The sequence below is a fragment of the Saccharopolyspora taberi genome (assembly GCF_039534165.1).
GTDB lineage: Bacteria > Actinomycetota > Actinomycetes > Mycobacteriales > Pseudonocardiaceae > Saccharopolyspora_D > Saccharopolyspora_D taberi.
Genome location: NZ_BAAAUX010000002.1, coordinates 1 through 56,320, shown reverse-complemented (window position 1 = coordinate 56,320; position 56,320 = coordinate 1). Strand labels below are relative to the sequence as shown.

Below are 56,320 nucleotides of genomic sequence, written 5' to 3'. Positions count from 1 at the left end.
AGCGGGCGCAACCGCTCGGCCCCGATCCGCCGGACCCAGGCCGCGAACTCGCGCTGCTGCTCGTTCAGCGAAAACATCGTCTGCGCTCCCTAGCCTTCGAGGTCCGTCAGTCTTCAAGGTTGTTCTGGGCAGGTGTCCACCGCCGGTGGGCGGTGCCGCCCTCGGCACCCCGGACCAGGTCGAGCCGGGGTTTCGGGCCGTCGGTGCGGCCGGTCTGCGGTTTGCGCCGCCCGGCGCGGAACTGGTCCGGCCACACCGCGCCCGGCCCGGCGTAGTCCTGCTCGGCGGCAGCGTGCAGGGTCCAGTTCGGGTCGTAGAGGTGCGTGCGGCCCAGCGCGCACAGGTCCGCGCGGCCCGCCAGCAGCAGCGAGTTCACGTCGTCGTGCGAGGAGATCGCGCCGACCGCGATCACGGCGACGTCGTGCTCGCGGCCGACCTCGTTGCGGATGCGGTCTGCGTACGGGGTCTGGTAGCTGCGGCCGAACGCGGGTTTCTCCGCCTTGAGCACCTGGCCGGTCGACACGTCGATCCCGGCCGCGCCGTGTTCGGCGAAGGCGCGGGCGATCTCGACGGCGTCGTCGGCGTCGACACCGCCGTCGTGCCAGTCGGTCGCCGAGATCCGCACGGTCATCGGCCGGTCCGCGGGCCAGACCTCGCGGACCGCGTCGAAGACCTCCAGCGGGTAGCGCAGCCGGTTGGCCAGAGAACCGCCGTAGGAGTCCGTGCGGTGGTTGGACAACGGCGAGATGAACGACGACAGCAGATATCCGTGCGCGCAGTGCAGTTCCAGGACGTCGAAGCCCGCCCGCGCCGCGGCCTGCGCGGAGGCCACGAACTGCTGCTTGATCTCGGCCATCTCCTCGGGCGACAGCGGGTGCGGGACCTGGTTGTCCGGCGAGTACGGGATCGCCGACGGGCCGACGACCTCCCAGTTCCCGTCGGGCAGCGGCTCGTCGATGCCCTCCCACATCAGCTTCGTCGATCCCTTGCGGCCCGAATGCCCCAGCTGCACGCCGATCCTGGCCGCGCTGTGCCGGTGCACGAAGTCGACCACGCGGCGCCACCCGGCCTCCTGCTCCGGCGTGCACAGGCAGGTGCAGCCGGGCGTGATCCGCCCGCTGCCGGACACGCACACCATCTCGGTCATCACCAGCCCGGCGCCGCCCATCGCCTTGCTCCCCAGGTGCACCAGGTGGAAGTCGCTGGGCACTCCGTCGACGGCGCTGTACATGTCCATCGCCGAGACGACGATCCGGTTCGGCAGCTCCAGCGGCCCGAGCCGGGCGGGCTGGAACATCGGCGGGCGCACCTCGTCGTGGTCGCGGGCGAACCAGGAGTCCATGCCCGCGACGAACTCCGGATCGCGCAGCCGGAGGTTGTCGTAGGTGACGCGGCGGCTGCGGGTGAGCAGGTTGAACGCGAACTGGGCCGGTTCCTGGTGCACGTACTGCCCGATGTTCTCGAACCACTCCAGGCTGGCCTGCGCCGCCCGCTGGGTGGAGGCGACCACCGGCCGCCGCTCCCGCTCGTACTCGGCCAGCGCGTCATCCACAGTGGTCTGCTCGTGCAGGCACGCGGCCAGCGCGAGCGCGTCCTCCATCGCCAGCTTCGTGCCGGATCCGATCGAGAAGTGCGCGGTGTGGGCGGCGTCGCCGAGCAGGACCACGTTGCCGTGCCGCCACGACTCGCAGCGGACCGTCCGGAAGCTCAGCCACCGGGAGTTGTTGGTGAACACCGAGTGCCCACCGAGCATGTCCGCGAACAGCTCGCGGATGAGGTCGACGGATTTCTCGTCGCTGGCACCGGGTACGTCCGGCGTGCTCGCGGCGAAGTCGGCGAATCCCGCGCGCTTCCAGACTTCCTCGTGCAGTTCGATGATGAACGTGCTGGCATCCCGGCTGAAGGGGTAGCCGTGCAGCTGCATGATGCCGTGCGGGGTTTCGAGCACTTCGAACTTGAACGCGTCGAACACCCGGTCCGTGCCGAGCCAGATGTACTTGCACCGCCGGGTTTCCACGCTCGGCCGGAAGCTTGCCGCGAACCGGTCGCGGGCCGCGGAGTTCACACCGTCGCACGCCACGACGAGATCGTGGTCGGCGGCCAGCCGCTCCAGGTCCGGCGCCCGCGTGCGGAACCTGACGTCCACCCCGAGCTCGGCACAGCGCAGTTGCAGTACCGCCAGCAGCCGCTTGCGGCTCATGGCGGCGAACCCGTGCCCGCCGGAGGTGTGCGTCGTGCCGCGGTAGTGCACGTCGATGTCGTCCCAGCGGGCGAACTCCCGTTGCATGGCTTGGAAAATCCCGGTGTCGGCGTGCTCGATGCCGCCCAGTGTCTCGTCGGAGAACACCACGCCGAAGCCGAAGGTGTCGTCCGGGGCGTTGCGCTCCCACACCGTGATGTCGTGGCCGGGGCCGAGCTGCTTGCACAGCGCGGCGAAGTACAGCCCGCCCGGACCACCACCGACGACCGCGATACGCACCTGAGCGCTCCTTTCCGCCGCAGTGCGCCCGAGAGTATGTCGCCTTGCACACGGCCGTCAATTTTCCGTAATATCGTCGCCGTGAAGGCACGAACCTGCCTGGTCACCGGAGCCGGCCAGGGCATCGGGAAGGCGATCGCGGGGCGGCTGTCCGCCGCGGGCCACCGCGTCGCGCTCACCGCGCGCGACGCCGACCGGCTCGACCGGACCGCATCCGGTCTGCCGGGCCCGGCGCTCGCGCTGCCCGGCGACGTGACCACCGATGTCGACGCGGTCTTCGACGCCGTCGAACAGCGGTGGGGAACGGTCGACGTCGTCGTGCTGAACGCGGGCACGGCCTCCTCCGCCCCGCTGACCGGCACGACCGACGAGCAGTGGCAACGCGCGCTGGAAGTAAACCTCACCGCACCGTTCCGGTTCCTGCGGCGGGCCGTGCCCGGCATGACCTCAGCGGGCTGGGGTCGTGTCGTGGTGATCGCGTCCATCGCGGCCAAGCGCGGTGACCCCTACGTCACCGCCTACACCGCAAGCAAGCACGGCGTGCTCGGGCTCGTCCGCGCAGCCGCCGCCGAACTGGCGGGCACCGGTGTCACGGTCAACGCCGTGTGCCCCGGCTTCGTCGACACCGCGATGACCGAGAGCACGATCAGCAACATCACCGCCAAAACCGGCCGGAGCGCGCAGGAAGCCCGCCGGATCCTGGAGAACCGCCAGCCGATCGGCAGGCTCATCACGCCCGGCGAGGTCGCCGACGCGGTGGAGCTCTGCCTGCTCAGCGACGCGATCACCGGGCAGTCGATCAATGTGGACGGAGGCGCGGTCCAGTCCTGACCGCTGCCCCGCCCCGACGCGGATTGGAACTCTGATGACCGTCGAACGGATCAATCTCCCGGAACTCGCCCGGCCGTCGGGGTTCTCCCACGCGACCGCCGTCAGCGGTGCGCGGCTGGTGTTCCTGGCCGGGCAGACCGCGACGGACGCAGGCGGGCGGATCGTCGGGGACGGCGTCGTCGCGCAGTTCGAGCGTGCGCTGTCCAACCTGCTCGCGGCCCTGCGCGCGGCGGGCGGCGGGCCGGAGCACCTGACCGAGCTGACCGTCTACATCGTCGACATGGACGATTATCGCGCGCACGCCCGGGAAATCGGCGCGGTGTGGCAGAAGCTGGCCGGACGCGACTACCCGGCGATGGCCGGCATCGGCGTGCACCGGTTGTGGGACGCCGAAGCCCTCGTGGAGGTCAAGGGAACCGCCGCGATCAGCGCGTCTTCGTGACCTCGTCGACGTAGGCGTGCGCCTGGTCCTCCAGCGACGACTTCAGGGTGAAGAACAGATCGGCCGCGACCGCGCCGTTCCACTCCGCGGGAAGCAGCTCGGCGGGCAGGCCGGGATCGAGGTAGGGCAGCCGCCGCCAGTCGGTCAGCACCCGCACGTAGTCCAGGAACGCCTCCCGCTCGTGCCGGGACCGGCGGCGGCGCCAGCGCTTGAGCACCGGTTCGTGCAAGCCCACGAACTCCCCGTACAGGCGCTGCAACTGCTCCAGGTCCCACCACTGCCCGACCTTGGTCCGCAGCTCGCCGAAGGCCACGTGCTCGGCGTGGAACAGCTCGGCGTAGGAGTCCAGTTCGAAGCGGCGCAGCGCGTTGACCACCGCGCCGCGCAGGTGCGCGGGTGCGATCCACACCCCAGGCGCGACGGTGCCGAACCCGAGCCTGCTCAGCTGCGTGCGCAGGACGTGGCGCTTCTGCCGCTGCGACTCCGGGACCGAGAACACCGCGAGCAGCCAGCCGTCGGCCGGCGTCGCGCGCTCGCGGCTGAAGATCCGCTCGTCGCCCTCCCGCAGGATCTCCAGCGCCTGCTCGGAGAGCTCGTACCCGGCGGCCCCGCCGGACCGGCTCGCCACCAGGATCCCGCGCCGCTTGAGCCGGGAGATCGACGACCGCACCGCGGGTTCCTCGACGCCCAGGTCGCTGAGCAGCCGCACCAGCGCCGCGACCGAGAGCCAGCCGCCGGTTTCCCTGGCGTAGAGCCCGTAAACGGTCACGATCAGCTGCCGGGGCTGAGCACCGCGCCCGGTCAGCTCTCCCACCAGGGAATCGTCTGCTGCCACATCGGTCGTCACGAGAACACGATACCGCCGGAGGAGGGCTCGCTGTCCACAGGAGACGCCCACGATGCGGAATTCGCTCGCCACATCGCGGGAAATTCGGATACTAGGATGAACCTGGAAACCCAGCATCGACCACGGAGACAGTGATGACCGAATCGACCGGTTCCTCCTTGCCCCGCAGGCTCCTCGGCCGCGGCGGCCCGGAGGTCAGCGCCCTCGGCTACGGCGCCATGGGCCTGTCCGGCGTCTACGGCGAGGCCGACGACGCCGAGTCCCTGCGCGTGCTCCACCAGCTGCTGGACCTGGGCGTCAACCTCATCGACACCGCCGACGTCTACGGCGACGGGCACAACGAGCGGCTGATCTCCGGCCTGCTGCGGGAGCGGCGGGACGAGGTCGTGCTGGCCACCAAGTTCGGCGCCAGCGCCGACCGCGGCCTGGGCACGCCGGACAACGTCCGCAAGTCCGTCGACGCCAGCCTGTCCCGGCTGGGCACCGACCACGTCGACCTGTACTACCTGCACCGGCTGGACCCGGCGACGCCGATCGAGGAAACGGTCGGCGCCATGGCCGAGCTGGTCCGCGAGGGCAAGGTCGGCCACCTGGGCCTGTCCGAGATCAGCGCGCGGACGCTGCGGCGGGCGCACGCGGTGCACCCGATCGCCGCCGTGCAGCAGGAGTACTCGCTGTTCCACCGCGAGCCGGAGCAGGAGCTGCTGCCCGCGCTGCGGGAGCTCGGCGTCGCGCTGGTCGCCTACTCGCCGCTGGGTCGCGGTGTGCTCACCGGCTCGATCCGCGACCTCTCCGACGTGGAGAACCTCGCGGTGCGCCAGCAGCGCTACCCCCGGTTCGCCGAGGAGAGCCTGCGGCACAACATCGAGCTCACCGCGCCGCTGCGGGAACGCGCCGAGGCGCTGGGCCGCACGCCCGCCCAGCTCGCGCTGGGCTGGCTGCTCGCGCAGGGCGATGACGTCGTCCCGATCCCCGGCAGCAGGCGGATCAGCAACGTCGAGGCCAACATCAGCGCCGCGACGACCCCGCTGGACGAGTCCCTGGTGGCCGAGATCTCCCGGCTGTTCCCGGTGAACGCCGCCGCGGGCGAGCAGTACCACCCGGACGGGATGGCCCGCCTGGACCGCTGATCGCGCGGTCCCGCCCGGAACCGGCGGTCCCAGGCGGGACTCTTGCGTAAACATGACGGTCGTTCAATACTCGGCATGCCAAGGCCCCCGGTTCGCATGGGAGAGGTAGCCGTGGTCGATGCCAACACCCGTCCGCTCGAAGCCGGCGTCGTCCGGGACTTCCGGGACGAGCTGTCCTACGGCGGATACCTGCACCTGGACCGGCTGCTCGACGCCCAGCACCCGGTCAGCAGGCCGCAGCACCACGACGAGCTGCTGTTCATCATCCAGCACCAGACCGTCGAGCTGTGGCTCAAGCTGATCCTCCACGAGCTGCGCACCGCCCGCGCGCACCTGGCGGGCGACCGGCTCCAGCCCGCGCTCAAACAGCTGGCCAGGGTCAAGCACATCCAGCACACGCTCACCGAGCAGTGGTCCGTGCTGGCCACCCTGACGCCGTCGGAGTACGTCGAGTTCCGCGGATTCCTGGGCCGTTCCTCGGGTTTCCAGTCCTACCAGTACCGCGCGGTGGAGTTCATCCTCGGCAACAAGAACGCCGACATGATCGACGTGTTCGCCCACGACGAGCACGCCCGCGACCTGCTTTCCGAGCTGCTGGGCCAACCCAGCGTTTACGACGAGTTCATCCGGTACCTGCACCGGCAGGGCCACGAGGTCCCGGCGTCGGTGCTCGATCGCGACGTCACCAAGCCGCACACCTATGATCCCGGCCTCGTCGCGGCCTTCCGGCGCATCTACGAGTCCTCCGCCGAGAACTGGGACGCCTACGAGGCGTGCGAGGAACTTGTGGACCTGGAGGAGAACTTCCAGTTCTGGCGGTTCCGCCACCTCAAGACCGTCGAGCGAACCATCGGTTCCAAGCACGGAACCGGCGGTTCGAGCGGGGTGTCCTTCCTGCGCGCCGCGCTGGACCTGACCTTCTTCCCCGAGCTCTACGCCGTGCGCACGGAGATCTGATGCCGGACACGGTGCTGCCGGGACTGTGCGACGCGCACGTGCATTCCGGGCTCGTCGACCTCCGCGCGGTCCGGGCAGGCGGCATCTCCCGGGTCGACGACCTCGGCAGCGCGCCGGAGACGCTGCGCTCGGTGCTCGACGATCCGCTCGCCCCGCGACTGCGGTTCGCCGGCGCGTTCCTCACCGCACCCGGCGGATATCCCAGCGATCGGGCCTGGGCGCCACCCGGGAGCTTCCGCGAGGTCCGGTCCGCCGAGGACGCCCGGTCCGCCGTGGACGAGCAGGTCCGGCTCGGCGCGTCGTTCGTCAAGGTCGCGCTCAATGCCGACGCCGGTCCCGTGCTGGACGACCAGGCCCTCGCCGCCATCGTCGACGCCGCGCACACCGCGGGGCTCGACGTCGTCGCTCACACCGAGGGCGAGCGCATGTTCCGGACGGCCTGCGAACATGGCGTCGACCGGCTCGCGCACACGCCTTGGACCGAGCGGCTCGACGACCACGAACTCGCCGCCGCCGCGCAGCGGATGGTGTGGATCAGCACTCTCGACATCCACAGCGGACACGCGCGGGAGGTCGCCATCGCCAACCTGCGCGGATTCGCCGAGCACGGCGGAACCGTCCGGTACGGGACCGATCTGGGCAACGGCCCGCTGCCGCTGGGCGTCAACGCCCGCGAGATCCGCGCTTTGCAGGCGGCCGGTTTCAGCCCCGGCGACGTGCTCCGCGCCATGACCGACGACACCGCCGCGCCCTGCGTGGTCCCGGGTGGACTCGACCTGCGCGTGGAGCACTTCGCCGGCTCCCTCGCCACTGCCGTGGTCGCTCCCACGATGCGGACGGCGGAATAGCCGGTCGTTCGCGCCCGCTGGACCGGGCATGTTCACAGATCAAGTCGTGGCGATCATCGGCGGTACTTCCGGGATCGGCCTCGAAGTGGCCCGCCGCGTGGTCGAGTCCAGTGGACGGGTGGTGCTCGGCGGCCGGGACGCGGGCAAGCTGGAAGCCGCGCTGGCCGAGCTCGGGCCCGCGGCCACCGGCCGGACCGTCGACGTCACCGACAAGTCCTCGATCGCCGACTTCTTCGCGCCGATCGAGCGGCTGGACCACCTGTTCTCGCCCGGATCGTCCTACGGCCGCGGCAAGTTCACCGAGATCAGCGACGATCTCGCGGAAAGCCCGTTCCGGTCCAAGTTCTGGGGCCAGTACTACGCCGCCAAGCACGCCGTGCCCAAGCTGTCCGAGACCGGGTCGATCGTGCTGATGGGCGGGGCCTACAGCGTGCGCCCGCCCGTCGACGGCGCCGCCTACGCCGCGTGCAACGGAGCGCTGGAAAGCCTCGGCAAGGCGCTCGCCGTGGAGCTGAGCCCGATCCGGGTCAACGTGGTCGCACCGGGCCTGATCGACAGCGACCTGTGGACCCGCGTGCCCGAAGACGTGCGGGAGCACAACTACCGCACGTATTCGGAGGCCACGCTGCGCCGCCGGGCGGGAACCGTCGCCGAGGTGGCGCAGAGCGTCGTCTACCTCATGACCAACGACTACACGACCGGTTCCACGCTCTACCCCGACGGCGGTTACGCACTGCGCTAGGTGCGCCCGCGGAGGGCCGGGCGGCCCGGCCCTCCGCGAGAGGCGATCAGGTGTACCAGGTCGGCTCGGGGATCTCCCCGAGCAGCGCGTACCGCCCGACCTCGGCCCGCTTGTAGGCCACCGGGTCGTGCAAGGTGTGCGTGCGCAGGTTGCGCCAGTACAGATCCAGGCCCACCTTGCTCGCACTCGCACGCGCACCGGTCACCTCGAAGATCCTCGTCGCGATCTCCAGGCCGGTGTCGGCGATCCGCTGCTTCGCGGCGGCCACCAGCACCGCCACCCGGCCCCGCTGCTCGGGCGTCACCGACTCCCGGTCGGCGTGCAGCACTTCCTCGATGGCCGTGCCCGCCTTGTCGACCAACGCCTCCGCCGCCCACAGCTTCGACTGGAGGTCTCCGTAGGTGTCGAGGACGTGGAACTCGTCTGCCGCCCGTTCCTTGTTGTCCCCGCCGTAGGGCCACGGACGGGTCCTGTCCCTGGTGTAGGAAGTCGCGGCCTCCAGCGCACCCTGCGCGATGCCCAGGTAGAAGTTCGCGAAGACCAGCTGGATCGTCGGCACGTTCAGGGTGTTGTAGGCCAGCGGCCGGAACTTCTTGTCCACGTACCCCGCTGCCGAGGCCCACGGCACCCGGACGTCGGTGATCTCCACGCTGCCCGACTCGGTCAGCCGCTGGCCGATGTTGTCCCAGTCGTCGTTGAACACGATCCCGTCCTGTTTGGACGGGACGATGGCGAAGATGTGGTCGTTCGTGCCCTGGAGCACGCCTTCGAGCACGGTCAGGTCCGACACCTTGCTTCCGGTGGAGAACGCCTTCCGTCCGTTGTAGACGATCTCGTCGCCCTCGTCGGTGATGACCAGGTCCTCGTCGCGCGGGTTGACCGCGCCGCCGAAGAAGAAGTTGTTGGTCGTGTACAGCTCCTCCACGGCCGCGATCTGCTCGTCGGTGGCCACCAGCCGGGCCGCCCAGGCCCACAGGTAGTGGTAGCCGAGCAGCTGCCCGATCGAGCCGTCGCCCCTGGCCACCTCGCGGGTGACCCGGTACGCGGTCGACCAGGTCTGGCCCGCCCCGCCGTGCTCGACCGGCCCCAGCAGGGTCACCAGCCCGGAGTCCTTAAGCAGCTGCACCTCCGCGTGCGGGGTGCGGTTGGCGCGGTCGCGCTCCAGGACGTCGACCGCGAGCACCGCGGCGACCTCCCCGGCGCGGTCGATCCAGCCCTGCGCGGTGGTCGGCCTGGTGGTCCAGTCGGCCGTGTGCTCGGTCCTCGTCAACGCACTCACTCCCTTTCCGGTTGTGCTGTTCACCAGGTGGTCAGACACCGACCGGCTGGTCCAGGTCGGCTTCCAGCTCGCGGACGATCGGCAGCACCCGGCTGCCGAAGTACTCCACGTCCTCCAGGTAGTGCAGGAACCCGAGCAGCAGCAGGTTCGCGCCCCGCTTCTTGTACTCGACGATGCGGTGGGCGATCTGCTCCGGCGTCCCGATCAGCCCGGTGCGGAATCCGTCGTTGTACTGCACCAGGTCCGCGAACTCCGAGTCGGCCCACATGCCCTTTCCGTCCGAAGTGGACTTTCCTGCCTGCTGGACCGACTTCCGGAAGCCCTCCACGGCCTCGGTGTCGGCCTTGTCGATGATCTCCCGCAGCACCTCGCGCGCCTCCGCCTCGGTGTCGCGGGCGATCACGAAGGCGTTCAGGCCGAACTTCACGGTCCGGCCGTTGTCCGCCGCGTGCGCGTTGACGTCGGCCACCTGCTCGGAGAAACCTTCGAAGTCCTTGCCGTTGCTGAAGTACCAGTCCGACACCCGGCCCGCCAGCACGCGCGCGGCGGTGGAGTTGCCGCCCTGGAAGATCTCCGGGTGCGGGCGGCCGGGCACCTCGAACGGCTGCGGGCGCAGGCTGAAGTCGTGGATGCGGTAGAAGTCGCCGCGGAACTCGAAGTCCGGCCCGGTCCACAGCCCGCGCAGGACCCGGATGAACTCCTCGGTCCGCCGGTAGCGCTCGTCGTGCTCCAGCCACGGTTCGCCGAGGCCGGTGAACTCGTCCTTGAACCAGCCGCTGACGATGTTCACCGCGAACCTGCCCTGCGAAAGGATGTCGGCGGTGATCCCGTACTTCGCCAGGATCGCCGGGTGCCACAGGCCAGGATGCGCGGCGACGATGAGCTTCAGGCGCTCGGTCGCCAGCAGCAGGCCGAGGCTGAAGGCGGCCGGGTCGTGCTGCTGGGCCGCGCCGTAGCTGGAGGCGTAGCGGACCTGGCTCAGGGCGTATTCGAAGCCGTTCCGCTCGGCGAGCTGGGCGAGCCGCCGGTTGTAGTCGAAGTCGAAGCTGGTCCGCTGCTCGATCGTGCTGGTGACCAGACCGCCGCTGACGTTGGGCACCCAGTAGGCGAACTTGAGCGGTTCGGATGCGTCGGTGGACATGGCTGTCTCCCGTGGATGGCGTGATCAGGGCATGCCGGAACGCGAGCGGGACGTCCCGGGGAAGAAGGAGGAGACCGCCGGTTTCAGGAATCCGGCGCGGAAATCTCCGAGTTGCGGGTGATCAGGAGCGGCGACACGCCTGTGCCACCACGCGGACGAAGTCAACGTGGCGGCGCCTGGTCAGTCGGCTCCCCGGGAACACGAGCTCATCCGACCAAAGCCCGCAGTGGGGTGTCAACCGCCGGGAGCAGCCGTTTCACTCCTCGGACACCGGGTCCCTGCGCCATCCGGATGTGCGACTCTCCGGTCCGTGCACCAATCGCGTTCCTCCCGGAGCGACCGGCCCGGCAACGTCCGCACGGTCCTGGTCTCCAGCGTCATCGGCACCACTGTCGAGTGGTACGACTTCTTCCTGTACAGCACCGCGGCCGGGCTCGTCTTCGACAAGCTCTTCTTCCCCAGCGCCGACCCGTACGTCGGGACGATGCTGGCGTTTGTGACGTTCTTCGTCGGTTTCGTCGCCCGTCCGCTTGGCGGAGTCCTGTTCGGACACATCGGCGACCGGATCGGGCGGAAGCGCACGCTGGTCACGACGATGGTGGTGATGGGCCTGGCGACCGCGGCCATGGGTGCGCTGCCGACCTACCAGCAGGTGGGGATGTGGGCGCCGACGCTGCTGGTCGTGCTCCGCCTGTTCCAGGGACTGGCCATCGGCGGCGAATGGGCGGGCGCGATCCTGATGTCGGTCGAGTACGCGCCGCCGGGCCGCCGCGCCCGCTACGGCGCCTGGCCGCAGATCGGGCTCGCGCTCGGCCTCGGCCTGGGCACGGGCCTGTTCGCACTGCTGGGAAACGCTCTGGACGACCAGCAGTTCCTGGACTACGGCTGGAGAATCGCCTTCGGGCTGAGCATCGTGCTCGTGTTCGTCGGGCTCGCGATCCGGCTGAAGGTGCGGGAAACCCCGGCGTTCCGGGAGATGCAGGCCGCGCAGGGTGCGGCGCGCATCCCGTTCGCCGAGCTGTTCCGCGGAAAGGTGTTGCGGCGCAACACCTTGCTGGGCCTGCTGTCCAGGTGGGCGGAGGGCGCGGCGTTCAACACCTGGGCGGTGTTCTTCATCTCCTACGCCACCTCCACCCTCGCGCTGCCCCGCACCGACGTCCTGATCGCGATCATGGCGGCGTCGATCGTCCTGGCCGTGCTGATCCCGGTTTTCGGCCGGTACGCCGACAGCTGGACGCCGCGCCGGACCTACGCGCTCGGAGCCGGGCTCTACGCGGTCTCGGTGTACCCGGCCTTCCTGGCTTTCCAGACCCGGGATCCGCTGCTCGCCGGAGTGGTCATCGTGCTCGTGCTGGGGGTCGTGCACGCCGTGCTCTACGCACCGCAGGGAACGTTCTACGCCCAGCTCAGCCCGGTGCGGATGCGCTACAGCGGGATGTCGTTCATCTACCAGTTCTCCGGGATCTACGCCTCCGGCCTCACACCGCTGATCGTCACGTCGCTGCTGGCCGCCGGTGGCGGCGCGCCCTGGCTTGCTTGCGGATATCTCGCGTTCACCGGCGTGATCGGCGTTGTCGCCGCGCTGGCCGTGCGGGAACGCGACCTCGAACTCACCGGCACCGAAACCCCGCAGCAGGCCGAACCGTCCGCCGTCAGCCGCTAGGCACCAGCTCGACAACGCCCCAGCTCACCAACGACCACAGTGGAGAGACGACATGAACGACGTCGCGTCCTGGAACGAACCCGACGGGCTCTACCCGCGAGGAACGTTCGTCCTCGCGGTCGGCCGGGGCGAAAGCCCGGCCGTCTACGAACGGCTCGGCCTGCGGTTGTCCGCTGACGCCTACCGGGTGCGGGTCGTCAGTGACGCCACCGCCGCCCCGGACGCGGTGACGACCCGGCTCAAGGAGCTGTTCGCCGACGAGACCGACCCGGCTCCCCGCGTGCTCGCGGGATCGGACACCGGGGCCCTGCTCGCGCTGCGACTCGCCGCGCAGCGCACGATCACCCCGCACGCACTGGTCCTCGCCGGGCTTCCGGGCGACGTGCAGGCCCCGCATTTCCCTTCGTGGGAGGAAGAACTCGCGGCACGCACGTCCTGCCCGACGCACCAGCGGCGGTTGACCGAAAACGGTGGCGGGACGTTGCAGAGCGCTGTCCCACCGCAGTGGCACGACGCGCCCGACATCTCCGGGGTGACCGTTCCCGTGCTCGGCCTGCACGGGTCGGACGACGTGATCAGCCCCCGGTCCAGGATCCGCCACCAGTACGCGCGGCTGCCGCATTCCCGGCTGGTCAGCGTCGAAGGCGGCAAGCACGACGTGCTCAACGACGCGGGACATCGCAGCGTGGCCGCCGAAATCGTGCTGTTCCTGGAGGAACTGCGCCGGCGCGGGCGGGTCACCCGGAACGTCGACATCAGCGTCGAACGCGGGATCGCCCGCGGCTGAGGAGCTCGGCTTCGGCGGTGCGGCGTTCGCGGTTCCTGGCGGCGCTCGAAGAACAGCACCGCCAGGAAGCTGCCGTCAGGAGGCGACGAACGGGCTCTCGGTGATGGCTCCGCAGTACGCCCCGAGGCGCCACGGCACCGCGATCCGCTCCTGGTCTCCCGGGAGGGTCAGCCGGATCAGGTCCGGTTCGTAGCAACCGGGTCGCTGCTCGCTGTCGAAGATGCTCCATTCCAGGTACGTGCTGGCCGACCCGCCGGGCGGCAGCGAGACGGTTTCCGCCGGCACGCCGGACTTCTGCAACCTGTCGGTCGGCAGCGGCTCGCCCTGGGCGTCGACCATCACGAACTCGCTGTAGCCCTGCAGCGTGCACTCGACGCCGCCGTTGTTGGTGAACTCGACCTGGGTGGAGCTGTGCCCCGAGGCGTCGGGCGGTGGCATGTCCGCGAGAGCGCTCGGGTCCAGCGCGGCCTTGACCTGGCCTGCCCGGCACGGTTCACCTCCGCCCGGTTCCTCCCGCGAGGTGGCCGGTTCGGAGGTCTCCGCCGAGGTCGTCTCCGACGACGTTTCCACCGACGAGGTCTCCGCCGAGGACGGGGCCGGTTGCTCGGACACCCCCGCACCGGGAGCCGACGGCATCGGGGCGCCGGAGCCGGGCCCGCCTCCGGCGCAGGAGGTGAGCGCGATGGCGGCGGTCAGGCAGGCGGCGGACGCGGAGAATCGCGGAAAGCGCATAAACGGCAAAACCTAACTTCTAGTCGGCCGGAACGGTCGCGTGCGGCCGACTGCCGCACGCGACCCTGGAATGCCCGGAATGGTGCGCTTACTTCAACGTCTGCACGAGCATGCGGGCTTCATCCTCGTGCTTGGCGTAGGCGTCCGGCAGTGCGGAGCGCTGCACCGACTGCGCGGCCCGCGAGATCGGCATCCGGTCCCAGCCGGGGATCTGGAGCAGCCCGGGGTTGTTGGTGTGCGGCGCGACGCCGTAGAACGCCTCGGCCGCCAGGACCGGGTTCAGGCACTGCTCCCTGGTGCCCCAGCCCTGGGACGTGCGCTGCTGGAACAGCCCGCACGAGTCCGGCCCGGCCGCGTCGCCGTGCTCGATGTTGCGCAGCGACGACTCCTGGCGCGCGGTCGCGACCGCGATCACCAGCCCCTGCTCCGGAATCCGGTGCCGCTTCCCGGTGTCGATGATGATCTTGGCGTTGCCGACCTGCTCCGGGGTGTGCCCCGGGACCGCGGGCAGCGGGCCCGGCGCCGGCGGGTTGCCCGGCGGCGGGGGCGGGGGCTGGTTCCCGGGCGGGGGCGGCTGGTTGCCGGGCGGAGGCGGTTGGGTGCCCGGCGGAGGCGGCTGATTCCCCGGCGGGGGCGGAGGCTGGCTGCCGGGCGGTGGCTCATTCCCCGGCGGAGGCGGCGGTTGGCTACCGGGCGGCGGGGGCTGATGCCCGGGCGGAGGCGGTTGAGTGCCTGGCGGAGGCGGCGGTTGATTGCCGGACGGCGGGGCCGGACGGTCCTCCTCCTCGTCCTCCGGAACACCGGGCAGCCATTCCTCGACCACGTCGATGTAGATGTTGCTCAGGAAGCCGCCCAGGTCCGGGATGAAAGCCCAGCCGTCGTTGGTGATGCCCTCCGCCGTGATCCGCTCCCCGTGCACCTGGTACTCGACCCGCACCGGAGTCGGGCCGTCCAGCGTGCGCACCACCGACGACTTCGTCGACGGCTTGGTGTGCAGGCGGACTCCGCTGCCCCACGTGGTGAACTGCGCCAGCTGCTGCGGCGGTGCCGGTGGGGCAGGCGGCTGCTGCGGTGGAGCCGGAACCTGGTGCTGCGGTGGAGCCGGAGCCTGGTGCTGCGGCGGCACCGGCGGCTGGTTGCCGGGCGGCGGCGCCGACACCTGGGCGAGCCCCCAGGGCGCCCGGTCGTCGTAAGGTCCGGTCGACTGCCCGTCCTCGCCGGCACCGACCGACACGTGCATGTGCTGGGAGTGCGGATTTCCCTCGTACCGCTGCCAGTTCCACCCGGTGTGCGCACCGGCGATGAGCCGGTTGAAGATCACGTACTTCAGCGCCGGGTGCCGGTGGGCGATGAGGTGGTCGGAGATCCGGTCCATGTCCGCGCCGTTCGCCGGATCATGGGTCAGATCCGCCGCGCAGACCACACCGGCGGTGTTCGGGTTGTGGTCCGAACGCCGGCTCTGGTGCGCCGCATCCCCCTTCAGGCCGTCGGACGCCCGGGACCGCCGGGGCGCCAACGCGTCCAACTCCGCGATCAATGTGTTCAGGGACTCGGCCGGTCGCCAGTCCATGGATGATTCCCCCTACGCTTCGCGGTCAGATTCGCGTGCGATGAAACGAGGAAGGCCGCGAAGCCGCGAACGGTGCGCGGCGGCTCGTGCCAACACGCACGAAAAGCCGTCAGCGCAACCGCTGTTATCTCCCCTTCGACCCCAGTGCAGCGACCCCCTCGCTTGCGAGCGCAGACGCTACAACAAACCGCGCGCACGGGGCAAGGACGATTCAACTGCGCGCAGGAACGAATTCATTGGGGCGTAACAACTTTGACGATGCCCCACAAGCGCCAGCGCGGTGCTGCGCTTCCCGGAGCGTCAGGCGCCGTGCTTCCGGAACGCCGCGAGCACCGCGTCCAGCAGACCGGGGAAGAGATCGTCCAGATCGTCGCGCCGGAGCCGGACCACCCGGGTTCGTCCGTCCACAGTGGTCATCGTCAGCCCCGCCTCGCGGAGCACGCGGTAGTGGTGCGACAGCGTCGACTTGTGCACGTCGATGTCGCCCGCGACAGCGGTGCACGGTTCACCGTCGACCGCGGCGACCCGGGCCAGCAGCTCCAGCCGCACCGGGTCGGACAGCGCATGCATGACCTGCGCCAGAGCGATGTCCTGCTTCGCCGGGTGGAACAGCCCACGCATCAGCTCACCTGCGCTTTCATCGTCCCGCAGGATACCTCACTCGGATAGTTGGACAATCATCAAACCGATTGTTAGTTTGATGATCGCCCAACTTTCCTACTGCAAGGAGCAGGGTCGTGTACCTACGGCTTCTTCCGCTCGCGCTGGCCACCTTCGCCGTCGGCACCGACGGGTTCGTCATCGCCGGACTGCTGCCGGCCATCGCCACCGATCTCGACGTGACCATCCCGGCCGCCGGACAGCTGGTGTCCGCGTTCGCCCTGACCCTCGCGATCGCCGCACCGGTGCTGGGCGCGGCGACAAGCACCCTCGACCGCCGCGCGGCACTGCTGCTCGCGCTGGGCGTGTTCACCGCGGGCAACGCCCTGACCGCGCTGGCCGACAGCTACGGTCTCGCCCTGGCCTCCCGCGTCCTGACCGCGGCGGGCGCGGGCATCATCAACTCCGCCGCCGCCAGCACCGCGGCCGTGATCGCCCCGCCGGAGCGGCGCGGGCGGGCGCTGTCGTTCGTCATGGGCGGGCTGATGACGGCCACCGCGCTCGGGCTCCCCCTGGGCACGCTCATCGGTGGCGCCGACTGGCGGCTCGCGCTGTGGGCGGTGGCCGGGCTCGGGCTGGTCTCCGCCGCGGGAATCGCGCTGGGCCTGCCCGCGATCTCGCTCCCCGCCGCCGGACTGCGCGACCGGATCGCCCCGCTGCGCAGGCCGGAGGTGATCGGCATCGTCCTGGTCACGGGGTTGGCCATGGTCGGGATGTACGTGCTCTACCCCTACATCGCGCCCGCGCTGGCCGGGGTGACCGGCGGTTCACCGGTGCTGCTCACCACGATCCTGTTCGTGTGGGGGCTCGGCACGGTCGCGGGCAACCTGCTGGTCGGCAGGCTCTCCGACCGCCACGCCCCGCAACGGCTGCTGCTGGCGGGTCTTGCCGCCTCCGCCCTGCTGCTGGCGATCACGCCGCTGGTGGCGACGCACCTCGCGAGCACGCTGGTCTGGGCGGCGCTGTGGGGAATCGCGGTCGGGTTTCCCGTTGTGCCGCAACAACATCGGCTGGTCGCGCTGGCGCCGAGCGCCGGCCCTGTCCTGCTCGGCCTGAACTCGGCGTCCATCTACGCCGGTATCGCGCTGGGCGGAGCGCTGGGCGGCCTGCTCCAGAACTGGATGACCCCGGTCTGGCTGGGACTGCCCGGTGCCGTCGCGCTCCTGGTGGCCGCCGCCCTCACCGTGCCCGCCGTGCGCGGGCGGGCCGCGGTGGCCGAGCCCGTGGGCTGAGCCGGATCAGCTCTTCGCGAGCTCGGGCGGGAAACCGCCGGTCGCGATCGGACCCCAGCGCTCGATGGAGATCCGCAGCAGGCTCTTGTTCTGCCGCGCCATCGCCTCGCGGTACTCGTCCCAGTCCGGGTGCTCGCCGGAGATGCAGCGGAAGTACTCCACCAGGCCGTCCGCCGCCGCCGGCATGTCCAGCACCTCGGCCTGCCCGTCGACCTGGACGTACGGGCCGTCCCAGTCCTCGGAGAGCACGCAGATCGAGACGTTCGGGTCGCGGCGGGCGTTGCGGGCCTTGACCCGCTGCGGGTAGGTCGAGACCACGATCCGGCCGTCGGTGTCGACACCGCAGGTGACCGGGGACAGCTGCGGCCTGCCGTCGGCGCGGGTGGTGGCCAGCAGCCCGCGGTGGCGGGGCCGCAGGAACTCCAGCAGCGCGTCGCGGTCGACTCGGTCGGCGGTGGCGATCGACGGTGCCATGGGGCGTTTCCTTCGCGTGGAGAACGTGGAACGCTCTCACCGTACCCGCCGCCGACGGGCTCAGCTCCGCCGCGCCGTGGCCCGCACGGCCGCCTGGTAGCAGGCCCGGCAGGTCTCCCGCGAGGGCATCAGCACCGGCCAGCCCTCGGGGAGCCGGAGCCCCTGCTCCGGACTCCCCTGGCACCGGTCGACGTGCCCGGCCTGGTTGCACAGGCAGGTGCAGGGCCGCATCTCAGCCCTGCCCGGCCAGCGAGCTGAGCAGTTCGGCGGCCCGCTGCCGGAACTTCTCCACGCCCGCGAGCTTGATGTCCTCGTAACCCCGCACCAGGTCGGGCAGTTCGGCGATCTCGGTGACGGCGTCGACCCGGTCGGCGTCGAGGTGCCGCAGCGCCTGCCCGACCAGGTCCCGGTACTCGGCGATGAGCTGCCGCTCGGTCCGGCGGACCTTGGCGTAGCCGAAGATGTCCAGGTCGGTCCCGCGCAGCCGGCGGGCCGCCCGCAGCGCGCGGAAGGTCAGCTCGGCGGAGCGGCGCAGCCGCAGCTTGCGCTTCATGCCCAGCGCGCGCAGCACCGGCGGGTGCAGGAGCACCGAGACCGACGCGTCCGCGCCGAACTCGTCGTCCAGCCGCGCCTTCTCGACGGTGTCGAGGTGCAGGCGCGCCACCTCGTACTCGTCCTTGTACGCCATCAGCTTGTGCAGCCCGCGGGCGTAGGCGACCGCCACGCGCTCGCCTTCGGCGCCCGCCTGTTCCCGCGCCAGCCGCGCGACCCGGCGGACGTCCGTCGCGTAGCGGTCGGCGTACTTCTCGTCCTGGTAGCCGGTGAGGTCGGCGATGCGGGTTTCCAGCACCGAGCGCAGCTCGCCCTCCGTGCCGCTCGCCAGTTCCCGGGACCGCGCGTCGACCTCGACGACGGCCGTCGGCTCCGGTGCCAGGGCCCGCTCGACCGCCTCCCGGTCGAGCACCGCCGCGCGGCCCCAGCGGAACGCGGCGAGGTTGGTCTCGACCGCCGCGCCGTTGAGCCGGACCGCCTGCTCGATCGCGGCCTCCGACACCGGCAGGCAGCCGTGCTGGAACGCCGCTCCGATCAGCAGCATGTTCGCCGGCATGTGGTCGCCGAACAGCGATTCCGCCATGCCCAGGGCGTCGAGGTGGACGTTGTCGGCCGACACCGCGGCGATCCGCTCGACCGCCTCGTCCGGCGAGCCCGGACGCGGCACCCGGTTGGTCACCATCGCGGCGGTCGGCACGATCGCGGTGTTGATCACCGCCACGGTGCGGCCCTGGTCGAAGGTCGCGAGGTTCTGCTCCGCGGCGGAGCCGAGCAGGTCGAACCCGATCAGGACGTCGACCGAGGCCTTGGAGGCCCGGAGCGCGCCTGCCACCGGCTGCTTGGAGATCCGCACGTCGCTGACGACCGGGCCGCCCTTCTGCGCGACCCCGGTCTGCTCCAGCCCGGCCGCGTGCAGGCCGTCAAGGTGCGCGGCCATCTGCAGGATCTGCGAGACCGTGACCACGCCGGTGCCGCCGATGCCGGGCATCCGCACCAGCACACCGTCCTCCGGCAGCCTGCTCACCGGCGCCCGCAGCGCCACCGGCAGCTCCGGCACCTCGCGGCGCTTGCGGGTTCCCGGCTCGACGAGCAGGAACGACGGGCAGTCGCCCTTGAGGCAGGTGAAGTCGGAGTTGCAGGACGCCTGGTGGATCCGGGTCTTGCGGCCGAACTCGGTGTCCACCGGTTGCACGGACAGGCAGGTGGACTTGTCCCCGCAGTCGCCGCAGCCCTCGCAGACCCGCTCGTTGATCACGACCCGCTCCGCGGGCGTCGGCAGCGCGCCGCGCTTGCGCAGGCGGCGTTCCTCGGCCGCGCAGCGGTCGTCGTGGATCAGCACCGTGACGCCGGGTACCTCCGCCAGTTCCCGCTGCACGTCGGCGAAGTCGTCGCGGTGGCGCACGGTCGCGAGCGGGTCGAGCCGGATTCCCTTGTAGGACTTGGGTTCCGCGGTGGTGATGACCACCCGCGCGACGCCTTCGAGCGCCAGCCAGCGGGTCAGCGCCGGGATGTCGAGCCTGCCCTCCGCGCGCTGGCCGCCGGTCATCGCGACCGCGTCGTTGTAGAGCAGCTTGTAAGTCACGTTCACCCCGGCCGCGACCGCCGCGCGGATCGCCAGCGAGCCGGAGTGGTGGAAGGTGCCGTCGCCGAGGTTCTGCACGAAGTGCCGGTCGTCGGTGAACGGCGCGAGACCGTTCCACTGCGCGCCCTCGCCGCCCATCTGGGTCACGCCGACCTGGTGGCCGCGGCCCGCGCCGTCGAGCAGGACCATCACGTGGCAGCCGATGCCCGCGCCGACCAGGGTGCCGTCGTCGGCCTGGGTGGAGGTGTTGTGCGGACAGCCCGAGCAGAAGTAGGGCGTGCGGGCGGCCACCGTGGGCAGTTCGATCCGCGACCGGCGCGGGTTGGCGGTGCTGAGGTAGTCCTGGGCGGCCCGTGGCAACCGGTCGTGGCCGATCCGCGCGCCGAGCGCGCGGGCGACGTCGTCGGCGCCGAGGGTGCCGCGGGCGCTGAGCAGCGGACGGCCCCGCTCGTCGCGGCGGCCGACGATCCGCGGCGCGGTGTCGCGGCCGTAGAGCGCTTCCTTGAGCTGGCCCTCCAGGTACGGCGTCTTGTCCTCCACCACGACGACCTCGTCCAGGTCGGCCACCATCGACGCCAGGTGACCGTGGTCGAGCGGGAACGGCATGCCGATGCGGATCAGCCGCAGGCCCAGGGCGTCCATCGCGCCCTCGTCGATCCCCATGTCCTCCAGCGCGCGCAGGACGATCGAGTGCGCCAGTCCGGAGGCCAGCACGCCGGTCGTCGCCCGCTGCGCGCTGAAGGTGACCCGGTTCAGGCCGTGCTCGGTGGCGTAGGCGCGGGCCAGGTCGAGCCGCCTGGTCAGCATGTCCAGCTCGGCGTCCAGCGCGGGCTGGCCGAGCAGCTGGGCGGAGTTCCGCTCGGTGGCAGGCGGCTCGGGCACGCCGTGCCCGAAGGCGCCCAGGTCGACCGTCGCCGAGGCGTCGGCGATGTCGGCGACGATCTTGAGCCCGGCCCACAGCCCGGTGGCCCGGGACAGCGCGACCGAGTGCAGGCCGAAGCCGATGATCTCGGCGACCGAGCCGGGCGCCAGCAGCGGCACCGCCATGCTCTGGCACATCTGCTCGCTGGCGCTGGGGATCGTGGACGACTTGTTGCCCGGGTCGTCGCCGATCCAGGCCACCGCTCCGCCGCGCGCGGCGGTGCCCGCGACGTTGGCGTGCCGGATCGCGTCGGCCGCGCGGTCCAGGCCGGGGTTCTTGCCGTACCAGAACCCGGTGACCCCGTCGTGGCGGCGGCCCGGGACCTGGTTCAGCAGCTGGGTGCCCGCCACCGCGGTGGCGGCCAGCTCCTCGTTGAGCCCGGCCTGGAACACCACGCCGCGCGGTTCCAGGAACCGCTTGGCCCGGCCCATCTCCATGTCCAGCCCGCCCAGCGGCGAGCCCTGGTACCCGGAGACGAAGGCGGCGGTGTTCAGGCCCCGCGACTCGTCGAGCCGGCGCTGTTCCAGCGTCAGCCGCACGAGCGCTTGGATGCCGGAGATCAGCACTCGGCCGGAGTCGGCCGCGTACTTGTCGTCGAGCGACACGGCAGGCAGGTCGGTGCGCATGGCGGTCTCCATCGAGCTTCGCGGTGAGTTGCGCCACAGCACACCGGCGGAGGCGGATCCGGCGCAAGCACCTAGCCAGAAGACGGCTCGATCACGCAAAATCTTTTCATCGCGAGCTCGCGTTTCCGGGCCCGCCTTGCGCGGGCAAGGCCGGAGTGCGGGGTCTCACTCAAGCTGTTGGAGGAGTCCATGGACGTGGTGGACGAGATCGACCACTCCCTGCTGCGCCTGCTGCGCGAGGACGGCCGCCGGACGTTCTCGGAGATGGCCGGCGAGGTGGGCCTGTCGGTGGCGGCGGTCAAGCGCCGGGTGGACCGGCTCCGCGAGATCGGTGTGATCACCGGGTTCACCGTGCAGGTCGACCACTCCAAGCTGGGCTGGGCCATCGAGGCGTTCACCGAGCTGCGCTACCTCGGCACCACTCCCGGCGAGGAGATCGTGCAGTCGGCCTCGGCACTGCCGGAGGTGCAGGCGGTGTTCACCATCGCGGGCGACCCGGACGCGCTGATCTGGCTGCGGGTGCGCGACGTCAACCACCTCCAGCAGGCCATCGAACGGCTGCGGCGCTCGGGCAACATCACCGGCACGAAGACGCTGATGGTGCTGGGGACCTGGATGCGGAACAGCTGACGACCTCGGCGGCGACCGCGGCCACGATCACCGCCGCGCCAAGCACGACCACCGCGCGGAACGGCTCGCCGAGGACGAGCACGCCGATCAGGTAGGCGACGACCGGGACGGCGTAGGCGTAGGTGCTGACCAGCCCGATCGGCGCGGTGCGCAAAAGCCGGTTGTAGAGGGCGAAACCGGCCAGCGAGTCGACGAGCACCAGGTGCACCAGCGCGAGCCACGACCACCCGTCGACCGCTCCGGGCGGCAGATCTTCTCCGGCGAGGAAACCTCCGGCGAGCAGCACCAGTCCACCGGCGAGCAGCTGCACGACGGTCGCGGCTCTGGCGTCCGGCATGGAATCGGACCGGGCGGCCCACACCGTTCCACCCGCCCAGCCCACGGCCGCCGCGACCACCACCAAGCTCCACAACGACCAGTCCACACCGGAGTCGCCGGCGATAACCATTGCTGTTCCGGCGAATCCCGCCAGCAGCCTCAGCGATGCCGCTTTGCCCGGCCGGTCGCCGACGAGTCCCCGCAACACTGCTGTCCACAATGGAACAGAAGCGACCAGGAGGGCGGCCGTGCTCGCGTAGACGTGCCGCGCCGCCACCGCGACCGCGCCCTGCGCTCCCAGCAGGCAGACCCCGACGCCCGCAGCCGTGGCGATCCGCCCGCGGTCCAGCCCGCGCAGCGCACCGGACCTGGTCGCGGCGAGCACGGTCCCGGCCGTGAGGAAGACCGCTCCGGACGCCAGCAGCGGCGGCAGCTCCGCCACCATCACCCGGATCGCCGGGAACGACGAACCCCAGCACAGCCACAGCGCCACCATCGCGACTACCGTCGTCGACCTCTTCATACCGAACAGCACAGCCGAACCCGCGCCGATGAGTCCAACGACTGTTGCTCATGGCTGCCATTCGCTGGAATCATCTCCGGGGTGGACCTGACCGTCGGCCACCTGCGCGCCTTGCTCGCCGTCGCCGAGCAGCGCGGTTTCACCCGCGCCGGGCAGGCGCTCGGGCTGACCCAGTCCGCGGTCAGCCGGACCATCGCCGCGCTGGAACGCCACTTCGGCGAGCCGCTGGTGCACCGCGGGCCGGGCGGGGCGGAGCTGACCGCGCTCGGGCGGGAGGTCGCCGAGCACGCCAGGGCCGTCGTGGCGCACCTGCGCGAGATCGAGGAGCTGGCGGGCAGCGGATCACCACCGCGGTTGCGCGTCGGGGCGGTCGCCAGCGCGATGGTCCGGCTCGTGCCCGACGCCGTGGCCCGCCTGCGACGGGACTGGCCGAACAGCCACGTGCTGACCGTTCAGGGCGATGACGACGAGCTCACGGCCTGGCTGGCCGACGACACCATCGACCTGGCGGTGACCACCGAGCCCGGGCCCGGGCTCTGCTGTTCGTTCGCCGACGAGTTCGTGGCGGTCCTGCCCCGCCAGCACCCGCTGGCCCGCCGCGACCGGATCGGGCTCGCCGAGCTGGCCGCCGCCGGGGTCGCCGATCCCGGCGGGACCTGCGGACCGCTGCTCGCCGAGGGCTTCGCCGCCCGCGGCGTGGACTGGCGGCCCGACCACGTCGTTCGCGACGTCGGGACCGTTCTCGCCATGGCCGCGGCGGGGATCACGGCCGGGGTCGTGCCCGCGCTGGCCGCTCCCCGGCCCGTGCCGTCCGGGGTCGCGCTGGTGGCGCTCGATCCGCCGCTGCACCGGCGCGTGTACGTGCGGTGTCGCGACGGGGATTCCGACGCCGTGGCGTTCGCTCAGGTGTTGGAGGATCTGGCCTGACCGCTGCCTAGGCGTTCAGCCGCGCAACCACCGGGCGGTGGTCGGAACCCGCTTTCCCCTTGCGGTCACGGGGGTTGTCGGTCACCGACCCCGCCTTGACGTCGATGGTCGTGACCTCCCCGACGCGGCGCACCAACGCGTGGCTGACCATGATGTGGTCGATCAGCTCGGGGCGGCCGTTGTAGGTCCGGGAGTGCCTGCGGTCCTCCGGGATCAGCGTGGCCAGGTTCCACAGCCGGGCCTGGTCACCGGCGTCGGGCCGGTCGAACCCCGGGGTTCCGAGCTCCGATCCCGGCGGGCCGTGCAGCAGCGTGGTCGTCGCGGCGTGCTCGTCGTCGTTGAGGTCGCCCAGCACGACCAGCGGTCGCTTCCCGTCCAGCAGCTCGGTGGCCGCGTCGCGGACCGTGGCCGACTCGGCCGCCCGGCGGTTGAGCGCGTAGACCGCGTAGCGGGCGCGTTCGGCCTCGTCGCGGGGCTGGAACCGGCCGCCGGGGTAGGTCAGCAGCTTGGACTTGAGGTGGCAGGACAGCAGCGTCAGCTCCAGGCCGTCGGCGGTGATGTCGGCTCGCAGGGCAGGCCTGCCCATGCTGTCGACGGTGTCGCCGTCGTCGTCCACCCGCACCGGCGCGAGCTCCTTGGCGAACTCCGAGACCTGGTCGAGCCCGCGCGTCTCCGAACGCGCCAGGAACCCGACCCGGATCCCGCGCTGGTCCGGCTCCGCCAGCGCCGTGTGCCACCGGCCGTCCAGCTTCCCGACCAGGTCGTCCAACGCCTCCGGGTCGCCGACCTCCTGCACGGCCAGCACGTCCGGCGCGATCTCGCCGATGGTCCCGGCCAACGCCGCCAGCTTCGCCTCGTACTCGGCATCCGAGTCCGGTCCCGCTTCCGAGCCGGGACGGAACAGGTTTTCCAGGTTCCAGGTACCGATCGTGACCACAGCGAACCACCCCCGTGTCCACTGTCCCCGTATCGGGTGATCGATGGAAGCCCGCACACGAGTTGTTCAAGCGTTGTTCGCCGCACCGCGGCAACCGCCCGCTGGCTCAACCACCCGCGCGGCCCCAACCGCCGCCGCCAGGGGTCTCGACCCGCACCCGCTCCCCTCGGCGCAGGGACCAAGTGCCCTTGCTGGACAAGGTTTCCTCGCTGCCGTCCGAGCGGACGATGACGTTGCGGCCGGGTGTTCCGTCCGCGCCGCCGGCGATTCCCCACGGCGCGCGTTCCCGGCGCTCGGACTGCACGGTCAGCGTGCAGTCGGTCAGCGCCTCGATCTCCCGGACCAGCCCGTCCCCGCCGGGGTTGCGCCCTCGGCCGCCGGACGAGGGCCGCAGGTCGTAGCGCCAGACCCGCAGCGGGTAATCGAGTTCCACCGCCTCGGCCGGGGTGTTCTGGGTGTTGGTCATGCCCGTGTGCACCGCCGACATCCCCGGCCGCCACGGGGTGCCGCCCTCCCCGCCCGCCAGGGTTTCGTAGTAGCTGAACGGGTTGTCTCCCCCGCTGCCGATGAGCAGGTTGTTCATCGTTCCCTGGCTCGCGGCCGGAACCCGCTCCGGCATCGCCTGCGCGAACGCGCCGAGCAGGACGTCCACGATCCGCTGGCTGGTCTCGACGTTGCCCGCCGCGGTCGGCGCCGGGAACCGGGGGTTCACCACGGTTCCCTCCGGCGCCCGCACGTGCAGCGCTCGATAGCATCCGGCGTTCGGAGGCGCTCCGGGGTCGGTGAGCATTCGGAACACGAACATCGACGAGGACAGCGTCACCGCGAAAACCGCGTTGCAGTTGACCGGGATCTGCGGGTCGCTGCCGTCGAAGTCGATCGTGACCTCGTCGCCGTCGACCGTGACCGCCGCGCGGATCGCCACCCCGTCGCCGATCTCCAGCACGTCGGCGCTGTGGTAGGTCCCGTCCGGGATTTCCCCCGTGGCGGCCCGGACCCGGCGGTCCGAGTAGTCGCACACCGCCCGCATCGCCTCGCCCAGCCCGGACGCGCCGAGCCGCGAGGCCAGCTCGCGCAGCCGGACCCCGCCGACGTGGTTGGCGGCGAACTGCGCCCGCAGGTCGCCCCGGCGTTCCGCGGGCGTGCGTGAGTTCGCCGCGATGAGCCGGACGATGTCGCCGCGTTCGCCGTCCGCGTCGGCGATGAGCACCGGCGGGATGCGCACCCCCTCCATCGCGATGTCGGTCGCGTTCGCCGGCATCGAACCCGGCGCGGCACCACCGACGTCGGCGTGGTGCGCACGGTTGGCCACATAACCGAGCAGCCGCCCGTCATCATCGCCGACAGCGGCCACGATGGTGAGGTCGGGCAGGTGCGTTCCGCCGAGGTACGGGTCGTTGACGCAGACCTGCTGTCCCGGTGACAGGGCGCCGTAGGTGTCGAGCGCGGCGCGCACGCTCGCGGGCATCGCGCCCAGGTGCACCGGGATGTGTTCGGCCTGGGCGACCATGTCTCCGTCCGGGTCGAACACAGCGGCGGAGCAGTCCGCGCGCTCCTTGATGTTCGGCGAGTACGCTGCGCGCCGGAGCGCGACTCCCATCTCGTCGGCCACTCCGGCGAGGGCGTGCCGGAACACCTCAAGCTCCACTGCGGACAGTTCAGCCATCGAAACGCACCACCAGGTTTCCCGCTTCGTCGACCACTGCCGTCTCGTCCTGGTCGAGCAACGTGGTGCTGTCGGGCTGCTCGATCAGCGCCGGGCCGGTGACGCGGTCCCCGGCGGACAGCCCGGCCCGCGAGAGGACCCGCGCGGTCCCCGTCGTCCCGAGCTCCCGGCTGCTTTCCGGCGCGGGCTCTCCTTGATCCCAGTCGCGGGGTGGTTCGTCGAGGATCGGCGCGCCCTGCGCGACGACCCGCACGGTGACGATCACCGCCTGTTCGTCCCGCATCGCGTACCCGTAGGCGTTTTCGTGCGCCGCGTGCAGGAGCTCGGTCAGGTCCGGTTCGCCGCCGACGTCCAGCCGGAGTTCGTGGGACTGCCCGGCGTAGCGGGCGTCGGCCACCCGGAACAGGGAGATTTCCCCTGCCACGCCTTGCTTTTCGAGTTCCTGCCGGGCCTCCTCGGACAGCTGGTCCCACGTTTCGCCCAGGTCCGTCCCGGCCGGGACCATGACCGTGCGCGAAGCCTCGTAGCGGGCCGGGGCCAGCAGCAGGCCCAACGCGCTGAGCACGCCCGGCGCGGGCGGGATCACCACCGCGGCGCAGCCGAGTTCCCGCGCCAGCGCGGTCGCGTGCAGCGGTCCCGCTCCGCCGTAGGCGACCAGCGCGAGACCGGACGGGTCGACGCCGCGTTCCGTGCTGACCTTGCGCAGCGCACGGGCCATCGTCGCCCGCACCACCGCGAGAACTCCTTGCGCTGACTCGGAAATCGCGCCGAGAGCCCGTTCGGCGGCAGCGACGTCGAGGTGCAGCCCGCCGCCGAGTTCCCGGCCGGGATCGAGGTGCCCGAGCACGCAGTGCGCGTCGGTCACGGTCGGTTCCCGTCCGCCGAGCCCGTAGCAGGCCGGGCCGGGATCGGCTCCCGCCGAGTGCGGGCCGACGCGCAGCGCACCGCCCGCGTCGATCCAGGCGATCGAGCCGCCGCCCGCACCGACGGTGTGGATTCCGACCGCCGGGGTGCGGAACGGCAGCCCGGCGATCCGCGACGAGGTCGAGACCTCGGGATGTCCGCCCCTGATCAGGCAGACGTCGGTGGAGGTCCCGCCCATGTCGAACGCGATCGCGTCGTCGAACCCCGCCGAGCGGGCCACCGCCCCGGCGGCCACCACACCGGCGGCGGGCCCTGACAGCAGCGTGTGCACGGGCGCGGACGCGGCGAACTCGACCCCGGCGGTGCCGCCGCTGGAGGTCATGACCGTGATCACCGGTTCCGGCACCCGGTTCGTCAGCCGGGACAGGTACCGGCGCATGACGGGCTCGATCGCGGCGTTGAGCACGCACGTCGACGCCCGCTCGAACTCGCGGAACTCCGGCAGCAGCGCGCTGGAGCGGGTCACCGGGACGTCGAGGCTCCGCAACGCCTCGCACAGCCGCTGCTCATGGGAGTCGTCGGCGTAGGCGAAAAGCAGGCTCACCGCGACCGATTCCGGTTCGAGCCGCCGTACCTCCCCGACCACCCGCTCGACCTCGTCGTCGGTCAGCTCGACGATCTCGGTTCCGTCCGGCCCGGTCCGCTCGGTGACCGGGACGACCAGCTCGTGCGGCACGAGCGGGTCCGGCCGGGTCGCGAACAGGTCGTAGAGCGCGGGCCGGTCCTGCCGGGCGATGTGCAGGACGCCGGCGAACCCGGCGGTGGTGACCAGGACCGTGCGCGCGATCTTGCGCTCCAGCACGGCGTTGGTCGCGGTCGTGCTTCCGTGCGGCAGCCGGTGCAGCGCGCCTTCCGGCCAGGCCACCGCCAACCCGTCGCGCACACCTTCGGCCTGGTCGTCCGGCGTGGTGGGCACTTTGATGGCGCGGGGGCGGTGGCCGGAAGCGTGCACGACCACGTCGGTGAAGGTGCCACCGACGTCGACTCCCGCGGACGTGGCCATCGTCGCCCTCCCGTTCGACGGCCCCGCCCATTTTCCTCCCCGGAACGCGCGGCGGCAGCCCGGGCGGACCGGACTGCCGCTGGCGTCCACAGAGGACAAACCCGGGGTCACCGGGGCATGGCGGCCTCCAGCTGGTCGGCCAGCTTGGTCATGATCCGCGCGTAGCTGGCGTAGCTCATCGGCGCGACCGCGTCCCACTCGACGAAGCGGTTCGCCGCCGCGGCGGGCTGCGCGGCGAACAGCGGGTTCTGCTTCATCTGCTCGGGCTTCATCGAGGCGCGGCGGGTGTCCCACATCAGCACGTCACCGGTGTAGGCGTTCGCGTTCTCCCACGACAGCCGCTCGAAGTAGCCGCCGCCCGCGGTGTCGGGGTGGTCCGGGGTGCGGATCGGCAGGCCGAGCTCCTTGGTGTAGTAGTCCAGGTCCGGGTTGCGGCCCGGGACCACGACGAAGTACTCCTGCGGCGTGCCACCGACTGCGAGGATCGTGCGGTTCTCGGCGCGCAGGCGGGCGCCGATGTCGCGCAGGCGCTGGGCGGCTGCGTTGAACCGCTCCTCGTCGGCGCGCACCCGCTCGGAGTCGACGTCCCCGCCGAGCGCGCGGGCCAGTTCCCTGTACTTGCGGATGCTTTCCGGGAGTGCGACCCCGGACTGCTCGACGCCGACCGTGGGCACGATCTTCCGGACCGTCTCCTCCTGGTCCTGGGTCAGGTGCCACAGCCCGGCGAACTCCGCGTACTTGCCGCTGACCAGCAGGTCCGGGTGCAGTGAGGCGAGCCGCTCCATGTTCAGCTCGCCGTAGGAGGGACCGGTCACGTCGGTGACCTTCGCCGGGTCGACGCTGCCCGCCTCCGGCTCGGTGGACCCGTCGTCGGCCACCAGCGGCCCGAAGGTGCCGACGGCCTCGACGCCGAAGTCCTTCAGCGCCCCGGCAGCCGAGACCTGCGCGACGACGCGCTCCGGGCGCTTGTCGGCGTTGACCACGGTGCCGCGGTCGTCGGTGTAGGACCACGGCCCGCTCGCCGGCGCTTCGGCCCGGGAGCCGCAGCCCGCCAGAACACCGCTGATCGCGAGCACACCGGCGATGGCCTGGATCTTGCGACGCACATGTACCTCCTGATAATTAAGGTTAGGCTAAGCTAGCACGCAGAGAACGATCATCGACGGAGGTCTGCGAAGTGACGACGATGGGCACCGGGAGACGCCGCGCGGACGCTCCCGACTACCGGATGCACGTCGTCGAGGTGGCCCGCAGCGTGCGGCTCGGGCCGAACTTCGTGCGGCTGACCTTCACCGGCGAGAGCCTGCGCCGCTTCGGCGCGGGCGGCTTCGACCAGCGGATCAAGGTGGTGCTGCCGCGGCCCGGCCGGACCGTGGACGACGTCCCGGACGGCACCGACTGGTACCCGCGGTGGCTGGCCATGCCCGACGAGGTGCGCCCGACCATCCGCACCTACACCGTCCGGGAGCACCGGCCCGAGACCGCCGAGCTCGACATCGACTTCGTGCTGCACGGCACCGAGGACGGGCACGGCGGGCCGGTGTCGTCCTGGGCCGCGACGACCGGTCCGGGCGACACGATCGCCCTGCTCGGCCCCGACCGCCCCGGCACGGGCCGGATGTGGGGCGTCGAGTGGTGCCCGCCCGCCACCTCGCGCAGGCTGCTGCTCGCCGGCGACGAGACTGCGGTCCCAGCGGTCGCCGCGATCGTGGAGTCACTGCCGCCGGACGCGCGGGGCATCGTGTGCGTTGAGGTGCCCGCCTCCGGGGACGAGCAGACCTGGGACGTTCCGGACGGCGTCGAGGTGCGCTGGCTGGTCCGCTCCGGTGCGGTCCCGCACGGGCAGCTGCTGGAGGAGTCGGTGGCCCGCGCGCTGGCCGAGCTGTGCGAACCCACTGGCCCGGCGGGCGCCGAGCTGGAGGACATCGACGTCGACAACGCGAGCCTGTGGGAGATCCCCGAAGACGACCCGACCGGCGACCTCTACGGCTGGCTCGCCGGGGAGGCCGCGGTGATCAAGCGGCTGCGGCGGCTGATGGTCAACGACTACGGCGTGCCGCGCGGTTCGGTGGCGTTCATGGGTTACTGGCGCGAGGGCCGCTGCTGAACCGGACGCTCCGGCGACGGCCGCCATCGCCACCAGGATCGCCCCGGCCGCGGGCGGGCCATCCCGACCCCGCCTAACGCGCGAAGAGCTGGAAGCCCACTCCCCGCTCCACGCCGTGGCTTTCGCGCAGTGACTCGATCGCCTCGGTGATGATCGATCGCGCGTAGTCCTCGGGATCCTGATCGGTCAGCGCGGCGATGTAGGCCCGGTGCTGCGCCAGCGAGGCGATCGCGCGGTCCACCGAACGCTGCCCCACCTCCGCGACGTGGGTCAGGGCCGGGGATGCCGAGACCGCCACCCACCGGACGCCGTTCCACGGCTCCGCATCGGCCAGCTGCTCCGGGAAGATCCACCGGTTGCCCGCGTCGCCCGCGGCGTCGAGGGCCGCGCGGCCCACGGCACGGTGGTCGGGGGTGTTCCAGTCGGTGCCGCCCCAGGTGTCGTGGTGGTTCACGGTGATCAGCAGGTCCGGCCGGTGGCGCCGGATGGCCGCGGTGATGTCGCGGCGCAGTGCGACGCCTTCCTCCAGGACGCCGTCGCGGTGGCCGAGGAACTCGACGGTCGACACGCCGACGACCGCCGCGCTCGCGCGCTCCTCGCCTTCCCGGACGACTGCGGCCTTTTCCGGCTCCATGGTGTCGATTCCCGCTTCACCGCGGGTCGCGAGCAGGTAGCAGACCTCGTGCCCGGTGTCGGTCCACTCCGCGATCGCGGCGGCTGCCCCGTACTCCAGGTCGTCGGGGTGCGCGACGACGGCCATGGCGCGCTTCCAGTCCCGGGGCATCGTTTCCAGTTTCTCCACCCGGTCCAGTGTCCATGATCATCACCTCGGCCGCCACGAGTTCGATCGAACCCGCACCGGTCAAAGCGTTGACCGATCCGCCGCGGTTCAGGTCCGGCGCTTGGCCTCGGCACTGGCCGAGCCCGCGGCGAGCTTTTCCAGCAGCCCGATCAGGATCGTGCGCTCCGGGCGGCTCAGCGCCGAGACCCACGCCTGCTCGCGCTCGTTGTGCGCGGCGTAGGCGCCCAGAATCGCCTCCCGCCCGGTCCCGGTGAGCTCGAAGGAGAACACCCTGCGGTCCTGCTCGTCCTGCCGCCTGGTCACCATCCCGTCCCGCTCCAGCGTCTTGACCAGAGCCGAGACCGCCGCCCGGCTCATCCCGGCGAGCTCGGCGATCCGCTTGCCCTCCATCGGCCCGGCCAGCCACAGCACGAACAGCACCCGGAACCCCGGCCAGCTCCAGCCGCGCGGCCGGTGCACCGACGACTCCAGGTCGTAGACCAGCGCGCTGGTCACCCGGTGCAGGGTGAGCACCAGGCGCATCGCGACCGGGTCGACCTCGGGCAGCTCGCGGGTGCTGCGGTCGACCGCGTAGTCGACGAACGACAGGTAGTCGGTGTTCTCGTCGGGCTCGGCTGGCATGCGCTCCAGGCTAGAGGGCCGCGCCCGGTTCCACGGCACGGTCTGGCGGGAAGCCGTCCGGGGGTTTCCACTGGGAAGCGGCCCGCGATAGCGTCGCCGCCCGTAATCAACGCTTTGACATTCCGTTGCGAAGGAGCCGACGATGGCCGCGAAGTCGTTTGCGTCGTCTGCTGATGTGGCTGTCAAGGAGCAGACGTTGGAGGTGTTGGGCGAGGGCGTCTACGCGTTGACCGCGGAGGGTGATCCGAATGTGGGGGCGGTCGAGGGTGAGGATTTTCTGGTGTGTTTCGAGGCGTTGGCGACTCCGGCGGCGGCCCGGCAGTGGTTGGCGAGGTTGCGGGAGCACACCGACAAGCCGGTGAAGTATGTGGTGTTGAGCCACTATCACGCGGTGCGGGTACTGGGCGCGAGCGCGTTTGATGCCGAGGTGGTCGTGGCCCACGACCACACTCGGGCGTTGATCGCCGAGCGGGGGCGGCAGGACTGGGAGTCGGAGTACGGCCGCATGCCTCGCCTGTTCGCCGAGCCGGAGTCGGTTCCGGGGTTGACGTGGCCGACGTTGACGTTTTCGGACCGGTTGACCATCCCGTTGGGTGGTGACCGGGGTGATCTGGAGTTGCGTTACTGCGGACGCGGGCACACCGAGGGCGACATCGTGGCTTGGCTGCCCAAGAGAAAGATTCTCTTCGCCGGAGACCTGGTCGAGGCCGAAGCGGCGCTCTACACCGGGGATGCGTTCCACCGTGACTGGGCTTCGTCCACTCTGGACACGGTGGCGTCGTTGGAGGCCGAGGCTTTGGTCGGTGGCCGGGGCCCGGTGGCGCACGGGCGCGAGGCCGTCGACGCGGCGATCGCACAGACCCGGCACTTCCTCGCAACGATGATCCGTGAGGTAGGCACGGTCCACGAACGCGGGGGCACCCTCTCCGAGGCATTCGGGGCCGCGCATGCCGCGCTGGTCGGTACCTATGGGCGGTGGCCGATCTTCGAGCACTGCCTGCCCTTCGACGTCACCCGCCTCTGGGACGAACTCTGCGGCATCGACCGGCCCGTCATCTGGACCACCGAACGCGACCACGACATCTGGAACCAACTCCAAGCCTGACACCATGAACGCGCAGTCAACCCGTGTCGCGGTGATCGGCAACGGACCCGTCGGGCAGACCGCCGCGCTCCTGCTCGCCCGCTGGGGCGTGCCGGTCGTGGTCCTGGACCAGCGGCCGGAACGCGACCCGACCGGATCGCGGTCGATCTGCCAGCAGGGCGATGTGCTCGACGTGTGGGCCAGCGTGGGCGCGGGCCAGCGGATCGCCGACGAGGGCGTCACCTGGACCACCGCGCGCACCTTCTACCGGGACCGGGAACTGTTCAGCCACACCTTCCGCGATCCCGGGCACGCGCACTTCCCGCCGTTCGTCAACATCTCCCAGGCCCGCACCGAGCAGATCCTCGACGAACGGATCGCCGCCGACCCGCTCATCGACGTCCGCTGGGGACACGAGGTGACCGGGCTGGAACAGGACAGCGGTGGGGTGCGCCTGCGGTGCGGCACCGAGGTCGTCGACGCCGACTACGCGGTCGCCTGCGCGGGCGCGCACGGCGACCGGGTCCGGCGGATGCTCGGCGTGCGCTTCGAGGGGCACACGTTCGACGACCGGTTCCTGATCTGCGACATCCGCACCGACCTGCCGGACTGGGCGTCGGAACGGCGGTTCTACTTCGACCCGGCCTGGAACCCGGGCCGCCAGGTGCTGATCCACCCCTGCCCGGACTCGACGTTCCGCATCGACTGGCAGATCCCGCCCGGCTTCGACCTCGACGCCGAGTCCGCGTCCGGCGCGCTGGACGCGCGGATCCGGGCGATCATCGGCGACCGGGACTACGAGGTGCGGTGGAAATCGGTCTACCGGTTCCACTCCCGGCTGGTGGACCGGATGGTCGTCGGCAGGGTGCTGATCGCCGGCGACTGCGCGCACCTGCTCGCCCCGTTCGGTGCGCGCGGTCTCAACTCCGGTGTCGCCGACGCGGAGAACGCGGCGTGGAAACTGGCGTTCGTGCTGCACGGCTGGGCCGGGCCGGAACTCCTCGCGAGCTACCAGGACGAGCGGCATCCGGCCGCGCAGGAGAACCTCGCGGTCACCGCGGCCACCATGGAATTCCTGGTTCCGCACGGGGAGGAGCAACGTCGGCGACGCCTCCGCGCGCTGGAAGGCGCGGTCACCGATCCGGCCGCACGCGCGGAAGTGAACTCCGGCAGGCTGAGCGAACCGTTCTGGTACGTGGACTCCCCGCTGTCCACACCAGACACCACCAGACCGTTCGCCGGACGTCCACCACGTGGCTCAGCACCACCGGCCGCACCCGGAATCCTCGTACCTGACGTCCCCGTGCCGACCCCGGGCAGCACCAGAATCCGGGAGCTCGCCCGCAACGGTTTCCTGCTGCTGGCCGCGGAATCGTCCGATGTGGCTGCTTCTCAGGACGTGGCCAACAATTTCCCTTTCCCTACAAGGGTTTTCCTGATTCCCGATCTCGACACCACCGGCGCGCTCACGACAGCATTGAACGCCAAGCCGGGCGAGGTGTGGGTGATCCGCCCGGACGCGCACATCGCAGCCGTGCTCCACAACCCCGGTCGTGCCGACATCACCGCCGCACTGGAGAGGGCGCTGGGGAAGGCGTGATCAGCGCCAGGGTTCGATTACCGTGACCCCGGCACCCTCGCGCGCGTCCATTCCGGCCAGCGCCGCAGGTGCCTCGTCCAGTCCGATGGTCTCGGTAACCAGCAGATCCGGTTGCAGTGCACCGGAGCCGATCATGTCCATCATGGACGGATAGTCGTGTGCTGCCATGCCGTGACTGCCGAGGAGTTCGAGCTCCAGAGCGATCACCCGCGCCATCGGCAGCACCGGGTCGGCCGGGAGGAGACCGACCTGCACATGCCGCCCTCGCCGCCGCAGACCGCCGATCGAGGCCGCGCAGGTCGGCCCGCTGCCGAGCGCGTCCAGCGACACGTGCGCACCGCCACCGGTGATCTCCAGGATCGAGTCCGCAGCGGAAACACCAGTCGCATCAACGCATTCCGCCGCACCGAAGCGGCGCGCGAGCGCCAGCGCGCCGGCCGCGATGTCGACGGCGACGACCCGCGCCCCGCACGCGGCGGCGATCATCACCGCGGACAGGCCGACACCGCCGCAACCGTGCACGGCGACCCACTCCCCCGGCCGGACCCGGCCCTGCAGGACGACCGCGCGGAACGCCGTGGCGAAGCGGCATCCGAGGCCCGCGGCCGTGCCGGGAGACATCTCCGCGGGCACGTGCACCAGGTTGACATCGGCGTTCTCGATCGCCACGTACTCGGCGAACGAGCCCCAGTGCGTGAATCCGGGCTGGGTCTGGTGTTCGCACACCTGCTGGTCGCCCCGCGCGCACGACGGGCACCGGCCGCACGCGCAGACGAACGGCACCGTGACCCGGTCGCCCGGCCGGAAGTTGGCGACGCCCGCACCGACGGACTCCACGACGCCCGCCAGCTCGTGGCCTGGCACGTGCGGCGGCGTGATGCCGGGATCGTGCCCCATCCAGCCGTGCCAGTCGCTGCGGCACAACCCGGTCGCCTCGACCCGCAGCACCGATCCGCGTTCCGGCACAACGGGGTCGGCGACCTCGCGGACCTCCGGCTCCCGCCCGAACGCCTCGAACACCACCGCGCGCATCGATCTCCACCTCTCACCCGGAACGCCCCCATCCAACCCCGCCAGGCCGCTCCGGCGCAGCCTCGCTCGTACCACCGGTGTCCGATAAGCGAACCAACATGGAATTTGTTCACAACCTTGACCTTGATGCGTGCCGACTCGTATGGTCCAGACCACATCGGTCAGCGTGAGACCACGCGGCACCGCGGTTTCGCGCTCGCTCGTCCGATCGAACGAGACCGCCGTCCGAGAACAGCGCTTCCGCAACGGATCCGCTCGACCCGCGCGCCCTTGGCCCCGCGCTCGGCGACGGCACCGATGACCCACCCCCGTCAGCGGTTTCCCTCCTGCCCGCGGCAGCACGGCCACGGGCGGGACCGCGCCAGGGCGACCGCGTTTTCCGCCGAGAAGGAGCCGAGATGAAGATGAAGCGAAAGCTCGCCGCCGCGGCAGCGGGTGCCGCGCTGGCCCCGGCCCTGGTCGCACTGCCGACCGGGACCGCCAGCGCGCACGGCTACGTCGACACCCCGCCGAGCAGGCAGGCCCAGTGCGCCGCGGGCACCGTGCCCTGCGGTGCGATCAAGTACGAGCCGCAGAGCGTCGAGGGCCCCAAGGGCCTGACCAGCTGCAGCGGCGGCAACCAGAGCTTCGCCGAGCTAGACGACGACAGCAAGGGCTGGCAGGTGACCAAGGTGGGCCAGTCGGTGAACTTCAACTGGACGCTCACCGCCCGGCACTCCACCAGCACCTGGGAGTACTTCGTCGGCGGCCAGAAGGTCGCCTCGTTCGACGATCACGGGCAGATCCCCGGCTCCACCGTTTCGCACAACGTCAACCTCGGTGGCGTTTCCGGGAAGCAGAAGGTCCTCGCGGTGTGGAACATCGCCGACACCGCCAACGCCTTCTACGCCTGCGTCGACGTCGAGGTCGGCTGATGACCGGGTGCGGCTGTCGGCTTCCGGGCGGACAGCCGCACCCGAATCCGCAACTCGATCCTGCGAGGCGAATCCCGGGATTCACGAGCTGAGATCGCGCCGCCGCAGCGCGGCCAGGCCAGCGGCGGTGAGCGCGACCGCGAGTGCGGTCATGACCAGCAGCGGGGTGGCGCTGAACGTGCCGCCGGTGAGCAGCTTGGGCACGTGGTGGAACGGGATGACCAGGTTGGCGAGCCAGTAGTCGATGCCCAGGATCGGGCCGATCACTTCGCCCAAGACCATCACCAGCATGAACACCACCCACGCGATCGCGACCGCCAGCCGGGGCACGGCGCCGAAGGCGATCACCGCGACCGCGCCGACGAGCCAGACCGCGGGGACCTGGACCAGCGCCGCGGCCAGCACCCGCGGCAGCTGCGCGGGATCACCGGTGGCCGCGGCGTGGACGCCTCCGGCCGCCAGACCGCTCGCGGCCGGCAAAAGAACCGAACCGCACGCGGCGAACACCAAGTGGCTGACCGCCCAGCGGGTGCGCCCGACCGAGGTCGCCAGCGTCGCCTCGGCCCGGCCGCTGGTCTCCTCGGTCCGCAGCCGCAGCGCCGCCAGCATCGGGTAGAGCGCGGCGAGGTAGCCGAGGCTGAGCAGGATCAGCCAGATGAAGGTGTCTGCGATGCCGACACCGGGCGCGACGGTGTAGCGGCGGAAGAACTCCTGCACGTACTGGCCCGACCGCTCGGCGACTTCCGGCATCCCGGTCGCGACTCCCGCGGTGGCCGCGCTGAACGCGGTGAATCCCGCGATCCAGCCCAGCAGCTGCGTGCGGTGCAGGCGCCAGGCCAGGCCGACCGGTCCCCGCAGCCCGCGTCCGGCCGCGGCGGGTCCGGTGCGGGCGGACAGCACGCCCGCACCGAGGTCGCGGCGGTCGGCCAACCGGTATGCGGCTGTGGCCACCAACGCCGAAAGCAGGACGGGCACGGCCAGGACCCAAACGCGGTTGCCGCCGTAGGGAACCGCCAGGTGGCTCCAGCCGCTCGGCGACAGCCAGCGAAGTCCGCCCAGGCCTGCGCCATCGGCGACGAACCGGATCAGGTAACCCGCGCCGAGGACCGTGCAGGCGATCGCGTTGGCGGTGCGCGCGCGTTCGGTCAGCTGCGCTGCCAGCGCGGCGACCGCGGCGAAGAAGATCCCGGGCATCACCAGCGCCAGCCCGAAGGTGATCGAGCCGTCGGCTTCGAGCCCGTAGGCGATCAGCCCGGCCGCGGAGAGCACCCCGGCAGCGAGGCTGAGGCCGCAGGTGTGGACCAGCGCGGCGGTCAGCGGCGCGAACCGCCCGACCACTCCGGCGCCCACCAGCTCGGACCGGCCGGTCTCCTCCTCCGCCCTGGTGTGCCGGACGACGGTGAGCACCGCCATCAGGGCGATCAGCGTGAAGGCGATGTCGCCGATCTTCCACATCACCAGGTTGCCCAGGCCGGTGCCGTGCAGCAGCCCGGTGAAGGCGTTGAGCGCCGAGTTCGCCCGCACCTCGGCGGCGAAGTCGAGCCGCGCCCGGTCGTCGGGGAACAGCCCGGCGTACTGGGCGGCCACGCCCACGACGAGCAGCAGCAGGAACAGCACCCAGGCCGTGCCCCGCACCCGGTCGCGGCGGACGGCCAGCCGCAGCATTTCCCCGGTGCCCGCGAAGGAGTTCATCGGACGGGCTCCTCTTCCGGCTCGTAGTGCGAGAGGAACAGCTCCTCCAGCGTCGGCGGCTGGCTGGTCAGGCCGGCCACGCCCGCGGCGGAGAGCAGCTGCAGCACCTGGCCCAGGAATCCGGAGTCGACCTGGAGGCGGACGCGGTTGCCCTGGACCTCCACGTCGTGCACCCCGGGCACCGCGCCCAGCGCCGGGACCGGTCCGGTCAGCTCGGCGCTGATCGAGGTCCGCGTCAGGTGGCGCAGTTCGGCCAGGGTGCCGGACTCGACGTTGCGGCCCTTGCGGATGATGCTGACCCGGTCGCAGAGGGCTTCGACCTCGGACAGGATGTGGCTGGAGAGCAGGACGGTCCGGCCGCGCAGCCGTTCCTCGGCGATGCAGTCCTGGAACACCGCCTCCATCAGCGGGTCGAGACCGGAGGTCGGCTCGTCGAGGACGAGCAGGTCGACGTCCGAGGACAGCGCCGCGACCAGCGCGACCTTCTGCCGGTTCCCCTTGGAGTAGGCGCGGCCCTTCTTGCGGGGGTCGAGTTCGAAGCGCTCCACCAGTTCGTCGCGGCGCCGGCGGTCACCGCCGCCGCGCAGCCTGGCGAGCAGGTCGATCGCCTCGCCGCCGGTGAGGTTCGGCCACAGCGAGACGTCTCCGGGGACGTAGGCCAGCCGCCGGTGCAGTTCGGCGGCGTCGCGCCAGGGGTCGCCGCCGAGCAGGGTCGCCCGGCCGCCGTCGGCGCGCATCAGCCCGAGCAGGATCCGGATGGTCGTGGACTTCCCGGCACCGTTGGGCCCGAGGAAGCCGTGGACCTCCCCGGTCCGCACGTGGAGATCGAGTTCGTCCAGTGCGCGGGTCCGGCCGAACTCCTTGACCAGGCCGGACACCGCGATCGTCGTGTTCATGCTTCATAAGCTACACAGCATTCACAACATTGTGAAGTTAAGGAATCGTATACTCTCCCGGAAGGACGACGAGAGGACTGCGATCGTGAGCAAGCCGGCCGAGCGCGACGAGCAGGCCGTCGGGCAGTTCGTGGAGAACGCCGCGATGACCTTCGCGGAATGGGGTTTCTCCCGGATGGCCGCCAGGGTGCTGCTGACCATGACGACCTCCGACGAGGAGGCGCTGACCGCCGCCGACCTCGCCGAGCGGCTCGCCGTCAGCCCGCCCGCGATCTCCGGAGCGGTCCGCTACCTGATGCAGCTCGGCATCGTCGAGCGCCGCCCGGTCCCGGGGTCGCGCCGCGACAGCTACCGGCTGCGCGACGACGCCTGGTACGTGTCGGCGGGCACGATCGGCGGCGTCTACCAGACCCTGGCCGACCTCACCGACGACGGCGTGCGGGCGCTCGGCAGCGAGCCCTCCCCCGCCCTCGACCGGGTCCGCGACATGCGGGACTTCTTCCGGTTCGTGCACGACGAGATGGACGGACTGCTGGAGCGGTGGCGCCAGTCCAAGAAGGACCGGGCCACGAGGGACCGGGCCACGAAGGATCGGACCGACTCCTGATCGAGCACGCTGCTCACGACGCGGCGGGCAGGCGGCCGCTGGGACGGCGCTTCGGGTGGCTGTGGGCGTCCTACGCGGTCAGCACGTTCGGCACGCGATTCGCGTTCGACGCGTTCACCATGGTCGCGATCCTCGTGCTGCACGCCGGACCGACCGAGGTGGCGGTCCTGGCAGCCGCGGGCCTGGCGGCGGGGGCGGCCGTCTCCGTTCCGCTGGGGCCGTGGGTGGAGTTCCGCCGCAAGCGGCCCGTGATGATCACGACGGACCTGGTCCGCTTCGCGGCGCTGATGAGCGTCCCCGCCGCGTTCGCGCTCGGGCTGCTCAGCTTCGCCCAGCTCCTGGTCGTGCTGGTCGTCGTCGGCGCGGCCGACATCACCTTCCAGGCCGCCGGCGGCTCCTACCTCAAAGCGCTGGTCCCACCGGACGGCCTGCTCGTCGCGAACGGGCGGTTCGAGTCCACGAACTGGACCGCCACGGCACTCGGGCCGCCGCTCGGCGGGGCCGCGGTCGGCATCTTCGGTCCGGTGGCGGTCGTGCTGGCCGACGCGATCAGCTACCTGCTCTCGGCCGCGGGAATCCGCGCGGTCGGCTGGGACGAACCGCGGCCCGCGCGCACCGGTTCGTCCCGGCTGCGGGCGGGCGACCTGCTCGACGGGTGGCGCTTCGTGCTGGCCCACCCCGAGCTGCGCCCGCTGTTCCTGAACACCGTCCTGGTCAACGGTCTGATCATGGCGACCGCGCCGCTGATCGCCGTCCTCATGCTCGACCACCTCGGTTTCCCGCCCTGGCAGTACGGACTCGCGTTCGGCGCGTCCTGCATCGGCGGGCTCGTCGGAGCCCGGATGGCCGGCCGGCTCGTCGCGCGGTTCGGGCGGCTCGGGGTCCTGCTCACCTCCGGAACGCTGCGCGCGTGCTGGTCGTTGGGGCTGGCGTTCGTCGTCCCCGGCCCCGCCGGGCTCGGGCTGGTGATCGCCGTCCAGGTCGGGCTGGTCACCTGCGCCGGGGTGTTCAACCCGGTCTTCGCCACCCACCGGCTCGACCGGATCCCGGCGGACCGGATCGCCCGCACCCTGTCCGCGTGGTCGATCACCAGCAAGACCGCCATCGCGGCCATGACCGCGCTGGGAGGGGTGCTGGCCGGCCTCACCGGTCCCCGCGCCGCCATCGCGATCGCGGGCGTGCTCATGCTGGCGACCCCGTTGCTGCTGCCCTGGAAGGAAGGCCGCGGTCAGCCGTGCAGCTCCCGGTAGGCCAGCTCGGCACCGGGGTGCAGCGGCACCGCGCCGGTCCCGATCAGCGTGCGCACGTCGAGGAACTGGGTGCCCACCGCCTGCTGCGGCACCAGCTGCGCGGCGCGGGTCGCGAGCACGCGCACGACCGTCGCGGCCAGGTCGTCGGGCAGTTCCGGCGTGCACACCAGGAGGTTCGCGACCCCGACCGTCGGGACGCGGGCGGTGCGCCGGTACGCGCCCGGCGGGATCCACACCTGCTCGCAGGTCGACTCCACGCACAGCCCCGCCACCGACGCGTCGAGCGGGACCAGCCGGATGCCGGTCCGCTCGTCGAGCGCGCGCAGCGACGGCGTCGGCACCCCGCCGGACCACAGGAAGGCGTCGATGCGGCCGGTTTCGAGGGCGTGCACCGCGCCCTCCAGCGGCAGCGTCTCGGTCCGGACGGTGAGCCCGGCGCGGGCGAGCAGGCGGGCGCCGAAGAACGTGCTGCCCGACTTCGGCGCGCCCAGCGACACCGCGCGGCCCGCCAGGTCCGCCAGCCGCTGGATCGGGCTGTCGGCCAGGACGACCAGCTGCACGTAGTTCTCGTACACCCGCCCCAGCGCCCGGACCTCGACCGGCGGGCCGAGCCCTCCGCCGGGTGCGGCGGTGGCCGCGTCGGCCAGCAGCAGGCCGAGTTCGGCGCGGCCGTCGCGCAGCAGCTCGGCGTTGGCGACGCTGCCCTCGGTGTCGATCGCCTCCGGCCGCAGGCCGGGACGGGCCGCGGCCAGCGCGTCGGCGAGGAGCTTCGCGAACTCCGAGTAGAAGCCGCCGCGCTCCCCCGCCGCGATGCGCACGGGGTGCTCGGGCGCGCCCGCGGTGCATCCGGCCAGCAGGCCGCCCAGGCCCAGGCCGAACAGCGCGCGCCGGGTCAGGGTCATGGCAGTTCTCCTTCCGCCAGCGGGAGTTCCACCGCGACCGAGAGCCCGTGCGGCCGGACCGATCCGATGCGCAGCGCACCTCCCCGGGCCGTCACCAGCCGGTCCGCGATCGCCAGGCCCAGCCCGGTTCCGCGGCTTCCCCGGTGCCGGTCGGCGCGCCAGAACCGGCCGGTGGCCAGGCCGCGCTCGTCGGCGGTCAGGCCGGGACCGGTGTCCTCGACCCGCACCCGGTAGCCGTGCTGACCGGTCTCCTCGGCGACGGTCACCTCGGCGCCGCTGCCCGCGTACTTCACGGCGTTGTCCAGCAGGACGTCGAGGACCTGCGCGAGTTCGTCGGCGGTGCAGCGGACCGGCACGCGCAGCGCGGGCGGGCCGGAGCGGACCAGTTCGATCCCGGCGTCCTCGGCGGCGGGCCGCCAGGCCGAGACCCGGTCGGCGACCACCGGGTGCGGGTCGCAGCGGTCGGCTCCCCCGGCCCGCGCGCGGTCGGCGGTGGCCAGTTCGAGCAGCCGGTCCAGCAGCGCCTCCAGCCGCTCCACCTCGTCCACTGTGGACCGGTAGTTGGCCATGCCCTCCGGCCGGATCCGGCGCTCCAGGGCGTCCACCCGCAGCCGCAGCGCGGCCATCGGGTTGCGCAGCTGGTGCGAGGCGTCGGCGACCATCCGGCGCTGCTGCGCCTCGGCCTCGGCCACCGACGCCGACATCCGGTTGAACAGCGCGGCCAGTTCCCGCAGTTCCGGCGGTCCGGCGTCGACGGCGACCCGGGCCCGGCGCGAACCGGCCGCGACCTCCCGCACCCCGGTCTCCAGCTCGCCCAGCGGGCGCAGGATCCACCGCGCCACCACCAGCGCGAGCACACCGCAGGCGACCAGCGCGCTCACCGCGCCGAGCGCGATCATCGCCCACTGCCCCGCGATGTCCCGCGCGGCCCGGTCCACCGACACCCGGAGCACCACCGCGCCGGTCACCCGGGTTCCGCTGCCCACCGGGCGGTGCCGGATCACGTCCTGGGTCGACCACGGGCGCAGCGCGGCGACCGGGCCGGGCGGCTCGTTGCGCAACGCCTGGTCGACCGCGCCCGCGACCGCGGCGGCCCGGAGCCCGCCGGTCTCGGCCACCGGCCGCCGCTCGGTGTCGACGACCACCAGCGGTTCTCCGTAAAGCCGCGTGTAGCGGTTCGCCTCGGCGATCAGCTGGGCCGGGTCGCCGGTGGCGCTGGCGTGGTCGGCCAGCTCGGCGAAGCGGTCCAGGTCGGCGGTGCGGGCCAGCACCAGCTGCTGGGTGCGCTCGGTGGCGGTGACCGCCAGCAGCGGCGCGGCGAACGCCGCCACCGCCGCGATCGAGAAGGTCAGCAGCACCAGCAGCAGCCGCCTGCGCACCGCTACTCCCCGAAGCGGTAGCCGAAACCGCGGATCGTGACCAGCAGGTCGGGCCGGTCGAGCTTGGACCGCAGCTGGGCGATGTGCACGTCCAGCGACCGCGAGATCGCCAGGTAGGCGTCGCCCCACACCTCGTCCATCAGCCGCTGCCTGCTCACCGCGGTGCCCGCCTGCCCGGCCAGCACCGCCAGCACGTCGAACTCCTTCGGCGTGAGCTCCACGTCCCGGTCGGCGACCCGGACGCGGCGGGTCCGCAGGTCCACCCGCACGTCCCCGGCGGTGACCACCTCGCCCGCCTCGGCGACCGCGTTGTGCCGCCGGGTGACCACGTCGATGCGGGCCAGCAGCTCGGCCATCCGCACCGGCTTGACCAGGTAGTCGTCGGCGCCGGAGCGCAGCCCGCGCACCACGGTGCGCTCCTCACCGCGCGCGGTGAGCACGATGACCGGCGTCGAGGCGACCTTGCGGAGCTTGCGCAGCAGGTCCAGGCCGTCGACGTCGGGCAGGCCGAGGTCGAGCAGCAGCAGGTCGTGCTCGCGGTGGCGGGTCAGCGCGTCCGCGCCGCGGGCGACCCGGGTGGGCTGGTGGCCGTGCGCGGCCAGGACGTCCACGAGGGCGTCGGCGACGCCGTCGTCGTCCTCGACGAGCAGCACGCGCACGGCCACCTCCTCAGTCCTCCAGCGGCGAGCTCTGCGAGGTCTCCCGCATCAGCGCGTACACGACCAGGGAGACCAGCACGCATCCTGACACGTACCAATAGAACACCGGCTCGTTGCCCGCCAGCTTCAGCCACAGCGCGATCAGCTCCGCGGTCCCGCCGAAGATCGCCACCGTCAGCGCGTAGGGCAGGCCGACCCCGAGCGCGCGGATGTTGGTGGGGAACAGCTCGGCCTTCACGATGGCGTTGATCGAGGTGTAGCCGGTGACGATGGCCAGCCCGGCGAACATCAGCAGGAACGCCACCACCGGGTCCGTGGTGGTGCTCAGGACGGTGAGCAGCGGAACGGTCAGCACGGTTCCGGCGATGCCGAAGCCCAGCAGCAGCTTGCGACGCCCGACGCGGTCCGACAGCGCGCCCGCCAGCGGCTGCAGCACCAGGAACGCCAGCAGGGCGAAGAAGTTGATCCAGGCGACCGTGGCCTTGTCCATGCCCGCGGTGTTGACCATGAACTTCTGCAGGTACGTGGTGTAGGTGTAGAACGCGACCGTGCCGCCGAGGGTCAGGCCGACCACGAGCAGGCATTCCTTCGGGTGCTGGAGCAGCGCTCGCACGGTGCCCCGCTGCCGCGAGCCGGACTCGGCCTGCTGCCGGTAGCTCTCGGTCTCGTCCATGCCGCGGCGCAGCCACATTACGACCAGCGCGCCCACCGCGCCGATGACGAACGGGATCCGCCAGCCCCACTCCGACATCTGCTCGCTGGTCAGCAGCTGCTGTAGCACGATCTGCACGCCGAGCGCGGTGAGCTGGCCCGCCACCAGCGTCACGTACTGGAAGCTGGAGTAGAAGCCGCGGCGGCCCTTGGAGGCGACCTCGGAGAGGTAGGTCGCCGAGGTCGAGTACTCGCCGCCGACCGAGATGCCCTGCACCAGCCGGGCGGCCACCAGCAGGACCGGGGCGAGCATGCCGATCGAGCCGTAGGTCGGGGTGAGCGCGATGACCAGCGAACCGGCCGCCATCAGCGTCACCGACAAGGTCAGCGCGGCGCGCCTGCCGAAGCGGTCGGCGTAGCGGCCGAGCATCCAGCCGCCGAGGGGGCGCATCAGGAAGCCGATCGCGAACACGCCCGCGGTGTTGAGCAGCTGCGCGGTCGGGTTGCCCTTGGGGAAGAACGCCGACGCGAAGTACACGCTGAACGCGGTGTAGGCGTACCAGTCGTACCACTCGATCAGGTTGCCGACCGATCCCCGGACGACGTTGGCCACCACCCGGCGCTCCCCGGTCCGCCCGGTCGGCCGCACTGCCAACTCAGCTGACATGAGTCCTCCTTCACGTGAACGGACTCACAGTGCTGGCGCGCACGGCCCGCAACAAGAACGGACGGGACTCCTTTACATCCGCTTAAGGTGGAAGCAACGGGGTTGATCATTCGGTCGGGTAGGGGCCTGCGGTTCTCTTGGTCGACTCGCCTCAAGATCGCGGTGCGACACGAATATGACACGACCGATCCCGCACAAGGACAGCCATGACCCAACGAGACCGCACGGTTACCGGTTGCTCGACCGGGGGATGAGCGCGGCGGTCCGCTCGGCCGCCTCGAAGGCCACCTCGGGCAGGACCGAGGTGTAGATGTCGGCGGTGTTGCTCTGGTTCTTGTGACCGAGCATCGCCTGCACGACCTTGATGTCCGTCCCGGCTGTGAGGGCGAAGGTCGCCGCGCAGTGCCGCAGGTCGTGCAGCCGGATCGGCAGCAGCCCCGCGTCATTAGCGATGACACGGAGCCAGCAGAGGCCCCGAGGCGGATTCAGCGGCGCTCCGCGCTCGCCGGTGAACACCCTGCCTGACAACAGGCCCGTCCGGTAGTCCTAGACGGAGCCACCTCAAAGGGACGTGATCAGTCGGCGTCCCAGGCGTAGCGCAGTTCGTAGCCAGCACCGGACATGACCATGTCGTTGACCTCGATGACGCGATCACCGCTGTAAGTACGCCGCTGCACGGTGAGTACCGGCCCGCTGCCGAGATCGAGCAGCTGCTTCTCGTTCGCGTCGGGCATCCGAGCGCCGACGATCTCTTCGTGGGAGGCCAGATCAAAGCCCAGTTCTTCCAGACGAGCGAGCGTGCCGCCCGGTCCAGTATCGACCTCTTCGAGCACGGTTCCACGGGTGATCTCACGAGGCAGTCGGGAAACGGCAAGCATCACCGGGTGCCCGTCGGCGCGCATCACGCGGTCGCGCACGGTCAACTCGTCAGCCTCTCCGATCCCGAACAGCTTGGCCAAGTCCTGTGCGGGCTCGAACCACACCCGCACACTCGACGACGGCGTGAAGCCTTGGTTCGCTGCTTCCGCGAGAAACGCGCCTTCATTGCGCTGACGGCGGGCCCGCGACAGACGATCACGCGAGTCAAGCCGCTTCACTACCCGTGGTGGTGACACAAACACTCCAACGCCATGTCGCATGTGCACCAGACCGGCGTCGCGAAGCTCGGCGAGAGCCTGTCGAATCGTCGTGCGCGATGCGCTGAACCGCGCGATCAGCTCGGGCTCTGCGGGCAGCTTGTCGCCGACACCCCAGACCTCCGAGTTGATCTCGTTGCGGAGCACGTCCGCGATCTCCCGGTAGCGGGCCGTTGCGTTCATTCGGCACCTCTCACACGTCTGGGTCGTCCTGCCTGGCTCCCATGATTCCACTTCTAGATCGCTTGCCAAAACTCGATCTCGGCGCTTAAGGTATCACTCGTCTCAGACGAGTAGAACGAGTGGAGTTAGCAATGCCCACCGGGTCCGCCTTGAGCACCACCACGTCGCCTACCGGCCCATCCACCGACCGCGCCGCGTACTGGATTTGCCCGCGAGGTTCAAACATTCGGCACGCAACGGACATCCGGCCCGGTGCGCTCATCAACGGCAGCGCGATCAAGGCGCTCGGCGGGTGCGCGATCACGATCCCGATGGCCACGCCAAACGACCAGCAACCGCGCAGCAGGCTCGTGAACAAGCGCTGCCCGGACTGTGCAGAGGTCGTCGAAGAGCGCAACCTCCCGTCCCGCGACTGGGACTTCTAAGACCGCTGCTCGGGGACTCCGCGTCCAGGTGAGGCGTCCCCCGCAACGCCCCTGCACGAACCCGAGCAGCAACCCGCCCTCGCATCGCATTCGTCCGGCCGTGCGGTGCGAGGGCGGGCCCCGGAACCGCTCGTCCGGTGCGACGTGTGCCCCCGGTGGGCTCTACGTGTCGCAAACGCACCGGTCCGAGAGCCTTCCCCGCGCGGGTCTTTCCACACGTTTCGCCTGCGCGAGGAAGGCCCCATCTTCCTCGGAGCACGTCATGGTCCACACCCGCAAACTCCGCAACTGGTTCGCGCCCGCCGGCGAAGGCTTGTGGCACGCGGTCGCCAACGGCGGGCGCACCCCGGTCGCCGTCTGCGGCCACGAACTGCGCTGGCCGCTCTACCGCCTCGTCACCGTCGTTCCGCCGCTGTGGTCCTTGGACGACGGGCGGAGCATCTGCCCCGTCTGCGCCGTCGAGGTCGGCGTTTCAACGCACCCGAACGAACCGACCACCCCTCGCACGACCCATGAGTCCGCACTCCAGATGCTCGACGGCCCGCGGATCGTCAGCGACTACGAACAGGTGGAGTGGCCCAAGCACGACCCGGACCTACCGCCCGCAGCGCCTCGCGTGCGCGCCCCCTCAGGCTCCCGGCACAACGGCGTGCCGGGAATCAAGGAAACCGAAGAAAAAGGAGATCATCACATTGCGCAGGATCACGCTGCTCGTCGTGCTGACGGCCGCAGCCTTGTTGAACGGGCTCGGGGCCGCAGCGTCCGCCGACGAGCCCGGGGCCTGGATCGCCCCGCCGGAGGCCGGCCCGGTCGGCTCCGCCGACGAGCCCGGCCCGTGGCTCTAGCAGACCCGGCCTGGTGCTGAAGCGGGAAAACGGAAACCGCGCCCCCGACCGGCACCAGCCCGCGCGGCCGGTCCGATGGTTCTCCCACAACCGTCGGACCGGCCGCTTCCATGTTGTACCGAAGACCCAGAGGGATTCCCATGGCTTCAACCGAGATCACCACAAAGGCCCAGCTGAAGATCAGCATGGTCTTCTGGCTGGTCGTGACCGCCTTCGTCGGCGGATGGATCGCGTGTCTCTACGTCTGCAGCCTGCCGCCGATACCGCCCATCGCCAAACAGGCACAGCCGACGGTGTGGAGCGTGCCCCTGCCAGACGCGGGACGGCCGTAGATGAGTTCGATCGACAGCCTGAAAAGCGCAATCCTGGAGATCGAGATCAACCAACACGGCCACGAACACCTCATGGCCTTCGTGCGCAACCACGAAGAAGTCGGAAACCGGATCGCTGCCCTGGCGGCCGGAAGCCAGAGCCCGTACTCCTCCGCAGCCATCGAAGCCTGGGCACAGATCAAAACGGACGGCACCAACATCACGAGCGGCCTGGTTGTGTGCGCCGTCGCCAGCCTCGCCGAGTGGCGACGGTCGCTCTAGACCCCCGCTGTCGGGGGGCACCGGCACGATCACCGCCGTGTCGGTCGACGAGGTCGCCCAGAAGACGAAGCAGGCACTCGGCAAACTCCCTACCCTCCCACTGGCTCAAGCGGGACAGCTGCTCTCCGACGCGATCGAGGCCCTGCGCCCGATCGCGTCGGAGAGCACCGACCCCGAGCTACACCAGGCACACGCCCAGTTCGAGGAGGCGGACCGGGAGATCGCTCGCATCCTCGGGATCTGTCACCGGGTGCACGAGCTGGTCGGCGGCTACCTCGATCGACTCGGTGCGGAGGCTGCGCCCGCTACGGGCTCAGGCTCGCCGGCGGTCCGCACGGACGACACGGCCCCGCCCAAGAACCGGGTCGATCGACTCCGGGACGAACTGCCGCCCCCGGTCCGGCGAAAAAGCGGCAGCAAGACCCACGGGAGATGGTTCACCCCGAACGGGGAGGAACAACAGGTCGTCAGCGGTGAGGACGAGCTGACCGACCTCGCGAACCAATACCTCGTCGAAGCCGGGGTGCGCAGAGTACCGGCGGCGGTATCCACTCATGTCGAAACCAAGCTCGCGGCGCGCATGCGCCACGAAGGCATCGAACACGCCGAGGTCGTCATCAACAACCTCCCGTGTCCGGGGCCGTTCGGCTGTGACAGGCTGGTGCCGATGGTGTTGCCGGAGGGGTCCTCGCTCACCGTGCACGGCACGGCCGAGGACGGCAGCACCTACCGCAAGCGCTACACGGGAAAGGCCCGGCGATCGTGACGGACGCGCTGGAAATCTACTTCAAGCAAGAACACGACGAGGCGCCGATCATCGTGCAATCCGAGGCGGAGCTGGATGCCGCCCTGGACCAGTTCGCGGCCGACGAGCCCGGCGTTCGCGCCCTCGCCCAGCTCGCGTGGCGGGATGATCCCTGGCGGGCCGTTTTCGAGATCGGCGTCTACAACGGCGAAACCGGGGTGCTCTACTACTCGGGCGACAGCGCCCCCGAGGGCGTGACAAGCCTCGGTGACAACGCCGACACCGAGCTGGAGGTCTGGTACTTCGTACGAGCCGACACGGAGTACCAGCGGAGCGCCGAGGTCCCGTTCACCGCTGTACACGCCGCCGCTCACGAGTACTTCCGCACCGGAGGAGAACAGCCGACCGCCGTTAACTGGCGGCCGGGCATGCCCGGCGGCCGGATCTTCACGCCGGACTCGGTCGACGGCGGTGTGTGACACGAGTGTGATACGACGAGGACGGGACCGGGGTATCACAGGACATCACCGTCCAAGACAAAATCGCAGGTCAGGCCGGACGTACTGGCATCGGGCGGGATCGGCCATCATCGGCTGTCAGTCACGCCATCGAACATCCGCTTAAGGTGGAAGCAACGGGGTTGATCACCCCGACTGCTAAGAGCCGGGACTTCCGGTAATGGTCCGGGCCCGGGCGGGCGGACGAGAATGGGGGCTCATCGCCTGCCGCCCGGGAGGTGGGGCCATGCGCGGGGAGAACCAGCCGTCGGTGCTGGCGAACCGGCTGCTGCACTGGCAGCGCTCGCTCGCCAAGTCGCTGACCGGTTCCTTCGGCGAAGCCCGGGGCCAGCAGCTGCTGGACCGCTACGGCAACGCGTTCTCCTGCGGTTACCAGAACGAGGTGCCGGTGGGCCGCGCGGTCGACGACATCGCCCGGATCGACCATCCCGGGTCCGGTTGCTCGCCCGGCACCCTGTACTGGGACGACCGGGAGCCCGGCGCGGTGGTGCGGTTCCGGATCCGCTGGCCGCCGCCCGCGCCGCTGCTGCACGACGTGCTGCCGATCTTCACCGGGCTGGGCCTGCGGGTGGCCGACCACCGCGGCTACGACGTCACGCCCGCCGACGGCGAGCCCGCCCGGATCGACGACTTCGGGCTGCTGCACGAGGCCGGGGCGCTGACCCCGGAGGTCGCGCGGCTGTTCGAGGAGACCTTCGCGGCGATGTGGTCGGGCAGGGCCGAGCCGGACGGGTTCAACCGGCTGGTGCTGTCGGTCGGCATCGGCTGGCGGGAGGCGGCGCTGGTGCGCGCTGCCTACCGCTACCTGCGCCAGACCGGGTTCGGCTTCAGCCAGCCCTACGTCGAGCAGACCGTCGCCGACCGGCCGGACTTCGTGCGGCTGCTGCTTGCGCTGTTCGCCGCCCGGTTCGACCCCGGCGGCCACCAGCCCGCCGACGACGTCGACGCCGGGCTGGAAGCGGGGCTCGCCGAGGTCACCGGGCTCGATGAGGACCGGACGCTGCGCAGCATCCTGGCGTTCTTCCGCTCGATCGTGCGCACCAACTTCTACCGCCGCACCCCGGACGGCGCGGTCGAGGACCACCTCGCGTTCAAGATCGACCCGTCCGGGATCCCGTTCCTGCCACCGCCCCGGCCGCTGTTCGAGACCTTCGTGTGCTCACCGCGCGTGGAGGCGCTGCACCTGCGCGGCGCGCGGATCGCCCGCGGCGGCATCCGCTGGTCCAACCGGCCGGAGGACTTCCGGACCGAGGTGCTCGGGCTGATGAAGGCCCAGGCCGTCAAGAACGCGCTGATCGTGCCGGGCGGAGCCAAGGGCGCGTTCGTGGTCCGCAGGCCGCTGACCGGGCTGGACCGCGCGGAGGCCGACGCCGAGGTCCGCTCCTGCTACGCCACCTTCATCCGCGGCATGCTCGACCTCACCGACAACCTCGTCGACGGCGAGGTGACCTCCCCTCCCGGCGTGCGCAGGCTCGACGGCGACGACCCGTACCTGGTCGTCGCCGCGGACAAGGGCACCGCCCGGTTCTCCGACCTGGCGAACTCGATCTCGGCCGAACGCGGCTTCTGGCTCGGCGACGCCTTCGCGTCCGGTGGTTCGACCGGCTACGACCACAAGGCGATGGGCATCACCGCGCGCGGTGCGTGGGTGTCGCTGGAACGCCACTTCGAGGAGATGGGGCTGGACCCGGCGCGCGACGAGTTCACTGTGGTCGGCATCGGGGACATGTCCGGCGACGTCTTCGGCAACGGGATGCTGCTGTCCCCGCACATCCGGCTGCTGGGAGCGTTCGACCACCGGCACGTGTTCCTGGATCCCGACCCCGATCCCGCGGTCTCCTTCGCCGAGCGCCGCAGGCTGGCCGAGCTGCCCGGCTCCACCTGGCAGGACTACGCCGCCGACCGGATCTCGCCCGGTGGCGGGGTGTGCTCCCGGCAGGCGAAGTCGGTGCCGCTGTCCCCGCAGGTGCGGCGGGCGCTGGGGGTCGACGCCGAGGCGCTGGAACCGCCCGACCTCGTCCGGGCGCTGTTGCGGGCGCCGGTGGACGTGCTGTGGAACGGCGGGGTCGGCACCTTCGTCAAGGCCGCCGCGGAGTCGCACCTGGACGCCGCCGACCCGGCCAACGACTCGGTGCGGGTGGACGCCTCGCAACTGCGCTGCCGGGTCGTCGTCGAGGGCGGCAACCTCGGGCTGACCCAGCGGGCTCGTATCGAGTACGCGCTGGGCGGCGGGCGGATCAACACCGACTTCGTCGACAACGCGGCCGGGGTGGACACCTCCGACCGCGAGGTCAACCTGAAGATCCTGCTGGACAAGGCGGTCGCCGACGCGGCGATCACCCGGCGGCGGCGGGACGAGCTGCTGGCCGAGGTGACCGACGAGGTCAGCCGCGCGGTGCTGGCCGACAGCCGGTCGCAGACCCGGCTGCTGGGCGTGGCCGAGTCGGAGGCCGCCACCTACCTGGACCAGCACGCCCAGGCGATCCAGCACTTCGAGCGACGGGAGAACCTGGACCGGGAGCTGGAGTGCCTGCCGGACGACGAGGTCCTGGCCGAGCGGCGGGCCGCGGGCGCCGGCCTCACCCGCCCCGAGCTGTCGGTGCTGCTGGCCCACGCCAAGAACAACCTCGCGCACGAACTGTCCATTTCGGACATCCCGGAGGACGCCCACCTGACGGCGGAACTGCTCGGCTACCTGCCCTCCCCGATCCGGACCGAGTTCTTCGGCAGGCTGGTCGAAACCCACCCGCTGCGGCGGGAAATCCTCACCACCGTGCTGAGCAACGACATGGCCAACCACGTCGGGACCGGTTTCTTCTACCGCCTGGAGGAGACCACCGGGATCGGCACCCCCGACTCGGCCCGCGCCTACCTGGCGGTGCGCGACGTGTTCGACATCAACGCGCTCTGGTCCGAAGTGGACGCGTTGGGTTCCTGCGTGGACACCGGGGTCCGCTCGGAGATGTTCCACGAACTCCAGCGGTTCGCCCAGCACGGGACGCTGTGGTTCCTGCGCAACCGGCGCCCGCCGCTGGACATCGCCGCGGAGGTCGCCTACTTCCGGCCGCAGATCCGCCAGCTCGTCCCGGTCCTGCCCGCCGCGCTCGCCGGGGCGCAGGCCGACGCGGTGCTGCGCCGGACCGAGCAGCTGACCGAGCAGGGTGTGCCGCCGTTGCTGGCGAGCCGGATCGCGGCGCTGGCACCGCTCGCCGCGGCGCTCGACGTGGTCGAGATCGCCCACGACCGCCGGGACGTCGGCTACGTCGCCTCGGTGTACTCGGCGCTGGACGTCGCGTTGCGGCTGGACTGGCTGCAGGACCAGATCGTCGAGCTGCCGTCGGAGTCGCACTGGGCGCTGCTGGCCAGGATCTCGCTGCGGGACGACCTGTTCGCCCAGCGCCGCCGCCTCACCCGCGCCGCGCTGCGCCGCTACGTTCCCGGCCAGGACGCGGCGGGCCTGGTCAGCAGCTGGCTGGAGGCCAACGCGGAACCCGTGCGCAGGTGCCGGGAGACGGTGTCCCAGCTGCGCGACGCCGAGCAGCCCGACGTCCCGATGCTCGCCGTCGCCCTCCAGGACCTGCGCAACCTCGGGCAGATCGCGTTGCAGGCCGACCCCGAGGAGGGCGTGAAGGGGCGCCGCTAGCGGCTGTTTAGGAAGTGATCTTGGTGTGGGCTCGTCGCCAGGTGTCGATGGTGGCGATGTGCAGGGTGGCTTCGTAGCGGACGGTGAGTTTGTCGTGGCGGCAGGCGGCAGCGCGGTGGTGTTTGAGCTGGTTGATGCCGCATTCCACGGCGTACCGCTGTCGATAGGCCACAGGGTCGAAGGCGGGTGGGCGGCCTCCGGCCGAGCCTCGGGCTTGGCGGTGGGCGGCTTGGTCCTTGGGGACCGGGATCGTGGCCGGGATCCCGCGTCGTCGCAGGTAAGACCTGTTCGCTCGGGAGGAGTAAGTCTTGTCGGCCAACACCCGCTCCGGGTGGTTGCGCGGGCGTCCGCGCCCCAGGCGCGGCACCCGGATCGCATCCAACAGGGGCCTCATCTGCGGACTGTCGCCCCGTTGACCTGCGGTGACCAGCATCGAGAGTGGTTTAGGTCCCTGTCCGCAGGCCAGGTGGACCTTCGTGGACAACCCACCCCGGAAACGGCCCAACCCGTGATCAGCCGGTTCGTCACCGGGTGATTCGACCTGGTCGTAGGGTCGGTGACGGGCTCCGGCGGCGTGTTGGTGGGCCTGGTTGATCGTGGAATCCACCGAGACCTGCCAGTCGATCGCACCCTCCGCGTCGGTCAAGGCCCGCAGTTGCGCCCAGATCCACGACCAGACACCGTCGATCTGCCAGCGGCGGAACAGCTGGTAGATCGACTGCCAATGTCCATAGCGCTCCGGCACATCCCGCCACGGGGAACCGACCCGCACCCGCCAGCGGATCCCGTTGAGCAGCTGGCGACGTGTCCACTTCGGACGCCGCCCCACCCCGGCCCGGGGCGGCAACACGCGCTGCAACGCCGCCCACTGCCGGTTCGTCAAGTCCTTACGCGCGCCGACCGATACGCTTCCCACCGAGGTCTCCGGATAGATGTCGATCTTCTTCGTCGTTGATCCATCTACCGGAGACCTCACCGCGTTCAAGCAAAGACCCCAACGTTCCTAAACAGCCGCTAGCGGCCGATGCTTCGCGCGCCAGGCGAAAACGCCACCTCGCCACTACCCGCGACGTGAGCCCGGCAACCCGTCATCCCTTCCGGGCCAGCCCGCCGAGAGTGGTGGTGTCGGCGGAGCCGGCCGGCGGCGTGGCCCGCCACTGCCCGCACCGCACCACGCCGGGCTCGACGAGCTCCAGCCCGCTGAAGTACCCCGCGATCTCCTCCGGCGTGCGGTGGTTGTACGGGATCGCACCGGACTCGGCGTAGCGCCGGGCCGCGTCGACGGCGGTCTCGTCGGTGTCGTCGACGTCGAACAGCGCCAGGTGCGAACCCGGCGGCAGCGGCTCGACCAGGGTGTCCACAATGGACCGCGCCTGCCGGTATTCCGGTATGAGACCGAGGATTCCGAACAGGATCAGCCCGACCGGACGGGTCAGGTCGAGGGTCTCGCGGGCGACCTCGACGATGGTCTCCGGCTCGCGGACGTCGGCGTGCACGTAGCGGGTGGCGCCTTCCGGCGTGCTCGTCAGCAGCGCGCGGGCGTGCGCGAGCACGAGCGGATCGTTGTCCACGTAGAGGATGTGGCAATCCGGTGCGGCCCGCTGCGCGATGTCGTGGGTGTTCTCCTCGGTCGGCAGGCCGGTGCCGACGTCGAGGAACTGCCGCACACCGCACTCGGTGACCAGGTGGCGCACCATCCGGCCCAGGCACCCGCGACTGGCCTGCGCCGCGGCCTTCATGCCCGGGAAGACCGCCAGGAACTCCTGGCCCGCCACGCGGTCGACGGTGTAGTGGTCCTTGCCGTCGAGCCAGAAGTTCCAGACCCTGGCCGCGTGCGGGACGGTCGAGTCCAGCTCGTCCGACCCACCCGACGCCCGGGGCCGGGCACCCTCGGAATCAGGCATGTCGGCTTCTCCTCCAAACGACAGACGTGGGCGTGTCCTGTTTACCGCATTGCCTGTTCGCCGTGCGGAGGCGTCCGCTGCCGGGAGCGCACTGCTAGCGGCGGAGCTGCTCGGTGACCGGCCCGCTGGCGGCGAGGTGGGCCCTGGCCAGCCAGTTCTCCAGCCGCGCCCGGACTTCCCGCAGCGCGGGCCGCCGGATCGGATCGGCGTCCAGCGCCTCGATCAGCAGCGCGCGGTGCGCGGTGCGCTCGGGAACGCGGGTGCACGGGTCGGCGTGCGCGGCGGCCATCAGCGCCGACATCGGGCTGTCGTGCTCGCCGCGCGGCGGGTGGCCGCTGAGCGCGAAGCAGACCGTCGCCGCCAGCTGCCAGGAGTCCGACGCCGCGCTGGCCGGGCTGCCGGTCGCGGTCTCCGGCGCGAGGTAGTCCGGGGTGCCCACCATCGTTCCCGGCGAGGTCAGCGTCGCGTCCCCCTGCGCCCGCGCGATGCCGAAGTCGATCAGATGCGGGGCTCCGCCCTCGTCGACGATCACGTTGGAGGGCTTGATGTCGCGGTGCAGCACCCCCTGCTCGTGCGCGGCGCTCAGCGCCGAGGCGAGGGTCGCCCACAGCCGCGCCGCGGCCACGTCGGTCAGCACACCGCCGCCGCCGACCAGCTCGCCCAGCCCCTGGCCGGGGATGTACTGCATGACGATCGCCAGCCCGTCGGACTCGTCGACGATGTCGTAGAGGTGCACGCAGTTCGGGTGGTTCACCGCCGCCAGCGCCCGCGCCTCGCGCATCGTGCGCTGCACCGTTCGTGGGTCCGGGTTGTTGGCGATCTTCACCGCGACCATCCGCCCGAGCTGGTCGTCGGCGGCCAGCCAGACCGAGCCGAACCCGCCGTGCCCCAGGGCGCGGATCCGCCGGAACCGCTGGTCCATCGCGGCGGTCGGCCGGTCCGCCCTGGTCGTGCCCGGCGGCTCGGCGGCGGGCGGAGATTCGGCGGCGGCCTGGGACTCGGCGGTGGGCGGCGACTTGGCAGTGGGCTCGGGCGCGGCGG

At 71.2% G+C, this 56,320-nt stretch carries 54 protein-coding genes (1 of these 54 cut by a window edge); 24 read left to right on the top strand and 30 right to left on the bottom strand.

Translation table 11 applies throughout. The features are described from left to right. On the bottom strand, positions 1-77 hold the beginning of the coding sequence (locus ABD691_RS01950) for an acyl-CoA dehydrogenase family protein (protein WP_344677575.1). It extends 1,036 nt beyond the left edge of the window; the window shows 77 of its 1,113 coding nt (coding positions 1-77); its start codon is at positions 75-77; the stop codon falls past the left edge of the window. Between the two features lie 29 nt (positions 78-106). Next, positions 107-2,479, bottom strand: a complete 2,373-nt coding sequence (locus ABD691_RS01945) for a bifunctional salicylyl-CoA 5-hydroxylase/oxidoreductase (RefSeq protein ID WP_344677574.1) — start codon at positions 2,477-2,479, stop codon at positions 107-109. An 81-nt stretch (positions 2,480-2,560) separates the two neighbouring features. Here ABD691_RS01945 and ABD691_RS01940 point away from each other — a divergent pair, with 81 nt between their 5' ends. Both ABD691_RS01940 and ABD691_RS01935 read left to right on the top strand, forming a co-directional pair. Further along, the gene (locus tag ABD691_RS01940; RefSeq protein WP_344677573.1) at positions 2,561-3,310 is read left to right on the top strand and encodes an SDR family NAD(P)-dependent oxidoreductase; all 750 of its coding nucleotides are present in this window, start codon (positions 2,561-2,563) and stop codon (positions 3,308-3,310) included. Positions 3,311-3,344: 34 nt separating this feature from the next. Further along, on the top strand, positions 3,345-3,752 hold the full coding sequence (locus ABD691_RS01935; RefSeq protein WP_344677572.1) for a RidA family protein: 408 nt from the start codon (positions 3,345-3,347) through the stop codon (positions 3,750-3,752). Here the strand turns inward: ABD691_RS01935 and ABD691_RS01930 are convergent. Then, on the bottom strand, positions 3,736-4,599 hold the full coding sequence (locus ABD691_RS01930; protein WP_344677571.1) for a PaaX family transcriptional regulator: 864 nt from the start codon (positions 4,597-4,599) through the stop codon (positions 3,736-3,738). The two genes, ABD691_RS01935 and ABD691_RS01930, sit on opposite strands and share 17 nt — an antisense overlap. 134 nt (positions 4,600-4,733) lie before the next feature. Between ABD691_RS01930 and ABD691_RS01925 the strand changes: the two genes are divergently transcribed. The 4 genes from ABD691_RS01925 to ABD691_RS01910 all read left to right on the top strand — a co-directional run bounded on the left by ABD691_RS01925 (position 4,734) and on the right by ABD691_RS01910 (position 8,276). Continuing rightward, entirely contained in the window at positions 4,734-5,729 is a 996-nt protein-coding gene (locus tag ABD691_RS01925) for an aldo/keto reductase (RefSeq protein ID WP_344677570.1), read from the top strand. 96 nt (positions 5,730-5,825) lie between these two features. Further along, complete coding sequence (gene kynA / locus ABD691_RS01920; RefSeq protein WP_344677569.1) at positions 5,826-6,686, top strand: tryptophan 2,3-dioxygenase; 861 nt, start codon at positions 5,826-5,828, stop codon at positions 6,684-6,686. Then, positions 6,686-7,534, top strand: coding sequence for an amidohydrolase family protein (locus ABD691_RS01915; RefSeq protein ID WP_344677568.1), 849 nt, complete (start codon positions 6,686-6,688; stop codon positions 7,532-7,534). The genes kynA and ABD691_RS01915 overlap by 1 nt, the downstream gene beginning before the upstream one ends. Before the next feature lie 28 nt (positions 7,535-7,562). Further along, positions 7,563-8,276, top strand: coding sequence for an SDR family oxidoreductase (locus tag ABD691_RS01910; RefSeq protein WP_344677567.1), 714 nt, complete (start codon positions 7,563-7,565; stop codon positions 8,274-8,276). Between the two features lie 46 nt (positions 8,277-8,322). On the opposite strand, the gene ABD691_RS01905 is transcribed toward ABD691_RS01910, so the two are convergent. Continuing rightward, a complete protein-coding gene (locus tag ABD691_RS01905; protein ID WP_344677566.1) occupies positions 8,323-9,546 on the bottom strand; it encodes an acyl-CoA dehydrogenase family protein in 1,224 nt (407 codons plus the stop codon). A 40-nt stretch (positions 9,547-9,586) separates the two neighbouring features. Next, positions 9,587-10,696 (bottom strand): dimethylsulfone monooxygenase SfnG, encoded by a 1,110-nt coding sequence (gene sfnG, locus ABD691_RS01900; protein WP_344677565.1) that lies wholly within the window; start codon positions 10,694-10,696, stop codon positions 9,587-9,589. Positions 10,697-11,006: 310 nt separating this feature from the next. On the opposite strand from sfnG, the gene ABD691_RS01895 reads away from it, so the two are divergent. Together ABD691_RS01895 and ABD691_RS01890 are read left to right on the top strand one after the other, a co-directional pair. After that, positions 11,007-12,359 carry an MFS transporter gene (locus tag ABD691_RS01895; protein ID WP_344677564.1) on the top strand — a complete coding sequence of 451 codons (1,353 nt, stop codon included), beginning with the start codon at positions 11,007-11,009 and terminating at the stop codon, positions 12,357-12,359. Between the two features lie 52 nt (positions 12,360-12,411). Continuing rightward, positions 12,412-13,146, top strand: a complete 735-nt coding sequence (locus ABD691_RS01890) for an alpha/beta hydrolase (RefSeq protein ID WP_344677563.1) — start codon at positions 12,412-12,414, stop codon at positions 13,144-13,146. Between the two features lie 75 nt (positions 13,147-13,221). Here the strand turns inward: ABD691_RS01890 and ABD691_RS01885 are convergent, their stop codons facing one another. From ABD691_RS01885 to ABD691_RS01875, 3 genes are all read right to left on the bottom strand, one after another. Beyond that, complete coding sequence (locus ABD691_RS01885) at positions 13,222-13,878, bottom strand: DUF4232 domain-containing protein (RefSeq protein WP_344677562.1); 657 nt, start codon at positions 13,876-13,878, stop codon at positions 13,222-13,224. 88 nt (positions 13,879-13,966) lie between these two features. Beyond that, the gene (locus ABD691_RS01880; protein WP_344677561.1) at positions 13,967-15,448 is read right to left on the bottom strand and encodes a hypothetical protein; all 1,482 of its coding nucleotides are present in this window, start codon (positions 15,446-15,448) and stop codon (positions 13,967-13,969) included. A 300-nt stretch (positions 15,449-15,748) separates the two neighbouring features. Next, positions 15,749-16,069, bottom strand: a complete 321-nt coding sequence (locus ABD691_RS01875; protein WP_344677560.1) for an ArsR/SmtB family transcription factor — start codon at positions 16,067-16,069, stop codon at positions 15,749-15,751. 116 nt (positions 16,070-16,185) lie between these two features. Here ABD691_RS01875 and ABD691_RS01870 point away from each other — a divergent pair, with 116 nt between their 5' ends. Further along, positions 16,186-17,340: an MFS transporter gene (locus ABD691_RS01870; RefSeq protein ID WP_344677558.1), complete on the top strand. Its 1,155-nt coding sequence runs from the start codon at positions 16,186-16,188 to the stop codon at positions 17,338-17,340. A gap of 6 nt (positions 17,341-17,346) precedes the next feature. Here the strand turns inward: ABD691_RS01870 and ABD691_RS01865 are convergent, their stop codons facing one another. Genes ABD691_RS01865 through ABD691_RS01855 form a run of 3 tightly spaced genes read right to left on the bottom strand, consistent with a single transcriptional unit; the run spans position 17,347 to position 21,496 of the window. Further along, on the bottom strand, positions 17,347-17,814 hold the full coding sequence (locus ABD691_RS01865; RefSeq protein ID WP_344677557.1) for a PPOX class F420-dependent oxidoreductase: 468 nt from the start codon (positions 17,812-17,814) through the stop codon (positions 17,347-17,349). Positions 17,815-17,874: 60 nt separating this feature from the next. Beyond that, complete coding sequence (locus ABD691_RS01860) at positions 17,875-18,045, bottom strand: hypothetical protein (RefSeq protein ID WP_344677556.1); 171 nt, start codon at positions 18,043-18,045, stop codon at positions 17,875-17,877. A gap of 1 nt (position 18,046) precedes the next feature. After that, the gene (locus ABD691_RS01855; protein WP_344677555.1) at positions 18,047-21,496 is read right to left on the bottom strand and encodes an indolepyruvate ferredoxin oxidoreductase family protein; all 3,450 of its coding nucleotides are present in this window, start codon (positions 21,494-21,496) and stop codon (positions 18,047-18,049) included. Positions 21,497-21,685: 189 nt separating this feature from the next. On the opposite strand from ABD691_RS01855, the gene ABD691_RS01850 reads away from it, so the two are divergent. Further along, the gene (locus ABD691_RS01850) at positions 21,686-22,126 is read left to right on the top strand and encodes an Lrp/AsnC family transcriptional regulator (RefSeq protein WP_344677554.1); all 441 of its coding nucleotides are present in this window, start codon (positions 21,686-21,688) and stop codon (positions 22,124-22,126) included. Here the strand turns inward: ABD691_RS01850 and ABD691_RS01845 are convergent. Further along, on the bottom strand, positions 22,074-22,967 hold the full coding sequence (locus ABD691_RS01845; protein WP_344677553.1) for an EamA family transporter: 894 nt from the start codon (positions 22,965-22,967) through the stop codon (positions 22,074-22,076). The genes ABD691_RS01850 and ABD691_RS01845 overlap by 53 nt on opposite strands. Before the next feature lie 81 nt (positions 22,968-23,048). Between ABD691_RS01845 and ABD691_RS01840 the strand changes: the two genes are divergently transcribed. Beyond that, entirely contained in the window at positions 23,049-23,894 is an 846-nt protein-coding gene (locus ABD691_RS01840; RefSeq protein WP_344677552.1) for a LysR family transcriptional regulator, read from the top strand. Between the two features lie 7 nt (positions 23,895-23,901). Here ABD691_RS01840 and ABD691_RS01835 read toward each other — a convergent pair whose 3' ends face one another. From ABD691_RS01835 to ABD691_RS01820, 4 genes are all read right to left on the bottom strand, one after another. Continuing rightward, complete coding sequence (locus ABD691_RS01835) at positions 23,902-24,831, bottom strand: endonuclease/exonuclease/phosphatase family protein (RefSeq protein WP_344677551.1); 930 nt, start codon at positions 24,829-24,831, stop codon at positions 23,902-23,904. Between the two features lie 106 nt (positions 24,832-24,937). Continuing rightward, a complete protein-coding gene (locus ABD691_RS01830; RefSeq protein ID WP_344677549.1) occupies positions 24,938-26,497 on the bottom strand; it encodes a hydantoinase B/oxoprolinase family protein in 1,560 nt (519 codons plus the stop codon). Next, the gene (locus ABD691_RS01825; protein WP_344677548.1) at positions 26,490-28,424 is read right to left on the bottom strand and encodes a hydantoinase/oxoprolinase family protein; all 1,935 of its coding nucleotides are present in this window, start codon (positions 28,422-28,424) and stop codon (positions 26,490-26,492) included. The genes ABD691_RS01830 and ABD691_RS01825 overlap by 8 nt, the downstream gene beginning before the upstream one ends. 107 nt (positions 28,425-28,531) lie before the next feature. Further along, positions 28,532-29,530, bottom strand: a complete 999-nt coding sequence (locus ABD691_RS01820) for an ABC transporter substrate-binding protein (RefSeq protein WP_344677547.1) — start codon at positions 29,528-29,530, stop codon at positions 28,532-28,534. 80 nt (positions 29,531-29,610) lie between these two features. Here ABD691_RS01820 and ABD691_RS01815 point away from each other — a divergent pair, with 80 nt between their 5' ends. Beyond that, positions 29,611-30,531, top strand: a complete 921-nt coding sequence (locus ABD691_RS01815) for a siderophore-interacting protein (protein WP_344677546.1) — start codon at positions 29,611-29,613, stop codon at positions 30,529-30,531. Between the two features lie 73 nt (positions 30,532-30,604). Here ABD691_RS01815 and ABD691_RS01810 read toward each other — a convergent pair whose 3' ends face one another. After that, a complete protein-coding gene (locus ABD691_RS01810; protein ID WP_344677717.1) occupies positions 30,605-31,315 on the bottom strand; it encodes a PIG-L deacetylase family protein in 711 nt (236 codons plus the stop codon). Positions 31,316-31,420: 105 nt separating this feature from the next. Further along, on the bottom strand, positions 31,421-31,954 hold the full coding sequence (locus tag ABD691_RS01805) for a MarR family winged helix-turn-helix transcriptional regulator (protein ID WP_344677545.1): 534 nt from the start codon (positions 31,952-31,954) through the stop codon (positions 31,421-31,423). Positions 31,955-32,096: 142 nt separating this feature from the next. On the opposite strand from ABD691_RS01805, the gene ABD691_RS01800 reads away from it, so the two are divergent. After that, on the top strand, positions 32,097-33,059 hold the full coding sequence (locus ABD691_RS01800; protein WP_344677544.1) for an MBL fold metallo-hydrolase: 963 nt from the start codon (positions 32,097-32,099) through the stop codon (positions 33,057-33,059). A 4-nt stretch (positions 33,060-33,063) separates the two neighbouring features. Further along, positions 33,064-34,638 (top strand): FAD-dependent monooxygenase, encoded by a 1,575-nt coding sequence (locus tag ABD691_RS01795; RefSeq protein WP_344677543.1) that lies wholly within the window; start codon positions 33,064-33,066, stop codon positions 34,636-34,638. Here the strand turns inward: ABD691_RS01795 and ABD691_RS01790 are convergent, their stop codons facing one another. After that, positions 34,639-35,670: a zinc-dependent alcohol dehydrogenase family protein gene (locus ABD691_RS01790; RefSeq protein ID WP_344677542.1), complete on the bottom strand. Its 1,032-nt coding sequence runs from the start codon at positions 35,668-35,670 to the stop codon at positions 34,639-34,641. A 398-nt stretch (positions 35,671-36,068) separates the two neighbouring features. On the opposite strand from ABD691_RS01790, the gene ABD691_RS01785 reads away from it, so the two are divergent. After that, the gene (locus tag ABD691_RS01785) at positions 36,069-36,584 is read left to right on the top strand and encodes a lytic polysaccharide monooxygenase auxiliary activity family 9 protein (protein WP_344677541.1); all 516 of its coding nucleotides are present in this window, start codon (positions 36,069-36,071) and stop codon (positions 36,582-36,584) included. An 81-nt stretch (positions 36,585-36,665) separates the two neighbouring features. On the opposite strand, the gene ABD691_RS01780 is transcribed toward ABD691_RS01785, so the two are convergent. Beyond that, positions 36,666-38,276 (bottom strand): ABC transporter permease, encoded by a 1,611-nt coding sequence (locus tag ABD691_RS01780; protein WP_344677540.1) that lies wholly within the window; start codon positions 38,274-38,276, stop codon positions 36,666-36,668. Beyond that, complete coding sequence (locus ABD691_RS01775; RefSeq protein ID WP_344677539.1) at positions 38,273-39,172, bottom strand: ABC transporter ATP-binding protein; 900 nt, start codon at positions 39,170-39,172, stop codon at positions 38,273-38,275. Before ABD691_RS01775 ends, ABD691_RS01780 begins: the two co-directional genes overlap by 4 nt. Positions 39,173-39,257: 85 nt before the next feature. Between ABD691_RS01775 and ABD691_RS01770 the strand changes: the two genes are divergently transcribed. Then, complete coding sequence (locus ABD691_RS01770) at positions 39,258-39,779, top strand: GbsR/MarR family transcriptional regulator (protein WP_344677538.1); 522 nt, start codon at positions 39,258-39,260, stop codon at positions 39,777-39,779. 38 nt (positions 39,780-39,817) lie between these two features. Continuing rightward, on the top strand, positions 39,818-41,029 hold the full coding sequence (locus tag ABD691_RS01765) for an MFS transporter (protein ID WP_344677716.1): 1,212 nt from the start codon (positions 39,818-39,820) through the stop codon (positions 41,027-41,029). On the opposite strand, the gene ABD691_RS01760 is transcribed toward ABD691_RS01765, so the two are convergent. The 6 genes from ABD691_RS01760 to ABD691_RS01735 all read right to left on the bottom strand — a co-directional run bounded on the left by ABD691_RS01760 (position 41,008) and on the right by ABD691_RS01735 (position 46,606). After that, positions 41,008-41,931: a TAXI family TRAP transporter solute-binding subunit gene (locus ABD691_RS01760; protein ID WP_344677537.1), complete on the bottom strand. Its 924-nt coding sequence runs from the start codon at positions 41,929-41,931 to the stop codon at positions 41,008-41,010. The genes ABD691_RS01765 and ABD691_RS01760 overlap by 22 nt on opposite strands. Continuing rightward, positions 41,928-43,310: a sensor histidine kinase gene (locus tag ABD691_RS01755; protein WP_344677536.1), complete on the bottom strand. Its 1,383-nt coding sequence runs from the start codon at positions 43,308-43,310 to the stop codon at positions 41,928-41,930. The genes ABD691_RS01760 and ABD691_RS01755 overlap by 4 nt, the downstream gene beginning before the upstream one ends. Positions 43,311-43,312: 2 nt before the next feature. After that, a complete protein-coding gene (locus tag ABD691_RS01750; RefSeq protein WP_344677535.1) occupies positions 43,313-43,975 on the bottom strand; it encodes a response regulator transcription factor in 663 nt (220 codons plus the stop codon). Between the two features lie 4 nt (positions 43,976-43,979). Then, positions 43,980-45,287 carry an MFS transporter gene (locus ABD691_RS01745; RefSeq protein WP_344677534.1) on the bottom strand — a complete coding sequence of 436 codons (1,308 nt, stop codon included), beginning with the start codon at positions 45,285-45,287 and terminating at the stop codon, positions 43,980-43,982. Between the two features lie 228 nt (positions 45,288-45,515). Next, positions 45,516-45,815, bottom strand: coding sequence for a tyrosine-type recombinase/integrase (locus ABD691_RS01740; RefSeq protein ID WP_344677533.1), 300 nt, complete (start codon positions 45,813-45,815; stop codon positions 45,516-45,518). 47 nt (positions 45,816-45,862) lie between these two features. After that, positions 45,863-46,606: a GntR family transcriptional regulator gene (locus tag ABD691_RS01735; protein WP_344677532.1), complete on the bottom strand. Its 744-nt coding sequence runs from the start codon at positions 46,604-46,606 to the stop codon at positions 45,863-45,865. A 149-nt stretch (positions 46,607-46,755) separates the two neighbouring features. Here ABD691_RS01735 and ABD691_RS01730 point away from each other — a divergent pair, with 149 nt between their 5' ends. From ABD691_RS01730 to ABD691_RS01700, 7 genes are all read left to right on the top strand, one after another. After that, positions 46,756-47,031 (top strand): hypothetical protein, encoded by a 276-nt coding sequence (locus ABD691_RS01730; RefSeq protein WP_344677531.1) that lies wholly within the window; start codon positions 46,756-46,758, stop codon positions 47,029-47,031. A gap of 692 nt (positions 47,032-47,723) precedes the next feature. Then, positions 47,724-47,876, top strand: a complete 153-nt coding sequence (locus tag ABD691_RS01725; protein ID WP_344677530.1) for a hypothetical protein — start codon at positions 47,724-47,726, stop codon at positions 47,874-47,876. A gap of 140 nt (positions 47,877-48,016) precedes the next feature. Next, entirely contained in the window at positions 48,017-48,208 is a 192-nt protein-coding gene (locus tag ABD691_RS01720) for a hypothetical protein (protein ID WP_344677529.1), read from the top strand. Next, positions 48,209-48,469, top strand: coding sequence for a hypothetical protein (locus tag ABD691_RS01715; protein WP_344677528.1), 261 nt, complete (start codon positions 48,209-48,211; stop codon positions 48,467-48,469). Positions 48,470-48,506: 37 nt separating this feature from the next. After that, on the top strand, positions 48,507-49,235 hold the full coding sequence (locus ABD691_RS01710) for a DddA-like double-stranded DNA deaminase toxin (RefSeq protein WP_344677527.1): 729 nt from the start codon (positions 48,507-48,509) through the stop codon (positions 49,233-49,235). Then, a complete protein-coding gene (locus ABD691_RS01705; protein ID WP_344677526.1) occupies positions 49,232-49,693 on the top strand; it encodes an Imm1 family immunity protein in 462 nt (153 codons plus the stop codon). Before ABD691_RS01710 ends, ABD691_RS01705 begins: the two co-directional genes overlap by 4 nt. A gap of 265 nt (positions 49,694-49,958) precedes the next feature. After that, a complete protein-coding gene (locus ABD691_RS01700; protein WP_344677525.1) occupies positions 49,959-53,375 on the top strand; it encodes an NAD-glutamate dehydrogenase domain-containing protein in 3,417 nt (1,138 codons plus the stop codon). Positions 53,376-53,382: 7 nt separating this feature from the next. Here the strand turns inward: ABD691_RS01700 and ABD691_RS01695 are convergent, their stop codons facing one another. The 3 genes from ABD691_RS01695 to ABD691_RS01685 all read right to left on the bottom strand — a co-directional run. Further along, positions 53,383-54,291: an IS5 family transposase gene (locus ABD691_RS01695; RefSeq protein ID WP_344677715.1), complete on the bottom strand. Its 909-nt coding sequence runs from the start codon at positions 54,289-54,291 to the stop codon at positions 53,383-53,385. A gap of 172 nt (positions 54,292-54,463) precedes the next feature. Beyond that, positions 54,464-55,279 carry an SAM-dependent methyltransferase gene (locus ABD691_RS01690; RefSeq protein ID WP_344677524.1) on the bottom strand — a complete coding sequence of 272 codons (816 nt, stop codon included), beginning with the start codon at positions 55,277-55,279 and terminating at the stop codon, positions 54,464-54,466. Positions 55,280-55,373: 94 nt separating this feature from the next. Next, positions 55,374-56,320: serine/threonine-protein kinase (locus ABD691_RS01685; RefSeq protein WP_344677523.1), on the bottom strand; the 947-nt coding region annotated here is incomplete at its 5' end.

Bases quoted from the DNA above. Each gene is read 5' to 3' on its own strand.
- ABD691_RS01690 (WP_344677524.1), bottom strand. From the start codon at position 55,279: ATGCCTGATTCCGAGGGTGCCCGGCCCCGGGCGTCGGGTGGGTCGGAC.
- ABD691_RS01860 (WP_344677556.1), bottom strand. From the start codon at position 18,045: ATGCGGCCCTGCACCTGCCTGTGCAACCAGGCCGGGCACGTCGACCGG.
- ABD691_RS01760 (WP_344677537.1), bottom strand. From the start codon at position 41,931: ATGACCCTGACCCGGCGCGCGCTGTTCGGCCTGGGCCTGGGCGGCCTG.
- ABD691_RS01855 (WP_344677555.1), bottom strand. From the start codon at position 21,496: ATGCGCACCGACCTGCCTGCCGTGTCGCTCGACGACAAGTACGCGGCC.
- ABD691_RS01830 (WP_344677549.1), bottom strand. From the start codon at position 26,497: ATGGCTGAACTGTCCGCAGTGGAGCTTGAGGTGTTCCGGCACGCCCTC.
- ABD691_RS01850 (WP_344677554.1), top strand. From the start codon at position 21,686: ATGGACGTGGTGGACGAGATCGACCACTCCCTGCTGCGCCTGCTGCGC.
- ABD691_RS01890 (WP_344677563.1), top strand. From the start codon at position 12,412: ATGAACGACGTCGCGTCCTGGAACGAACCCGACGGGCTCTACCCGCGA.
- ABD691_RS01935 (WP_344677572.1), top strand. From the start codon at position 3,345: ATGACCGTCGAACGGATCAATCTCCCGGAACTCGCCCGGCCGTCGGGG.
- ABD691_RS01910 (WP_344677567.1), top strand. From the start codon at position 7,563: ATGTTCACAGATCAAGTCGTGGCGATCATCGGCGGTACTTCCGGGATC.
- ABD691_RS01825 (WP_344677548.1), bottom strand. From the start codon at position 28,424: ATGGCCACGTCCGCGGGAGTCGACGTCGGTGGCACCTTCACCGACGTG.
- ABD691_RS01795 (WP_344677543.1), top strand. From the start codon at position 33,064: ATGAACGCGCAGTCAACCCGTGTCGCGGTGATCGGCAACGGACCCGTC.
- ABD691_RS01805 (WP_344677545.1), bottom strand. From the start codon at position 31,954: ATGCCAGCCGAGCCCGACGAGAACACCGACTACCTGTCGTTCGTCGAC.
- ABD691_RS01875 (WP_344677560.1), bottom strand. From the start codon at position 16,069: ATGCGTGGGCTGTTCCACCCGGCGAAGCAGGACATCGCTCTGGCGCAG.
- ABD691_RS01880 (WP_344677561.1), bottom strand. From the start codon at position 15,448: ATGGACTGGCGACCGGCCGAGTCCCTGAACACATTGATCGCGGAGTTG.
- ABD691_RS01925 (WP_344677570.1), top strand. From the start codon at position 4,734: ATGACCGAATCGACCGGTTCCTCCTTGCCCCGCAGGCTCCTCGGCCGC.
- ABD691_RS01785 (WP_344677541.1), top strand. From the start codon at position 36,069: ATGAAGATGAAGCGAAAGCTCGCCGCCGCGGCAGCGGGTGCCGCGCTG.
- ABD691_RS01815 (WP_344677546.1), top strand. From the start codon at position 29,611: ATGGGCACCGGGAGACGCCGCGCGGACGCTCCCGACTACCGGATGCAC.
- ABD691_RS01780 (WP_344677540.1), bottom strand. From the start codon at position 38,276: ATGAACTCCTTCGCGGGCACCGGGGAAATGCTGCGGCTGGCCGTCCGC.
- ABD691_RS01845 (WP_344677553.1), bottom strand. From the start codon at position 22,967: ATGAAGAGGTCGACGACGGTAGTCGCGATGGTGGCGCTGTGGCTGTGC.
- ABD691_RS01865 (WP_344677557.1), bottom strand. From the start codon at position 17,814: ATGGCACCGTCGATCGCCACCGCCGACCGAGTCGACCGCGACGCGCTG.
- ABD691_RS01790 (WP_344677542.1), bottom strand. From the start codon at position 35,670: ATGCGCGCGGTGGTGTTCGAGGCGTTCGGGCGGGAGCCGGAGGTCCGC.
- ABD691_RS01885 (WP_344677562.1), bottom strand. From the start codon at position 13,878: ATGCGCTTTCCGCGATTCTCCGCGTCCGCCGCCTGCCTGACCGCCGCC.
- ABD691_RS01700 (WP_344677525.1), top strand. From the start codon at position 49,959: ATGCGCGGGGAGAACCAGCCGTCGGTGCTGGCGAACCGGCTGCTGCAC.
- ABD691_RS01745 (WP_344677534.1), bottom strand. From the start codon at position 45,287: ATGTCAGCTGAGTTGGCAGTGCGGCCGACCGGGCGGACCGGGGAGCGC.
- sfnG (WP_344677565.1), bottom strand. From the start codon at position 10,696: ATGTCCACCGACGCATCCGAACCGCTCAAGTTCGCCTACTGGGTGCCC.
- ABD691_RS01715 (WP_344677528.1), top strand. From the start codon at position 48,209: ATGAGTTCGATCGACAGCCTGAAAAGCGCAATCCTGGAGATCGAGATC.
- kynA (WP_344677569.1), top strand. From the start codon at position 5,826: ATGGGAGAGGTAGCCGTGGTCGATGCCAACACCCGTCCGCTCGAAGCC.
- ABD691_RS01775 (WP_344677539.1), bottom strand. From the start codon at position 39,172: ATGAACACGACGATCGCGGTGTCCGGCCTGGTCAAGGAGTTCGGCCGG.
- ABD691_RS01800 (WP_344677544.1), top strand. From the start codon at position 32,097: ATGGCCGCGAAGTCGTTTGCGTCGTCTGCTGATGTGGCTGTCAAGGAG.
- ABD691_RS01735 (WP_344677532.1), bottom strand. From the start codon at position 46,606: ATGAACGCAACGGCCCGCTACCGGGAGATCGCGGACGTGCTCCGCAAC.
- ABD691_RS01720 (WP_344677529.1), top strand. From the start codon at position 48,017: ATGGCTTCAACCGAGATCACCACAAAGGCCCAGCTGAAGATCAGCATG.
- ABD691_RS01915 (WP_344677568.1), top strand. From the start codon at position 6,686: ATGCCGGACACGGTGCTGCCGGGACTGTGCGACGCGCACGTGCATTCC.
- ABD691_RS01810 (WP_344677717.1), bottom strand. From the start codon at position 31,315: ATGCCCCGGGACTGGAAGCGCGCCATGGCCGTCGTCGCGCACCCCGAC.